At 58.0% G+C, this 56806-nt stretch carries 48 protein-coding genes, 1 tRNA gene and 1 pseudogene; 26 read left to right on the forward strand and 24 right to left on the reverse strand.

Going from position 1 to position 56806, the window contains the following annotated elements; translation table 11 throughout:
• The first annotated feature begins 206 nt into the window (after positions 1 to 206).
• From MAF45_RS07855 to MAF45_RS07895, 9 genes are all read left to right on the forward strand, one after another.
• Positions 207 to 1403, forward strand: coding sequence for a glycosyltransferase family 9 protein (locus tag MAF45_RS07855; RefSeq protein WP_237979087.1), 1197 nt, complete (start codon positions 207 to 209; stop codon positions 1401 to 1403).
• A gap of 24 nt (positions 1404 to 1427) precedes the next feature.
• Complete coding sequence (locus MAF45_RS07860) at positions 1428 to 3191, forward strand: ATP-binding cassette domain-containing protein (RefSeq protein ID WP_237979088.1); 1764 nt, start codon at positions 1428 to 1430, stop codon at positions 3189 to 3191.
• 9 nt (positions 3192 to 3200) lie between these two features.
• Positions 3201 to 4946 (forward strand): lipid A export permease/ATP-binding protein MsbA, encoded by a 1746-nt coding sequence (gene msbA, locus MAF45_RS07865; RefSeq protein ID WP_237979089.1) that lies wholly within the window; start codon positions 3201 to 3203, stop codon positions 4944 to 4946.
• A 2-nt stretch (positions 4947 to 4948) separates the two neighbouring features.
• Positions 4949 to 6121 carry a glycosyltransferase family 9 protein gene (locus MAF45_RS07870; RefSeq protein WP_237979090.1) on the forward strand — a complete coding sequence of 391 codons (1173 nt, stop codon included), beginning with the start codon at positions 4949 to 4951 and terminating at the stop codon, positions 6119 to 6121.
• Complete coding sequence (gene rfaE1 / locus MAF45_RS07875) at positions 6108 to 7055, forward strand: D-glycero-beta-D-manno-heptose-7-phosphate kinase (protein ID WP_237979091.1); 948 nt, start codon at positions 6108 to 6110, stop codon at positions 7053 to 7055. Before MAF45_RS07870 ends, rfaE1 begins: the two co-directional genes overlap by 14 nt.
• Positions 7056 to 7166: 111 nt before the next feature.
• Positions 7167 to 8366, forward strand: coding sequence for a glutamine-hydrolyzing carbamoyl-phosphate synthase small subunit (carA, locus tag MAF45_RS07880; protein WP_237979092.1), 1200 nt, complete (start codon positions 7167 to 7169; stop codon positions 8364 to 8366).
• A gap of 24 nt (positions 8367 to 8390) precedes the next feature.
• Entirely contained in the window at positions 8391 to 11615 is a 3225-nt protein-coding gene (gene carB, locus MAF45_RS07885) for a carbamoyl-phosphate synthase large subunit (RefSeq protein ID WP_237979093.1), read from the forward strand.
• Positions 11616 to 11761: 146 nt separating this feature from the next.
• Positions 11762 to 12859, forward strand: coding sequence for an endolytic transglycosylase MltG (gene mltG, locus MAF45_RS07890; RefSeq protein ID WP_441295220.1), 1098 nt, complete (start codon positions 11762 to 11764; stop codon positions 12857 to 12859).
• The gene (locus MAF45_RS07895; protein ID WP_237979095.1) at positions 12856 to 13887 is read left to right on the forward strand and encodes a DNA polymerase III delta subunit-related protein; all 1032 of its coding nucleotides are present in this window, start codon (positions 12856 to 12858) and stop codon (positions 13885 to 13887) included. The genes mltG and MAF45_RS07895 overlap by 4 nt, the downstream gene beginning before the upstream one ends.
• 4 nt (positions 13888 to 13891) lie before the next feature.
• Here the strand turns inward: MAF45_RS07895 and MAF45_RS07900 are convergent, their stop codons facing one another.
• Positions 13892 to 15196 carry a tyrosine-type recombinase/integrase gene (locus tag MAF45_RS07900; RefSeq protein WP_237979096.1) on the reverse strand — a complete coding sequence of 435 codons (1305 nt, stop codon included), beginning with the start codon at positions 15194 to 15196 and terminating at the stop codon, positions 13892 to 13894.
• A 192-nt stretch (positions 15197 to 15388) separates the two neighbouring features.
• Between MAF45_RS07900 and MAF45_RS07905 the strand changes: the two genes are divergently transcribed.
• The 4 genes from MAF45_RS07905 (at position 15389) to MAF45_RS07920 (ending at position 20696) form a co-directional block, all read left to right on the forward strand.
• Entirely contained in the window at positions 15389 to 16306 is a 918-nt protein-coding gene (locus MAF45_RS07905) for an LAPAL motif-containing putative phage structural protein (RefSeq protein WP_237979097.1), read from the forward strand.
• A gap of 364 nt (positions 16307 to 16670) precedes the next feature.
• Positions 16671 to 18407 (forward strand): sensor histidine kinase, encoded by a 1737-nt coding sequence (locus tag MAF45_RS07910; protein WP_237979098.1) that lies wholly within the window; start codon positions 16671 to 16673, stop codon positions 18405 to 18407.
• Between the two features lie 289 nt (positions 18408 to 18696).
• The gene (locus tag MAF45_RS07915; RefSeq protein WP_237979099.1) at positions 18697 to 19980 is read left to right on the forward strand and encodes a hypothetical protein; all 1284 of its coding nucleotides are present in this window, start codon (positions 18697 to 18699) and stop codon (positions 19978 to 19980) included.
• 29 nt (positions 19981 to 20009) lie between these two features.
• Entirely contained in the window at positions 20010 to 20696 is a 687-nt protein-coding gene (locus MAF45_RS07920) for a 4'-phosphopantetheinyl transferase family protein (RefSeq protein ID WP_237979100.1), read from the forward strand.
• A 10-nt stretch (positions 20697 to 20706) separates the two neighbouring features.
• On the opposite strand, the gene MAF45_RS07925 is transcribed toward MAF45_RS07920, so the two are convergent.
• Positions 20707 to 21243 (reverse strand): COG4648 family protein, encoded by a 537-nt coding sequence (locus tag MAF45_RS07925; RefSeq protein WP_237979101.1) that lies wholly within the window; start codon positions 21241 to 21243, stop codon positions 20707 to 20709.
• Between the two features lie 16 nt (positions 21244 to 21259).
• Here MAF45_RS07925 and MAF45_RS07930 point away from each other — a divergent pair, with 16 nt between their 5' ends.
• Positions 21260 to 21553: a hypothetical protein gene (locus tag MAF45_RS07930; RefSeq protein WP_237979102.1), complete on the forward strand. Its 294-nt coding sequence runs from the start codon at positions 21260 to 21262 to the stop codon at positions 21551 to 21553.
• A gap of 105 nt (positions 21554 to 21658) precedes the next feature.
• Positions 21659 to 23272, forward strand: coding sequence for a gamma-glutamyltransferase family protein (locus MAF45_RS07935; RefSeq protein ID WP_237979103.1), 1614 nt, complete (start codon positions 21659 to 21661; stop codon positions 23270 to 23272).
• A gap of 78 nt (positions 23273 to 23350) precedes the next feature.
• Here MAF45_RS07935 and MAF45_RS07940 read toward each other — a convergent pair whose 3' ends face one another.
• The 3 genes from MAF45_RS07940 to MAF45_RS07950 all read right to left on the reverse strand — a co-directional run bounded on the left by MAF45_RS07940 (position 23351) and on the right by MAF45_RS07950 (position 24945).
• On the reverse strand, positions 23351 to 23815 hold the full coding sequence (locus tag MAF45_RS07940) for a hypothetical protein (protein ID WP_237979104.1): 465 nt from the start codon (positions 23813 to 23815) through the stop codon (positions 23351 to 23353).
• Positions 23816 to 23848: 33 nt separating this feature from the next.
• Positions 23849 to 24382 (reverse strand): outer membrane lipoprotein, encoded by a 534-nt coding sequence (locus MAF45_RS07945; protein WP_237979105.1) that lies wholly within the window; start codon positions 24380 to 24382, stop codon positions 23849 to 23851.
• Between the two features lie 173 nt (positions 24383 to 24555).
• Entirely contained in the window at positions 24556 to 24945 is a 390-nt protein-coding gene (locus MAF45_RS07950) for a thioredoxin family protein (RefSeq protein ID WP_237979106.1), read from the reverse strand.
• A gap of 182 nt (positions 24946 to 25127) precedes the next feature.
• Here MAF45_RS07950 and MAF45_RS07955 point away from each other — a divergent pair.
• Positions 25128 to 25203: transfer RNA gene (locus tag MAF45_RS07955), tRNA-Gly, on the forward strand.
• 51 nt (positions 25204 to 25254) lie between these two features.
• Here the strand turns inward: MAF45_RS07955 and MAF45_RS07960 are convergent.
• Positions 25255 to 25533: a putative hemolysin gene (locus MAF45_RS07960; RefSeq protein ID WP_237979107.1), complete on the reverse strand. Its 279-nt coding sequence runs from the start codon at positions 25531 to 25533 to the stop codon at positions 25255 to 25257.
• A gap of 168 nt (positions 25534 to 25701) precedes the next feature.
• Between MAF45_RS07960 and ppk1 the strand changes: the two genes are divergently transcribed.
• Genes ppk1 through mobA form a run of 3 tightly spaced genes read left to right on the forward strand, consistent with a single transcriptional unit; the run spans position 25702 to position 30156 of the window.
• Positions 25702 to 27915, forward strand: coding sequence for a polyphosphate kinase 1 (gene ppk1, locus MAF45_RS07965; protein ID WP_237979108.1), 2214 nt, complete (start codon positions 25702 to 25704; stop codon positions 27913 to 27915).
• Positions 27916 to 27925: 10 nt separating this feature from the next.
• Positions 27926 to 29545, forward strand: a complete 1620-nt coding sequence (locus tag MAF45_RS07970) for a Ppx/GppA phosphatase family protein (RefSeq protein WP_237979109.1) — start codon at positions 27926 to 27928, stop codon at positions 29543 to 29545.
• Between the two features lie 11 nt (positions 29546 to 29556).
• Positions 29557 to 30156 (forward strand): molybdenum cofactor guanylyltransferase MobA, encoded by a 600-nt coding sequence (mobA, locus tag MAF45_RS07975; protein ID WP_237979110.1) that lies wholly within the window; start codon positions 29557 to 29559, stop codon positions 30154 to 30156.
• A 1-nt stretch (position 30157) separates the two neighbouring features.
• Here the strand turns inward: mobA and galE are convergent, their stop codons facing one another.
• Genes galE through MAF45_RS07990 form a run of 3 tightly spaced genes read right to left on the reverse strand, consistent with a single transcriptional unit; the run spans position 30158 to position 33052 of the window.
• Entirely contained in the window at positions 30158 to 31159 is a 1002-nt protein-coding gene (galE, locus tag MAF45_RS07980; protein ID WP_237979111.1) for a UDP-glucose 4-epimerase GalE, read from the reverse strand.
• Positions 31160 to 31199: 40 nt separating this feature from the next.
• Complete coding sequence (gene galU, locus MAF45_RS07985) at positions 31200 to 32030, reverse strand: UTP--glucose-1-phosphate uridylyltransferase GalU (protein ID WP_237979112.1); 831 nt, start codon at positions 32028 to 32030, stop codon at positions 31200 to 31202.
• A gap of 41 nt (positions 32031 to 32071) precedes the next feature.
• The gene (locus tag MAF45_RS07990; RefSeq protein WP_237979113.1) at positions 32072 to 33052 is read right to left on the reverse strand and encodes a LysR family transcriptional regulator; all 981 of its coding nucleotides are present in this window, start codon (positions 33050 to 33052) and stop codon (positions 32072 to 32074) included.
• Positions 33053 to 33234: 182 nt separating this feature from the next.
• On the opposite strand from MAF45_RS07990, the gene MAF45_RS07995 reads away from it, so the two are divergent.
• Positions 33235 to 34131, forward strand: a complete 897-nt coding sequence (locus MAF45_RS07995) for a DMT family transporter (protein ID WP_237979114.1) — start codon at positions 33235 to 33237, stop codon at positions 34129 to 34131.
• A gap of 120 nt (positions 34132 to 34251) precedes the next feature.
• On the opposite strand, the gene MAF45_RS08000 is transcribed toward MAF45_RS07995, so the two are convergent.
• Positions 34252 to 35532, reverse strand: coding sequence for an amidohydrolase (locus tag MAF45_RS08000; protein WP_237979115.1), 1281 nt, complete (start codon positions 35530 to 35532; stop codon positions 34252 to 34254).
• A 193-nt stretch (positions 35533 to 35725) separates the two neighbouring features.
• On the opposite strand from MAF45_RS08000, the gene MAF45_RS08005 reads away from it, so the two are divergent.
• Positions 35726 to 36274 carry a flavin reductase family protein gene (locus tag MAF45_RS08005; protein ID WP_237979116.1) on the forward strand — a complete coding sequence of 183 codons (549 nt, stop codon included), beginning with the start codon at positions 35726 to 35728 and terminating at the stop codon, positions 36272 to 36274.
• 88 nt (positions 36275 to 36362) lie between these two features.
• Here the strand turns inward: MAF45_RS08005 and MAF45_RS08010 are convergent, their stop codons facing one another.
• From MAF45_RS08010 to MAF45_RS08040, 7 genes are all read right to left on the reverse strand, one after another.
• On the reverse strand, positions 36363 to 37781 hold the full coding sequence (locus MAF45_RS08010) for a C69 family dipeptidase (protein WP_237979117.1): 1419 nt from the start codon (positions 37779 to 37781) through the stop codon (positions 36363 to 36365).
• 195 nt (positions 37782 to 37976) lie between these two features.
• Positions 37977 to 39077 carry an amidohydrolase gene (locus MAF45_RS08015; protein WP_237979118.1) on the reverse strand — a complete coding sequence of 367 codons (1101 nt, stop codon included), beginning with the start codon at positions 39075 to 39077 and terminating at the stop codon, positions 37977 to 37979.
• 210 nt (positions 39078 to 39287) lie between these two features.
• A complete protein-coding gene (locus MAF45_RS08020) occupies positions 39288 to 41543 on the reverse strand; it encodes a cation:proton antiporter domain-containing protein (protein ID WP_237979119.1) in 2256 nt (751 codons plus the stop codon).
• Positions 41536 to 42066: an NAD(P)H-dependent oxidoreductase gene (locus MAF45_RS08025; protein ID WP_237979120.1), complete on the reverse strand. Its 531-nt coding sequence runs from the start codon at positions 42064 to 42066 to the stop codon at positions 41536 to 41538. The genes MAF45_RS08020 and MAF45_RS08025 overlap by 8 nt, the downstream gene beginning before the upstream one ends.
• Before the next feature lie 174 nt (positions 42067 to 42240).
• Positions 42241 to 42561: a DUF190 domain-containing protein gene (locus MAF45_RS08030; protein ID WP_237979121.1), complete on the reverse strand. Its 321-nt coding sequence runs from the start codon at positions 42559 to 42561 to the stop codon at positions 42241 to 42243.
• An 11-nt stretch (positions 42562 to 42572) separates the two neighbouring features.
• Complete coding sequence (gene crcB, locus MAF45_RS08035) at positions 42573 to 42965, reverse strand: fluoride efflux transporter CrcB (protein WP_237979122.1); 393 nt, start codon at positions 42963 to 42965, stop codon at positions 42573 to 42575.
• A gap of 21 nt (positions 42966 to 42986) precedes the next feature.
• Entirely contained in the window at positions 42987 to 43385 is a 399-nt protein-coding gene (locus MAF45_RS08040; RefSeq protein WP_237979123.1) for an OsmC family protein, read from the reverse strand.
• 185 nt (positions 43386 to 43570) lie between these two features.
• On the opposite strand from MAF45_RS08040, the gene MAF45_RS08045 reads away from it, so the two are divergent.
• Positions 43571 to 44746, forward strand: coding sequence for a hypothetical protein (locus tag MAF45_RS08045; RefSeq protein ID WP_237979124.1), 1176 nt, complete (start codon positions 43571 to 43573; stop codon positions 44744 to 44746).
• Between the two features lie 133 nt (positions 44747 to 44879).
• Here the strand turns inward: MAF45_RS08045 and MAF45_RS08050 are convergent, their stop codons facing one another.
• On the reverse strand, positions 44880 to 46256 hold the full coding sequence (locus MAF45_RS08050; RefSeq protein ID WP_237979125.1) for an FAD-binding protein: 1377 nt from the start codon (positions 46254 to 46256) through the stop codon (positions 44880 to 44882).
• An 89-nt stretch (positions 46257 to 46345) separates the two neighbouring features.
• On the opposite strand from MAF45_RS08050, the pseudogene MAF45_RS08055 reads away from it, so the two are divergent.
• Positions 46346 to 46693: pseudogene (locus MAF45_RS08055) on the forward strand (transposase); the annotation flags it as partial.
• Between the two features lie 165 nt (positions 46694 to 46858).
• Here MAF45_RS08055 and MAF45_RS08060 read toward each other — a convergent pair.
• On the reverse strand, positions 46859 to 47713 hold the full coding sequence (locus tag MAF45_RS08060) for an aldo/keto reductase (RefSeq protein WP_237979126.1): 855 nt from the start codon (positions 47711 to 47713) through the stop codon (positions 46859 to 46861).
• Between the two features lie 155 nt (positions 47714 to 47868).
• On the opposite strand from MAF45_RS08060, the gene MAF45_RS08065 reads away from it, so the two are divergent.
• The 3 genes from MAF45_RS08065 (at position 47869) to MAF45_RS08075 (ending at position 52280) form a co-directional block, all read left to right on the forward strand.
• Positions 47869 to 48834, forward strand: a complete 966-nt coding sequence (locus MAF45_RS08065) for a hypothetical protein (protein WP_237979127.1) — start codon at positions 47869 to 47871, stop codon at positions 48832 to 48834.
• A 99-nt stretch (positions 48835 to 48933) separates the two neighbouring features.
• Entirely contained in the window at positions 48934 to 51105 is a 2172-nt protein-coding gene (locus MAF45_RS08070) for an ATP-dependent helicase (RefSeq protein ID WP_237979128.1), read from the forward strand.
• Positions 51106 to 51218: 113 nt separating this feature from the next.
• Positions 51219 to 52280, forward strand: a complete 1062-nt coding sequence (locus MAF45_RS08075) for a 1-aminocyclopropane-1-carboxylate deaminase/D-cysteine desulfhydrase (protein WP_237979129.1) — start codon at positions 51219 to 51221, stop codon at positions 52278 to 52280.
• Positions 52281 to 52455: 175 nt separating this feature from the next.
• On the opposite strand, the gene MAF45_RS08080 is transcribed toward MAF45_RS08075, so the two are convergent.
• The 5 genes from MAF45_RS08080 to MAF45_RS08100 all read right to left on the reverse strand — a co-directional run bounded on the left by MAF45_RS08080 (position 52456) and on the right by MAF45_RS08100 (position 56606).
• Positions 52456 to 52926, reverse strand: coding sequence for a YjiG family protein (locus MAF45_RS08080; RefSeq protein WP_237979130.1), 471 nt, complete (start codon positions 52924 to 52926; stop codon positions 52456 to 52458).
• Positions 52919 to 53611 (reverse strand): hypothetical protein, encoded by a 693-nt coding sequence (locus tag MAF45_RS08085; protein ID WP_237979131.1) that lies wholly within the window; start codon positions 53609 to 53611, stop codon positions 52919 to 52921. The genes MAF45_RS08080 and MAF45_RS08085 overlap by 8 nt, the downstream gene beginning before the upstream one ends.
• 459 nt (positions 53612 to 54070) lie before the next feature.
• The gene (locus MAF45_RS08090) at positions 54071 to 55189 is read right to left on the reverse strand and encodes a M20 family metallopeptidase (protein ID WP_237979132.1); all 1119 of its coding nucleotides are present in this window, start codon (positions 55187 to 55189) and stop codon (positions 54071 to 54073) included.
• A gap of 187 nt (positions 55190 to 55376) precedes the next feature.
• Positions 55377 to 55868, reverse strand: coding sequence for a YjiG family protein (locus MAF45_RS08095; RefSeq protein WP_237979133.1), 492 nt, complete (start codon positions 55866 to 55868; stop codon positions 55377 to 55379).
• A gap of 42 nt (positions 55869 to 55910) precedes the next feature.
• Positions 55911 to 56606, reverse strand: a complete 696-nt coding sequence (locus MAF45_RS08100; protein WP_237979134.1) for a nucleoside recognition domain-containing protein — start codon at positions 56604 to 56606, stop codon at positions 55911 to 55913.
• Between the last annotated feature and the right edge of the window lie 200 nt (positions 56607 to 56806).

Consider the following 56806-nt stretch of genomic DNA (forward strand, 5'->3'; position numbering starts at 1 on the left):
TCTCCGGGGAAGGCATCACTCCCCGGCTCTCCGAAATCACGCAGAAGCAGCTGCAGATATTTGACCGCGTGGGTGTGCCAAGGCCATCAATCTGACCTACACAGTATAAATTTTGCGGATTTCACGTAGGAGGTTTATTCGTAGTACGCTCGGTTGTACTTAGTTTTATAATTGCTTTAAGACATACCATTATCATGAAATTTCAAATGTTAGAAACTACAAAAAGATATATTTATTTTTTCCTGAAATGCCAAATTCTATTATTAAAGATACTTCTGACGAGAAGTAAAACTAAACAACTCATTTTAGTAGATAATGTCAAGAATTTTATAAGCTTTTCTAGGAATTATCGTAAAATTAATTGCGACATTATTGCTGTAATTGCAGATGGAGGGGTAGGAGATTGCTTAATATACTTAAATTATATTTATCATTTATATTTAAAATTAAATAAAAAAGTATTAATAGATTTTTATTTCAAAAGCAAGAAAACGCCAATAAATTTGTATAAAGTAGATGAAAATTATATTCACACATTTTACGACAAAAAATTCATTAAGTTTTCTAAATTTATTTATCCTGTGATTATTCAGATGAAAGAGCGGTTTCCTAAGGTCATAAAGTGTGATAAATCATATATCAGAAGTGAACAATTAATAGATATATTAGAAAAATATAATAAATTTTATATAAATAATAGATTTTATTATGACTATTCACCTAGAATTGATGGTCTCTCTGCTCAATTTTCTCTGGCAGCGGGGTATAACAGAGTAACGCAACCAGACTTATTTCATTTGGTATCAATTAATGACATTGAAATTACAATTGGTGTAGAAAACGAAAGAAAAATTCTAGAAAAATTTAAGCTTTTGAACTCAAAATTTATAACTTTTAATAGATCGGTAGATGCTGATAATAATTCAGAAAATTCTACAAAATTATGGCCTAAATTTTATTACATTGAATTAATAAATAAAATAAAAAAATATTATCCTAATTTGACTATTGTTTTCCTAGGACCAAAATACGAGGATTTACCGCTTGAAGGCATAAAGAATTTGAGCGGAAGAACAGATTTTAATGAATTGAAAGTATTGCTAAAAAATGCGATAATTCACATCGGGCCTGAGGGGGGGATGATTCATTTACGACACGCTTTATCTAGAAAAGTTTCGTGTGTACTTTTCGGGCCAACATCAAAGTTGTTCTATGGTTACCAAGAAAATATTAATTTGCTAAATGAAAGTGTTTGTAAAGTTTCATGTGAATGGCTAATTGAAAATTGGCAAAGATTATGTTTAAATAATTGTACAAACGAATGCAATAAATTATTAAACCTTAAACCTGATTTCGTGTTTTCTAAAATAGATAATGCTATTAAATTAGCAGGTGTTAATTAACATAAAATTTGAAAATAACCTGTTATGATAAAAACAATAAAGCAATTTGTATTGTCAAAAATTGATCCCGATATTCGGAGGTTAATGGGTTATTTTCCCCCTTATAAGTGGCGTATTATATTTTCTGTCATATTCATGATATTGGCAGGACTGGGTTCTTCTTTAATTGCTAAATTATTAGGTTTACTTACAAATGTTGGTTTTTACGATCAGAAGGCATGGATAATTATTGCGGCTCCTATAGGCCTGATTTTCATAGCATTGCTCAATGGTGGAAGTATGTTTATGAGCAATTATTTGTTGGGAGAAGTCAGTCAGGCAGTCCTACAAACTATTAGAAGCCAGATTTTCCATAGAATTCTTCGCTGGCCTAGCTCTTTGTATCAGACAAATTCTACGGGGATGGTTAGTTCTAAATTTGTTTTTGAGGCGAATTTTGGACTGTCAAATGCAACAAAGGCTTTCATCGTTCTGGTTAGAGATTCTTGTCAGGTTTTTGCTCTTACATTAATGCTAGTTTGGCATAACGCACTTTTGTCTATAGTGTGTTTGATTATAGGGCCTATGGTTATTTATTTGTTGAGGTTTATATCTTCCAAATTGAAATCAATTATGGCTTCAAGCCAAATGTCTATAGCAGTGTTGCTAGTCCGCGTAAAAGAAGCTTATGAAGCTCACCAGTTGATCAAAGTTTCTGGAACTTATCCAGCTGAAATCGAAAAATTTTCAAAGATAAATAGAGAAATAAAAAATTTAAAATTAAGAATGACACGTGTGAGTTCTTTAGGAACTCCTGCTACTCAATTTATTTGTATGTTTGGAGTTGCTGTTGTTTTAACTATGGCAATGATTCAAACACAACTGGGCATGTTGACTTTGGGTGATTTCGTTACTTTTCTTGCTGCTTTGCTTTTGATAATGCCTCCCCTTAGACATTTGACAGGGCTCAACTCAAGCTTTGTCATGATGAAAGTAGCTGCAAATAGTATTTTTGATACCTTAGATCAACCTTTAGAGCCTGATAATGGTCAAATTTCGATTTCATCGGCTAAAGGAAATCTCGAGTTTAAACATGTATGCTTGAAGTATCCTAACTCTACTGATTACGCAGTCCATGATTTTAATTTAAAAGTTAATTCTGGAGATTGTATTGCATTGGTTGGTTTATCAGGCTCGGGGAAGTCTTCTGTAGTAAATTTAATACCTCGATTTTGGAATCCATCCTCTGGGAATATTTACCTGGATGGGATTGATACTCAGAATATTTCGTTGAAATCATTGAGAAATCAAATATCAATAGTATCTCAAGATGTAATACTATTTGATGACACAATTAGGGCAAATATTGTTTATGGATCTCCTAATGCTACTGAGGAAGAAATAAACGAAGCAGTAAGAGCCTCAGCACTAGAAGATTTTATTTCTTCCCTATCTTTAGGTCTCGATACACCAATAGGTGAAGCTGGTGATAGATTGTCTGGTGGACAAAAGCAACGTATTTCAATCGCTAGGGCCATTCTGAAAAAAGCTCCAATTTTAATTTTTGACGAAGCTACCAGTGCGTTAGATAGTGTGAGTGAAAACCAGATAAAAACTTCTTTATCTCGCCTAATGAAAGGAAAGACAACATTTGTTGTAGCACATCGTTTATCAACTATCGATATTGCAGATTATGTAGTAGTTATGTCTAAAGGAACTATTGCTGAATTTGGGAAACCTTCCGTTTTATTTAATAAGAATGGTCTGTTCACGCATCTGTGTAAGCTTCAAAATATTAAAATATTTTGATTATATAAAATGAATTTTATATTAAATAAAATAGATCCTGTTCTCATACGTCTTTTTAGGTATTTGATACCATATAAAAAGCAATTGGCTCTTTCCGTTATATTTTTAATAGGTAGCGCTAGTACTTCGTCTCTAACTGCTACTTTACTAGGAAAACTAACAGATTTGGGATTCTATCAACAAGAAAAGTGGGTTATTGTAGCTGCGCCCATTGCTTTGCTGATAGTTTCATTTTTATATGCTTTCTGTACAGTAATGAGTTCATATGTAATGACAGATATAAGTGAGTCTGTCCTTGTGGGTCTTCGAACAAATTTATTTTCTAATATTTTAAATTGGCCTTCTGTTGAATATCAAAATCATAGTACAGGACTTGTTAGTTCGAAGTTTGTAAATGAAGCGTCTATTGCTCTTGGTGGAGCAACAGAGTCTCTAATTATTTTAATTAGAGATTCTCTGCAGGTACTTTCATTGTTGTGTGTTTTATTTTGGTATAACTGGCAACTTACGCTTGTTACTTTTATTGTTGGCCCTGGTTTAGTTTTTATCCTAAGAAAAATATCTAAGCGTATGCGAAAAATTGTAAAAGAGAGTCAGTCAACTTTAGCCATAATGATTGGAAGGGTACAAGAATCTTATTCGTCGGAAAAATTAGTGAAAATCTCGAATACCTATGATGTTGAGGAAAATAAGTTTAAATTTATAAATGAAGGAATAAAAAAATGTGCTATTAAAACCATAAAAATGCAGAGTATAGGTACCCCCTTAACTCAAATATTAACTATGATTGCTGTTGCATTTGTTGTAGCCGTTGCTTTAACTGAAGCACATAACGGATTACTTTCTATCGGTGATTTTATAACCTTTTTATCAGCTATGCTTTTAATGAAGGCACCGATCCAACACCTCGCGGGTTTGAATGCAACCTTTGCAAGTATTTCTGTAGCAGCAAAAAGTATTTTTGAAATGTTGGATACAAAAACAGAAAGCGATGACGGAACGATCAATTTAAATAATTGCAAAGGTGAATTCTCTTTTGAACATGTTTTCTTAAGATATCCTGGCCAAACTGATTATGCTTTAAATGATATTAATTTAAAAGTTTCTTCTGGAGAGCACGTTGCACTTGTAGGTCTTTCTGGCTCTGGAAAATCTTCTTTTGTGAACTTGCTTCCTCGTTATTGGGACGTTTCTTCAGGTGAAATATTTTTAGATGGAAGAAACATTAAAGAATATACTTTAAAAAGTTTACGGAGTCAGATTGCAATTGTTTCTCAGGACGTTATTCTTTTCGACGATACAATTAGGAACAATATTACGTATGGATGTAATTCTGTCTCAACTGATACCCTGAATAAAGCTATTGATGGTGCTTCTTTAAGAGATTTTATTAATAGCCTGCCTCAAGGCTTAGACACACCTGTTGGCGAGGCTGGTCATTTATTATCCGGAGGTCAGAAACAGCGTATTTCTATTGCACGTGCTCTGCTCAAAGATGCCCCTATTCTTATTTTGGATGAAGCCACCAGTGCGCTTGATAGTGAAAATGAATATACCATCAAAAATGCATTAAAGCTCTTAACTAAAGGTAAAACTACTTTTACGGTGGCCCATCGATTATCTACAATTGACGATGCGGATAAGATTGTTGTTCTGTCAAATGGAAGGATTTCTCAAATTGGAACGAATGAAGAGCTATTACAAAATAAAGATGGTATTTATTGGCAATTATGTCATTTTCAAGGCCGTATTTAAATATGATTAATAAATTACAAAATTTTGAACTTTGGCTTTGTCAACTTTTAAAATATATTAATAAAAAGCGCTTATTCTTTTTTAGAAAAATTCGTCTATTTTTTTCAGATAATTTTCATAGAATCAATCACTCTTTTAAGGCGCCGGCCACTTCTGTTTTATTAATAACTGTTAATGAGCGCTTTGGTGATGAACTTTACGTTAAAGGTCTTGCATATTCACTTTCTAAATGTGGTATAGATGTTTCTATTGCTACATTATCTTCAGTCTCACCACGTTTTATTACGTTACCTTTTATTAGCTATGTTTTTGTTTTAGATTCTTTCAAAGATCTGAAATATTTAAAAACAAAAAAATTTTCTGTAGCTGTTGATTTAGAGTACATAAATTGCCGGCATTGGAGAGAAAGGCAACCGCTATTAAATAACTTAGATTGTTATACAATTACCACTTCAGAATTATGCTCGTCATTGAATTTATTTGATGATTTTATTTCTTATCGAGCGGTACCGCATATATCACAGCGATTAAACTTGATTTATAAAAGGCTGACTTTAGATCTATCTTTATCCAAAATCTCTCCCTATATAGATTTTTCTAGCGATGATTATTGCTGGGCTAAAAATTTTATAAAGAATATTAATTCCAAACGTGTTATTTATTTTAATACTGTAGCTGGTGATAATGATAGATGGTTTTCAATTCGTCAAATACATTCAATGATTCAATCAATTGCTAAATTTAATAATTATAATGTTATTTTAAATTCAAGTTTTTTTGATCAAAGAGAATTGCCAAAAAATTACTATTTATTGCCAAAGATTTCTTTTCCTAAATTGTGTGCATTAATTAAATTCTGCTCCGTTGTTATAACACCCGACACTAGTGTTACTCATATAGCCAACGCTTTTAATATACCTTCATTTGTTGTTTTCCCACCCAATGATAGAGATTATTTTCATGAATATTCCGCTGCACAAGCTTGGGGATCTTTTTCAGATCATTCAGTTACCTTGACTACTGATGATGATAATTTGATAATTGACCCATTTGGGTTTGGCTATCCTAACCGTAAAGCTAGACCCTTAAATACTGTTGATAGTACTTATCTATGCAGTAACTTAGAAAGATTTTTATCAAAAATAAATGAGGTATATGTTCATGAAAAAATTTGATTTTTCCAATGTTAAAGTATTGGTTTGCGGTGACGCAATGTTGGATCGATATTGGTTTGGTGATGCCGACCGTTTATCCCCGGAAGCACCGGTTCCGATTGTAAAAATTGTTAGAGAAGAAAAAAGATTAGGTGGAGCAGCAAATGTTGCGTTAAATATCGCTAAACTGGGGGCTAAATGTATTCTCCTTTCAGTTTGTGGCGAAGACAATGCAGGAAAAGAATTTCGTAATTTATTGAATGTTGATAACGTTACACCTTCTTTAATAGTAGATCACACTGTTCCAACGATTGAAAAACTTAGGATTATTGCCCGTCAACAGCAAATGCTTCGTGCTGATTTTGAGCAGTTGCCTTGCGAGGATGCTTTAATCGGGATAAGTCAAAATTTTAGAAAGCTAATATCCCAAGTTTCTATTGTTGTTTTATCGGATTATAGAAAAGGCGTTTTATCTAATGTTGCATCGATGATTACATCGTGCAAAGAAAAGAAAATACCGGTACTTATTGATCCCAAAGGAGATGATTGGTCAGCTTATAGAGGTGCAACTTTAATTACACCAAATAAAAGTGAACTAAAAAGAATTGTTGGGTCCTGGAGATCTGAAGCGGATTTGCGCTTAAGAACACAAAGACTCCGTGAGTCTCTTGAATTAGAGTACATCCTTCTGACTCGTTCAGAAGAAGGCATGACTCTTTTTTCTGCTGATGAAGAAATTAATTTCAAAGCTCAAGCACGTGAAGTATTTGATGTGTCTGGGGCTGGAGATACCGTTATTGCTGTTCTAGCCACTTTGCTCGGGGCAGGTGTTCCGTTGCATGAATCTGTGAGGCTTTCTAATAAAGCCGGTGGAATTGTTGTCGGGAAATTGGGTACAGCTGCTATAACCTTAGATGAATTGATGGCTGATGAGCCTGATACTTTGGGTGTTTAAAGTGTCTGTAAATTAAGTGTACAATGTTAAAAATTTATGCTTTTAAGCCGTGCGCCCCGTAAGCGAGAACTCCGTTTTTCTCCAACGGGACCGTTTTTTGTGGAGAATTAAGTGAGTTTGCTTATTCAGGACAGCCGCCCGCAAGCAGTTCTGGCTCTTGGCGATGGGACAACTTTTATTGGTCGTTCCATTGGTGCTCCTGGCAAAGTCATTGCGGAGGTTGTGTTCAACACCGCCATGACCGGATATCAGGAAATCTTGACAGATCCTTCCTACACCGGTCAAATTGTCAACCTGACGTACCCTCACATCGGCAATGTGGGCGTAAATTCAGAAGACGTTGAATCGTCTAGAGTTTATGCCTCCGGGCTTGTGATCGAGGCCTTGTCTCCTGTTGTTTCAAATTTCAGGGCGCAATCCTCTCTTTCCGACTATCTAAAAGCATCAGGCGTAGTCGGCATATCTGACATTGACAACAGGGCTCTCACACAGATTATTCGTGACAATGGCGCCCAGTCCGGCTGTATCCTTGTGGCTGCTAACGGCTCTTTGACTCAGGAAGAAATTGACGAAGCTGTCGATTCGGCGAAGAGCTACGGCGGAATGGTAGGTCAGGATCTTGCTCAGAAAGTGACGACGGATAAGCCTTACGACTGGACCGAAGGGACATGGCAGTTTAACAACAAGGACGGGTCTACGAGTTACAACCACCCGGAGCTTCCCCTTCACATCGTCGCCTACGATTTCGGCATCAAGACCAACATCCTTCGCCTTCTGGCAGACCAGGGCATGAAGGTTACGGTTGTTCCGGCCAAGACTTCGCCGGAGGACGCTCTGAAATACAATCCGGACGGCATTTTCTTCTCGAACGGTCCCGGTGATCCGGAACCCTGCACCTATGCCATTGAAGCCGCGAGAGTCTTCCTTAAAAAGAAAATCCCGTTTTTCGGCATCTGCCTCGGCCATCAGATTCTGGGACTGGCGCTGGGCGGCAAGACGGTCAAGATGAAGTGCGGGCATCACGGCGCCAATCATCCGGTTGTAGATCTCGAAAACAAGAGGGTTTACATCACCAGCCAGAATCACGGATTCGCCGTTGATGCGGACTCTCTGCCCTCCAATGTCAAAGTCACGCACAAGTCTTTGTTCGACGGAAGCCTGCAGGGCATTGAGGTGACGGACACCCCGGCTTTCAGCTTCCAGGGGCATCCGGAAGCGAGTCCTGGACCTCAGGACATCCGCCCGCTTTTCCAGAAATTCGGGCAGATGGTCAGAGAATACGCAGCCAACAAACAGGCTCAGCAGGGCTGAGGCCATTGAACAGGACAGTAAAAAATGCCAAAGCGTCAAGATATCCATTCCATCCTGATCATCGGTGCCGGCCCCATCGTGATCGGCCAGGCCTGTGAGTTCGATTATTCAGGAGCCCAGGCCTGCAAGGCCTTGAAGGAAGAGGGCTACAGGGTCATTCTGGTCAACTCCAACCCCGCCACGATCATGACGGATCCGGGGCTTGTGGACGCGACCTATATCGAGCCGATTACCTGGGAAGTGGTCGAGCGCATTATTGCCAAGGAGCGGCCCGACGTCATTCTCCCCACGATGGGCGGCCAGACGGCTCTGAACTGCGCGCTGGATCTTCGCAATCACGGAGTCTTGGACAAGTACCATGTCGAGCTGATCGGGGCTTCGCCTAAGGCGATCGAGAAGGCCGAAGACCGCAAGCTCTTTAAGGAGGCCATGCAGCGCATCGGCCTGGAGTGCGCCCGGTCCGGAATCGCCTACAGCATGTCCGAGGCTCTGGAGGTGCAGAAACATGTGGGCTTTCCGACGATCATCCGCCCGAGCTTCACGCTTGGCGGCTCCGGCGGCGGCATTGCCTACAACATGGAAGAGTTCATGCAGATCTGCCAGCGGGGCCTCAAGCTTTCGCCGACCCATGAGCTGCTGATTGAAGAGTCGCTGCTGGGCTGGAAGGAGTATGAGATGGAGGTAGTCCGCGACCATGCGGACAACTGCATCATCGTCTGCTCCATTGAGAACCTGGACCCGATGGGCATTCATACAGGCGACTCCATCACGATCGCCCCCGCCCAGACGCTGACCGACAAAGAGTATCAGATCATGAGGAACGCCTCGATCGCGATTCTGCGCGAGATTGGCGTTGACACGGGCGGCTCCAATGTTCAGTTCGCCGTCAATCCGAAGAACGGCCGCCTGATCGTGATCGAAATGAATCCGCGCGTTTCCCGCTCCTCGGCCCTTGCGTCCAAGGCCACGGGCTTCCCCATTGCCAAGGTGGCTGCGAAGCTTGCTGTCGGCTACACGCTCGACGAGCTGCGCAACGAGATCACGGGTGGAAAGACGCCGGCCTCCTTCGAGCCGACCATCGATTACGTGGTGACCAAAGTCCCGCGTTTTGCCTTTGAAAAATTCCCCCAGGCCGACGACCGTCTGACGACGCAGATGAAATCGGTGGGCGAAGTGATGGCGATCGGCCGCACTTTCCAGGAATCATTCCAGAAGGCTCTGCGCGGCCTGGAGACCGGGAAGGACGGCCTCAACAGCAAGACCACGGACCGCGAGCAGATCCTCTATGAGATTTCGGAAGCCGGCCCCGAGCGGATTTTCTATGTGGGCGACGCCTTCAGAATCGGGATGTCGCTTAAGGAAGTTCAGGAGGCGACCAACATCGACCCCTGGTTCCTGATCCAGATTGAAGAGCTGGTCGATATTGAAAAACGTTTGAAGGGCAGGACTTTGTCCTCGCTTTCCAAAGAGGAGCTGCTGTTCCTTAAAAAGAAAGGGTTCTCCGACAGGCGCCTTGCTCATCTGCTGAAAGTCTCCGAAGACGAAGTGCGGTCAGACCGCTGGAAGATGGATATTCATCCGTCCTACAAGCGGGTGGATACCTGCGCGGCTGAGTTCAAGACCACGACGGCTTACCTTTACTCGACTTACCACGGCTTTTCCGAGGCCGCTCCCGACGACCGCAGGAAGGTCGTGGTGCTGGGCGGCGGTCCGAACCGCATCGGGCAGGGCATTGAGTTCGACTATTGCTGCGTCCACGCCTCCCAGGCTCTGCGGGAAGACGGCTATGAGACCATCATGGTCAACTGCAACCCGGAAACCGTGTCGACCGACTATGACACGTCGGACCGCCTGTACTTTGAGCCCGTGACGCTAGAAGACGTGCTGGAAATCTGCCGGGTCGAGAATCCTTTTGGCGTGATTGTCCAGTACGGCGGCCAGACTCCGATCAATCTCTGCCGCAAGCTCGAAGCCGAGGGCGTGCCGATCCTCGGCACCACTCCGGATTCCATCGATATCGCCGAAGACCGCGGCCGCTTCCAGAAGCTGGCAAACGATCTCGGAATCAGGCAGCCGCCGAACCGCGCGGCGCGCACGGAAGAGGAAGCCTACAGGATGGCTGACGAAATCGGCTATCCCCTGGTTGTGCGCCCGTCTTACGTTCTCGGCGGCCGGGCGATGGATATCGTCCACAGCCGGAAAGACCTTGAAGCCTACATGCGCGAGGCGATCAAGGTAAGCAATGACAGCCCGGTGCTGCTGGACCGGTTCCTTGACGATGCGGTTGAAATGGACGTTGATGCCATCTGCGACGGCGAGGAAGTGCGTATCGGCGGGATCATGCAGCATATTGAACAGGCGGGCGTCCATTCGGGCGACGCGGCCTGCTCGCTGCCGCCCTACAGCCTGAGGCCGGAAATCATCGAGGAAATCAAGAGGGAAACCAGGCTGCTCGCAAACGCCCTCAAGGTGCGCGGCCTCATGAACGTGCAGCTGGCGGTTCAGCACGCTTATTCGGAAAACCCGGTCGTGTACATTCTGGAGGTCAATCCCCGGGCTTCCAGGACGGTTCCTTTTGTTTGCAAGGCGACCGGAGAGCCGCTTGCCAAGATCGCGGCCCGCGTGATGGTGGGGCAGAGCATGAAGTCGCAGGGCGCCCGCGTGGAGGTGACTCCCAAGTACATGAGCGTCAAGGAAGCGGTCTTCCCCTTCACCAAGTTCCTGGGCGTCGATCCGGTCCTGGGGCCGGAGATGCGCTCCACCGGCGAGGTCATGGGAACCGGCAAGACCTTTGGCGAAGCCCTTTACAAGGCGGAGCTTGGAGCCGGCAACCGCCTCCCGAAGACCGGCACCGCGTTTATTTCTGTCCGCGACGTCGACAAGCCCCGTGCGGTTTCTGTCGCCACGCATCTTCGCGACCAGGGCTTCCAGATTGTCGCGACGCGCGGCACGGCTGCGACGCTGCAGCACGCGGCCATTCCCTGCAAGATCGTGAACAAGGTGTCCGAAGGCCGCCCCAATGTCACGGACATGATTAAAAACGGCGATCTTCAGCTCGTGATCACGACTTCCAACGAGTCGAGGACCCAGATCAGCGATGCGAGGTCCATCCGCCAGACGGCTCTGGCGCAGCTTGGAGTTGTCTATTACACGACGATTTCAGGCGCGGCGGCCGCAGTGGAAGGCCAGAAGCACGCGGGCGAAGTCGAGGTGAGGAGCCTGCAGGAGCTGCACAAGCTGAACGCCTGATCCTGCGTTTAAGGCGAAACCTGATCCGGCCAGGGCTTTCTTCTTGCGGAGAGCCCTGGCCTTTTAAAATTCCGGGGACAAAACCATTTAGAATGATTCAGCTTCATTAAAGCCCTGTTCCCGCTTGTTTCCCCCTGGCCGGCTCGATGAAAATTGATAGCAAAAGAAAAGAGCAATTCAAAAAATATGCTGCGGCCGCTCTGGCGCTTTGTGTGCTGGCAGTGTTTTATCTGGGAAGCGCGAAGCTGCTGAGCTCTGGCGCCCCACGGGTTCTTTTCAACGTATCGCAGAGCGAGCCCTCAGGCGAGCTGTCCAAAACCGTTGCCTCCAACAGCGCTCTGGCCCATCCTTTTTTTGCCAGGGCTGCGATCGCCCTCGCTTCTTTCCGCGCTCCCGTGAAAACAGGCTGGTATTCCATAGAAAAAGGGGATACTTTCTTTTCTCTGCTGACGAAATTAAGCAGCGGCGAGCAGGCGACATCAGCGTTCAGGATTCCGGAAGGCTTTACTTCCCGGCAAATTTTTGAGCTTCTTGGGAAAAGGGACGACCTGAAGCACGAGGCGGAAGACCTCTCGCGCGATGAAGCGAAAGCCGCGGGTTCCGAGAGTTTTCAAAAAATCCTGGCTTTCCAGAATGAAATCGGGGAGCCTGCCCAAAACGGGAAAAGCCGCGAGGCTTCGATCGAGGGGCTCCTCGCGCCTGACACGTACTTCTATATCGTCGGTCAGACCGACACGAAGCTTTTGCTGCGGTCGGTGAACCAGCAGCGCAAAATCATCAATGAAGAGTGGGAGAAAAGGAAACCCGCGGTCAACGACGTCCTGCACTCCAGGTACGAAGCGCTGATTCTTGCCTCCGTCATTGAAAAAGAATCCGGGGTCAAGGCAGACAAGCACCTGATATCAAGCGTTTTCCATAACCGGCTGCGGATCGGGATGCCGCTTCAGTCCGATCCCACGGTCATTTACGGAATGGGCGGGCGCTATCGTGGCAACCTCACGAAGGCAGACCTCAGAACCCCGACTCCCTACAACACGTACACCATGAAGGGGTTGCCTCCTACCCCGATCTGCGCGCCCTCGCGCGAGTCCATCAACGCCGCGCTCCAGCCCGCTGATACAAAGTATCTCTATTTCGTGGCAAGGGGCGACGGCTCTAGCGAATTTTCCGACAACCTCCAGAGCCATAACCAGGCCGTGGACAAATATCAGCGCTCGGGCATAAAAAACGGGGGCTCGAAATGAAAGAAGCGGTATTCCCGTGGCAGACGGAGCTTTACGGCAGGCTTCTAGCCCTTCGCAGGCACCTGCCTAACGGGCTTATCGTGGCGGGTCCCCGCGGACTCGGTACTTTTGAGCTGGTGCATCGCTTTGCAAAGGATCTGCTCTGCGAGAATCCCCGGCCTGACGGCAGCGCCTGCGGCGTCTGCGCCGGCTGCAGGCTCGCTCAGGCCGGTAACCACCCGGACCTCAGGTACGTCCTTTCCGAATCGGAGGCTCTGGCCCGGGGGCTTCCTTATGAGCCTCCTTCGGGGGGTGCCACCCGACGGAAGCCTTCCGAGGACATTCTCATCCACGAGCCCCTGTCGCTGGAAAATTTCCTCACGCTTTCCTCTCATCGCGGCGAGCATCGTGTCGTTCTGGTGTATCCGGCCGACCGGATTCGTGCTGATGCGGCTTCCGTTTTTTTGAAAATGCTCGAGGAGCCGCCCCAGGATCTCATTTTCCTTCTGGTGGCCGAGGATCTGGACGCCATTCTCCCGACGATTCGATCCAGGTGCCTGATTTTCAGAGCGCTGCCTCCGATGCGTGCCACGGCCATCCGATGGCTCAAAGAGCAGGGCCTGACGGCCCCGGAAACGGCGCTTGCAGAGGCAGGGGGCATGCCGCTTCTCGCCCTGGCTCTCGCCCGGCTTGACGAGAAGCCGCGGGAGGAACTCGCATCCCTGCTTGGGTCCGTACTCGAGGGCTCGGACTGGGTCGGACGGGTGATTGCCGCCGTCCCCAAGGACGCAAATCAGGCCGAGGCGGTCTGGTTCCTCCAGCGCTGGGGATGGGACCTGCTGGCGGTGAAGCAGGGGCTGGCACCCCGATATTTTCCCCGTCAGAACAAGGTCCTGCAGGTTCTTGCGGCAAGCGCGGACGCGGAAAAGCTTTTCCGGTGGATCCACGAACTGAACCGCCTGCGCGAGGCGGCCGGCCATCCTCTGAATGCAAAGCTTTCGACGGAAAGGATCCTGCTCCTGTATCAGGGTATCTTTGCCCGCCGCTGAGTTTTCAAAGCGGCTTGATTTTTTTCATGCCTTCGGCCATTTTCTGTTCGGTGGGCACGAGATAAAGCGAAGTTGTGGACAGGGAGGCGTGTCCCAGCGCGGTCTGGACGACGTTCACCGGCATCGCATCCAGGGCCACGGCTGCGAAGGTGTGCCTGAGCCAGTGGGTCGATGCCTCCCGCAGCTTCGCTCCATCCATAGGATCTTTTTTCTCGGCTTCGACCGCTGCGTCTTCGAAAAAAGCCTTGAGGATTTTATGAAGCCCGGATCTCGACAGGGAAGTTCCTTTGTGTTCCGCTTTCCTGCCTCTTCCCAGCCTCGCAAGCAGAGGCGTGTCCGGCGGGCAGGCCCCGATGGGCTGCAGTCCCCGCGTTCTCAAATACTGGTTCAGGATCCTGAGGTGATCCTTCTGCAAAGGCAGCCGCCGTACTTTATCGCCCTTGCCCACGACTTCGATCATCAGCAGGCTGCGGTTCCCGAGCTTTCTTTTCCGGATCCATCCCGCTCTGGAGGCAAGCATTTCCGAAGCGCGCATTCCAAGCCCTTTGCCCATCATAAGGATCGCCTCGAACCTTGCCTTTTCCTCCCCCTCGGGCAGCCCGCGCAGCTGATCGAGAATGTCCTCCCATTGGTCGTGCGAAAGGGATCTGTCTGCGAACTGCTCCGGTGCTCCCTCTCCTGGCAGAAATGGAATCTTCGGAGACACCTGGTCGAAGGGGTTGTAATTGAGGTAGCCCGTCTTAACCAGAAAATTGAAAAGGAGCCGGATCACCGTCATGGCCTGCCTGCGGCTTGCGAAGGAAAGCGGACCGTTGAACGGCTTCCAGCTGGGGTCTGTCCTCTCAACATTTTTGGCGCCGATCCAGATGCTCTGAGGCACGTTCCACCGCTCGGCCCATGCTTTGTCTGAGAGCCGCCCCAGGTCTTCGAGCCATCTCAGGTAAAGCGACGCCCCTTCCATGGTCAGCGAGCTCAGGGCCGTCCGGCGTTCGATGACACACCAGAGCAGGAACCGCTCCGCTTCTTTTCTATAAGCGCTGAAAGTGTTCGGATTGGCTGCTCGGGCGTTGAGCCAGGCACGCAGGGCCTCCAGGTCGTTGCCGGCTTTGAGCGAACTGCGGCCTGAGAGATTGCGGTTGGTGCCCTGGGTGCCGCTGAGCTCGCCCTTGATCTGGCACTGCTCGAGCGGCACCACCTGAAGGGCAGAACCGGGTTCAAGGCGGTCCGCTGCGGCATCTTCAGAATCGCCGCTGGGCTTATTTGAAGAAAAATCCGCGATTTTCTCTGCCTTTTTTCTCTGCATGCTCATCTTGGGTCAACTCTTGCACCTGCCTGACGTTTGAAACCGCGTACAATTGCGCGGACGATCCAGCAACGCTTTATCATTGTAAGAATTATCACCGCGGGCATGAGGCGGCTAAGCTGCATTCGCCCGCGTCAGCCGCTCCCTGAAAAGTTCCGGAGCCCCTTTCATTCGAAGTAGTCAGAAGGTTGAGCAGCCATGATTGCAGCATTTGACATTGAATTTTCCGGCATCCGCAAAGTTGAGACCACAACGATCAACCAGCCTGTCGCACAGGCGATCATAGGAGTCGATCAGCTTCTCACGACGGGTTCCCGGGCCCTGTACGGCTATCTTGTGGATCCGGAAGTGGACGTGCGCCGCAATCCCGACGAGGCTTCCTACAGCGTTGATCTGGGCTTCCGGAAAAATTTCGGCATGTCCCGCCGGGCCTCGCTAGCCGGCGTGAAGGAATTTATCGATCCCCCGGAAAGGTCTGTCGGCGTCGCGCTGGGATGGCTGAGGGCGGAAAACGGCGAGGGGCTCCTTGGGCTTTTCCAGCTCCTGAAGGCAATCGCCGGCCGCACGGTGACCTCGGTTTCACTGGGCGATGATGATGTGACCGTCTGCGCCGGCGCTGACAGCTTCCATGTCTCGTACCACACTTATAAGCTGTTTCGCCATATTGGCGTGCGCAAGGCCATCGAGCTGATGGCCCGCGTGTTTAAGGATCCGACGGCCAAAGAGCTGGTCATCCGCGACAGAACCACGGGCGAGGCACTCGCCTCCGTGGCCAGGGACGAAGCTTCTTATTTCTACATGCCGGAAATCGATGAAGTGGTGCTGATCGACCACGTGGTGACCCAGGCTCTGATGCTGCCTTCCTCGAGCTTCCGCGATGACCAGATCTGGACTTTCTTTGACGGCGAGCAGACGGTCCGGGCCCGCATGAACGACAAGGATTTCCTGCGCGTCATTGACAACGGGGTTTTCCGCCTCAATGCGGATGATGTGCTGATTGTCAGAATGCATGTCCGGACCCTGCAGACGGTGGCGGGACTTGTGAGCGACTATGAAGTGGTGAAGGTCCTGGACCATAGAAAGCCCGGCAAGCACCTCCCGGTGCCCGGGGTCTGACGGCCCGGCAGGTGAGGGCGTTTTAATGAAACGGATGCCCCGCCTTTTAGAAGAAGCCTTCCGGCAGGCACTGTCCTTTCGGAAGGCTTTGTTGCGTCTGTGGGGCGCGAGAGCTGCAGTTTCCGCATGGGTCCTTTTTCTTTCGCTTGCGTTTCTTTTTCAGCCAGCCGCCGCGGAGCCGATAGCCGATGACATTTTGCTCTCGCCCGCCGTTTCTCCGGCCGGACTCGGTTCCTCTTCGAGGGAGGAAGCCCGGAAGGGGACCGAGGCAGGGGCGGAAGGTGTACCGGAAGAAAGTCCGGGCGACAGCCTGGCCGTCCGGCGCGATGACCCTTTCAGCCTGGCGCTGCCTCCCCTGATCCGAGTGGGAATTCAGCAGTCGGCCATTTCCTTTCTATCTGCTCCCGATCCGCTTTTTATTGAGAAGACGAAAGACGCGATCCGGAAGGCCTTTGGCAAGGAACAGGTGGATTTCCGGACCATGTCCCGGGGGGATCTCGCTTCTGCGGTTCGTTCCGGGGAAATTGATTTTGTGATCGGCGAGGCGGATTTCATCGCACAGTCTCAGATGGACAACAACCTGAGGCTCCTCGCTTCCTTGTGGCCCGCAGCCGCCCGGGATGTGAACAGCGCGGTGTCCGCAGTTTTTTTCGTGAAGGCGGAGAGCCTGACGGTTCAGTCGCTTTCCCAGATGGGCAACCACCCTGTAGCGGCCTCCAATCCTGCCTCCTTTGCGGGCTATATCCTGCCGCTTTACGAACTATCCCGCCGAGGCTATTCGGCGGGGTTCCTCTCTGAGCTCTACTTCTCCGGGTCCGACGAAGGCGTTGTTAGCGACGTGCTGTCCGGCAAGGCCGCGGTCGGCATTCTGCCCGCCTGCGTTCTGGAGCCAATGGAGCAGGCCGGAAAAATTCACATGGAGGATTTCCGGATCATTAATCCGAGGCGCGTCAATGAGCTCAAATGCGCGCACTCGGCGGACGTCTTCCCTTCGGTTACCGTGGCTGCCCTGCCTAAGACGGATCCGATGCACGAAAAAGCCGTGATGACTACGCTGCTTGAGATGCCCGCCGCCGACGGCCAGCCGCAGTGGGGGCTGCCGGCTTCAATGCAGAAGGTCTTTGACCTGTTCTACGAACTCAAGATCGGCCCCTACCAGTATCTCGCTCAGTGGAGCCTGCAGCGGTTCATGAGAGAGAATTCCGGTGCGGTGGCAATTGCCCTGATTCTCACCATCATGGTTCTGTCCTACGCAGCCATGCTGCAGATGATGGTGAAGAAACGCACGGAGGCCCTGAGGCAGTCGTTGGAAGAGCGCGAGAGAATCGAGGCTGAAGTGACCGCTTCACGAGAGCACATCTCGGCCCTGGAGCGCACGGGTATCATCGGGCAGATGTCCTCGATGATTGCCCACGAACTCAAGCAGCCCCTGGGGGCCATCAATAATTTCGGCAATGGCCTCCTGCGGCGTGTGGCACGCGGTCAGATTGATCCTTCGGTTTTCAAGGAAGCGCTCGAGGAGATCGTTGGACAGGGGACCCGGGCCGCTGAAATCGTGGACCGGGTCCGCAGCTACGCGAAGCACCCGGAACCTGTCATGCAGGTAAGGGACATGCGGAAAGTGCTTGAGAAGGCTATTACAGAATTCCGACACAGCCATCCCGAGGCTCCTCCCATCACCCTGCACTGCAGCCCTGGATCATGGGCTGAGGTTGATTCCTGGGAGATTCAGCTCGCGGTGATCAATCTGCTCAAGAACGCCTCGGAGGCTCTGCAGAAATGCCCCAGCCCCGCCATCGTCGTGTCCTTAAAATCTGTGGACGGGCAGTGGCACCTGTCAGTCGCCGACAACGGCAAAGAGATCACAAAGGAGAAAACGGATCTCTTTTTCGAGCCTCTGCACAGCGGGAAAATATCAGGCATGGGACTCGGGCTTTCCATTGTGGCCAACATTGCCGAGCGGCACAAGGGACACGCATTCGCGAGGCCGAACGATGAACTGGGGCATGGCTGCATCATGGAAATCGTGATGCCAATGTCTGAAGCGCCAGGCGCGGCCCGGGGTACTGCGCAAAAAGATCCTGCGAGTCCGTTACAATGATTTTTAAGGCAGATGGTCAAAAAGCAGGGAGCATAGATTGGATCCGGAAAAGCTCAAGAAGATTTTTTATGAGGTTCTGAGGGTCGTTGCGGCCATCATAGTGCTTTATTTCATCTGGGACGTGATGAAAACCCAGGTTTTGTTCTTTCAGGAAGACGGGCCGGCTTTCGGAGTTCCGGCCGCAAGCTCTCCGTCTGCGTCCGATGCGGGTTCTCCGGCGCGGCGCTGATGGTCCGGCGGAGATGACCCGAAAGATTAATCGCAGACTGACGGCTTGAGGAGGTACGAAATGGCAGACCACGGGAAAAACACACTCAGAATGGCGCTGGCCGTATTCTCCGCAGCGGCGCTTTCTGCCTGCTCATCCGTCCCGATCTGGGAGCCCCCCGGAGACTCAGCGGCCGACTTGGGAGGCGGAGTTCCCATCATCGAGAAATCAACAGGCGCCTCGAGCCGGGCGGCTGCGCGGCCCAAGCCTTCCGTTCAAGAGCCTGAGGCTCAGTCCGTGCCGCTGGGGATCGAACAGCCTACCCGGGAGGAAGTTCCTGAAACTTCCGCTGACGAAACTTCCTTTGAGAAAGAACTGAAGGCCGTCCAGGGCCAGTCGCAGGCGATGCAGCCCGGTTTTGTCGTGACCGGCGTGCAGTGCGAAGGAGAGGACGGTGTTGAGATCACCCTGCAGGCTAGAAACCAGAACGAGAGCGCACTGACAAAAAAAATGGTGATCCGTGTGCCCGTCTCTCTGATGAGCCGCATCGGGATCGAAACACCGGACGGCGTGAGGTCTCTCACCCAGTGGTTTACCTCCGGCGCCAGGACTTCGCTTAAGGCTGGCGGGGATGCCTCAGAAGGTGCGGCGCTGCAGGTGAGGGCCAAGTCCATCACATTTGCGGACGGGGCGCCTGGATTTGCTGTTGATATCAGTAACACCAGAACCCCGGGGCGCAGGGACGTGATTTTTGCTCTCCGGGAGGCAGATGCCGGTTTCGTCCAAGTGGAAAGCGAGGACTCTGACTTTTCAAAGATGAGCCTTCGGGACTGGCTCACGCTGCGGGCGGACGCGCACTTCAAAACGCCTGCTTTGCCTCTGGCTCCGCTTTCTGACAGCGCCGTTGAAAGCTGGGCCGCGTTCACTTCCGTCAAAAACTTAAAGTCAGCGGGCGGCTTAAGTGATGCGGAAGCCAGGGATCTTCTGCCCAGGCTTCAGTTCAGTCTGGTTCCCGACGGGCTTGCTGGAGCCGGCGTTATAAAAATCGGATCGATCCGTGCCCGGGTGACGCGCTGCCGGACGGCTTCGTCAGGCGACTTGTCAAGCGAGCTTCCTGTTTGCTCCCGGGATACGTCTGCGTTGGAAAGGACCGCTCGTGTTTCCTCCGGCGACTCAGATCCCGAGTTCGCCGAGATTGCCCCGGCGAAGGGGCTTCCCGCCGGGATCGGGGGCATTCTTCTGAAAGCGGGCGACACGCTCCTCACTGCCGACCAGGGGCGGATTTTCTTTTGGAAGAAAGTCTCATCCGAGGCAAGGGATAACTCCCGGGTCTTTGAAACGGTCAGCATTGACACGACGCGCTGACCCTTTCAGTTCCGCGGGGGCGGCGCACTATGATTTTTACCAAAATTTCGGGCGGGAACGCGGCTCTGCTCCTGGTTTTTGAAGAGGCTTCCTGCCCGCCGCCGGAAAAACTTCTGTCTTTCCTGCAGCCTTCCCAGCTTGAAAGATCCCTTTGTTTTAAAAGGCCGCAGAGGCGCAGCCAGTACCTGTGGTCAAGGCTCATGCTTGCGGCCGCCGTCCGCGTGGCTGCGGATCAATACGGCTGTTCCCGGGCCGTGATTGTGGAAAAGCCTCCCCAGGCCCCTGTGCTTCGGCTGGGAAGCGGTGAGGTTTTTACTTCGGTATCACACAGCGGCGAGAGGGTCCATTGCCTGCTCTCGGCGCAGCCCTGCGCCGTGGATGTCGAGCGCTATGCGCCGGAGCGCCCGCTTGCGCGTTATGCAGAAGCGGCTTTTTCCGCAGAAACAGCCGCTGCCCTAAAAAAGGAAGCAGATCTGCCGCACGCTTTTTTCAAGGCGTGGGGCGCTTATGAATGCGCTGTCAAACTGGGCCGCCCCCGCGAGTTCAGCTGGGTCAGGCACGAGCCCGTTATTACGGGGTTCCGCATTGAATCAAAATTTGAAAACGGCTGGTCGATGGTAGCTGCACTTTCCCCCGAGGTATCCCAGGTGAGGGAAATTCGCCTCACCGCGGTCGCGCTTCAGGACTTTTACGCCCGGGGGACTCCCCTGTTTTAAGGGGCCGGTCTCAGCTGAGTTTTCTGCCGGCTTCGGCCTGCCGCCGTAAATCCTTCAGAATGAAGTTCCTTGCGAGTTTTTCCGTTACCCAGAAGATGAGGCCTAGAGCCCAGGACATCAGCCCGTTCCAGAAAACCCAGGATTTCATGTTTCCCCAGAAGCAGGTTAGTGCGCCAACCGCCCCGATCAAAGCGAAAAAGCACATCCAGACGATGGATAGGGCGCGGCTGTAAGCCCTTAGGGGATCATCCGGGGCCTTGCCTTTGGAGATGGCTTTGCAGACCATTCCGTCGTCATGTCCGAGGCCGATGAAGAGAGCGATAAAAACAAGGATATACACTCCGACAGGCCAGAATTTCAGGACCGTCACACTCTGTGTCACCGCAGCAGCGATTCCGATCAGAGCCGAATACATGGTGATGAAGGCGGTCAGAACGGAAGGCAGGTCGAGAATCCTCAGGAACGCAGCGATGATCAGGCCGACTGCGATCACTGCGATATCGCTGCGCGGGAGGCTGAAGTATGTCCAAATCGGGTAAGTAGCCATCAGGATCGTACCTGCGATGAAGCCGATCCTTTTTAAGAGGCCGGCAGGGGTATTGCCCGAAGAGGAATTGGCGGCAGAACTGGTCATGAAAGTGTTTCCGGACGCTGGCTCGGCAGCGATGATGCTTGAAGTTCTACAGGATTTTAATTCAAACAGGCCCCGGGCACAGCAGGCCGTGCTGGTACGCGGGGAGCCTGCCTGTTCGGGGCCGGAGCAGCGTGCAAAAGATCCTGCTCCATCCCTTTTTTTAGGGATGGAAATCGGCTGTTTCTGCGAAGACTCTGTCCTAAAACTGACAGAAAATGATTAGGCACCGGCTCCATGAGCCAGCGAAACTGCTCGTCCTGAACTTTTTTGCGATCGGGCATTCCTGCGCCAGGGGCAGGTTTCCCGGACACAACAGCGAGGTCTGCCTATGCTCGATTTTGATCCTCTTCATTATCCTTATGCCTCGACCCGCAGCCTGGTTTATTCGCGAAACGGCATGTGCTGCGCCGGCAATCCGACCGCCGCTTCCGCCGGACTTCAGACGCTTCTGAAGGGGGGAAACGCCGTCGATGCGGCAATCGCCATGGCGCTCACGCAGCCCCTGGCCGAGCCGACGGGCAACGGCCTGGGCAGCGACTGCTTTGCGATCGTCTGGTTCAAGGGCCGGATGTACGGCATCAACGGCTCTGGTCCCGCACCCCGCTCCATTTCCATTGACGCCCTGAAGGAGCGCGGTCTGAAAGAGGTTCCGAAGCGCGGCGTGGAGTCCATTGACGTGCCGGGCGCCGTGGCCGCCTGGTGCGCGCTCCACGAACGCTTCGGGAGCCTCGAGCTCGAGGAAGTCGCGGCTCCCGCCGTTGAGTATGCAGAACAGGGCTTCCCCGTTTCTCCAAACATCAGCAGGCTGTGGTCTGACAGCTACAGGCTGTTTGCTCCGCTTGCTTCTGCCAATCCGGCTTTTCAGGGCTGGATGGAGACTTTTGCGCCCGGCGGCAGAACTCCGAAGGCGGGCGAGATGTTTGCTAGCCCGAGGATGGCGGACACTCTGCGCTCCATAGCCCGGACAAACGGCCGCTCGTTCTATCAGGGACCTATCGCAGAGAAAATCGACGCCTATATGAAACGGACAGGCGGCTTTCTCTCGGGAGAAGACCTGGCCGCCTACAAGCCTGAATGGGTGGCCCCGATATCTCTCAATTACCGGGGCGTCGATGTCTGGGAACTTCCTCCGAATGGACACGGCATCACGGTACTCATGGCTCTGCAGATTCTCAAAGGCATGGAGCTTGGGGACCGCGAGGACCCGGAGACCGTTCATCGTCAGATCGATGCCCTGAAGCTCGCTTTTTCAGACACCATGGAATATGTGGCGGAGCCTGCCTGCATGAAAGTTTCGGCAGAAGAGCTCCTGTCGGAGAAATACGCAGCGCAAAGGCGCTCTCTTATCGGGGAGCGAGCCCTGGATCCGAAAGCGGGGGATCCGCGTTACGGTTCTACCGTGTATTTCTGCACGGCAGATCGTGACGGCAACATGGTTTCCATCATTCAGAGCAATTTCCATGGGTTCGGCTCCGGCATCGTGGAACCTCAAACCGGGGTTTCTTTTAACGACCGGGCTTTTAATTTCCGCTTTGATCCCTCGCATCCGAACGGCCTGAAGGGGGGTAAGCGCCCCTATCACACCATCATCCCGGGATTTCTGACTCAAAACGGCGAAGCCCTGGGGCCGTTCGGCATCATGGGCGGCTACATGCAGCCCCAGGCTCACGTCCAGTTTCTAATGAACCTCCTTGACTGGAAACTCAATCCCCAGCAGGCCCTAGACGCGCCCCGCTGGCAGTGGGTGGGAGGCCGCCGGGTCCTGGCAGAGCAGGATATGCCGAACGCCCTGATCCGGCAGCTCCAGAGGCGGGGGCACGAAATCACCGTTGTCGCCGACCGGGTTGCCATGGGCAGGGGCCAGGCGATTATTCGCGGCGAAAATGGCGTTTATGCCGGCGGGACGGAAAAGAGAACCGACGGACAGATCATGTGTTATTAAGGAGCTGGGCCGGCAAAAAAATGCCGCCCGTTTTTTCTGTCGGCGGGCGGTTTTGGAAACGTGGCCTGACGGCAGACGTCACTTGGGGACGTTCAGCCGTCCAGCCCGGATGCCTTCAAGCTCGGCCTTGACGTAATCATCCGCATGGCGCGAACGCGCCTGGTTGAGCTTTGACTGGAATTCGAGGCTGGAGTCGCGGCTCTCCTTTTCAAGGTCGGCTTTAGGGGTTCCGGCCGCGCTTCGCGCGGACTCGTCCTGCAGCTGCTGGCGCGCGGCTTTCCTTGCCGCGATATCCTGCTCGTTTCTTTTGAGAAGCTGCAGCTGCTCGTCAAGCGAGAGGTGGTCGGCTTTGGGCTTCAGGTCGTCTCTGACCGCTGAAGCGCCGGTCGCGTCGGCAGAAGCCGCCGGCTTGTAGTCCGGAGGTACGGAGGATGCCGAGGTGCTCTGTGAAGCGGCCGGCTCCTGATAGTCAGGTGGAACCGCTCCGGCAGCGAAAGCGCAGGACGACAGTGCAGACAACGCGAGTGCAAAAACTCGTTTCATAATCATGTATTCCACAGGCGGCGAGAGACTTTTTTACTTGGTCTCGGTGCCGCAGCCGCCCGGATTGTTCGGCTGGATCCTGGATTCGTTAGCGCTCTGGCGCACCAGCGTCGCGGTTCCGAGCTTGTACTCGCAGGAGTTCCCAAGCTGCACTGAGGTGTACATCTGGTCGTTCATGCGGTAGGTGAGCTGAACCCCGTTCTGATAATCGGTCCCGCCGGCAGCGAGATTGGCCGCCCGGTTGCCGAGAACGCCGCCCGCGAGTCCGCCCACGATGCGGGAGTTCTGCCGGCTGTGCCGGCCGTGTCCGAACTGGTTTCCGATGACGGCTCCGGCCACGGCTCCGGCCACCGTGCCGGCAAGCTGGGCTGTAGAGTTTTTAGTTTCGTTCGGCAGGGCGACCTTGGCCGGCTGGATGGACAGAATTTCAACCGTGCTGACCTGCTGGACCTGATTGAGCGAGCCCGGGCCGTAGACATCGGCGCGGTATCTCTGGTTATCGTTGGCGCAGCCGGCCAGAGCCAGAGTGGCGCAGAGGGCTGCAGCGGCAGCGAGTTTCGTGTTCATTGTCTTTTACCTTTAAAATCTGCTGAAGGAACGCCGAAAGATCCGGGCGCTACCATCCGAAATTATTGTAAGTTCCCATTTACAAACCGAATGCAAACATTTTCAGCAATGCATTACGGTTTGTTACCGGGAAAGCAGCTCTGCGGCAGGGGCCCGTCTTTGGGGTCGGCAGATCAGTAGTTTTTCAGGACATGGTCAAAAGTCGCCCTCAGGTCCTCTTCGGAGATGAAGCCCGAATGCGCGTCAAGAAGCTTGCATTTCCTGTCAAAGAGAATCTGGGTGGGCACGGCGCTGATGCCCAGCGCGCGGGCGATGTCGGGGTGTTCGTCGATGTCGATGTGGACAAAGGAAATCTTCCCTTTGTAGTCTTTTTCGACTTTTTTCCAGGCCGGCTTCATCATTTTGCAGGGGGTGCACCAGCTCGCCTCGAAATCAACGATTGAAATCCGCCCCTGCATCGGGCAAAAGGCCGTCGAGGAAGCTTTTGCAGAGGCCTGAGCGGAGCCAGAGAGCGCCAGGGCGCAGGAACAGAGGATCGCGGTGGCTGCTAATTTTCGAAACATCTTGGTGCACCTGTAGAAAGACGCGTGACGAAATGCCCTATTGTAAGGTTTCCCCTGAATGAAAATGAGACCGTCTGCTTTTTTTCGGGTGAGCCTCCGTCCCCCGCATCCCGTGATTAGGTGGTGGGCCCCAAAAAAAATTTGCGTTTCAGGAAAGCTCGTGTAGAATACGCTCCCGTGTTGCGGGAGTAGCTCAGTTGGTAGAGCGCAACCTTGCCAAGGTTGAGGTCGCGAGTTCGAGACTCGTCTCCCGCTCCAAAGATTTTTGGAAGGCTGTTTTCTTTTAAAAGGAAACAGCCTTTTTGCTATTTATTTGTTCTTTCCGTGGTCGCGCCGGTAGAGCTCCCATTCCTCCACGGTAGAGCCGTCGGGCAGATGGCAGACGCCGTATTCTCCCCCTGAGGCGTCTTTCCTGATTTCAAGCTTTCCGCCTCGTTTTTCAACGCACCAGACCGATGCCGGGTTGGCCATTCCGATAGGGGCGGGCCCGGCGGAATTGTCGCGGTGCAGGGGCGCGCAGCCGGCGGCGCAGACGCCGGCTGCAAAGGCGACGGATCCAACCGCAATCAATTTGTTAATCTTATTCAAAGAGTTGTTGTTTCTAATCCCCGTCCCCATATTCTTTTCTCTCCGCTAGAATAAATGTTCACCGTTTGGTCATGAACGGGTGCTATGGTAATTGCGTCAAGGTTCGTGCGTCCTGAAAGACTCAATTCAGGCGTTTCCTCTTTTTGGTTAGGATCAAAGAAAGATTTTATGGAAAACAAGAGCTCATCGCGTGTCGCGGCCGATAAAAATGCATCTGCTTCCCCGAAAACAGCACCCCGCAGGGCAAAGCGCACAGTCCGGGCTTCTGGAAAGGCGGCCGGCGCTAAAAAGGATCTGCCGCTGACGTCTCCGAGTCTGTATACCAACAGGGAGCTGTCCTGGCTCTCGTTTAACCGCAGAGTGCTTGAAACGGCGCTCGAAGAGGACAGGCCTCTTTTGGACCAGGTGAAGTTCCTGAGCATTTTCTACACGAACCTTGATGAATTCTTCATGGTGCGTGTTTCCAACATCTTCAAGCAGTACCAGACCGGGGCTTCCACGCTGGGGCCGGACAAGATGTCGCCGGCCAAGCAGCTGGCCGAAATTCGCAAGCTCACGATGGAGCAGGTGGAGGCCGCCGCGAGCCACTGGATCAACAAGCTTCAGCCCGCCCTGGCGGAAGCGGGCGTTCGCGTGGTCGAGTATTCGGATCTTGACCCCGAGCAGCAGAAGTATCTGCTCAACCGCTTCAAGAACGACATCTACCCGATCCTGACCCCCCAGGCTATCGACCCCGGGCATCCGTTCCCGAAAATTTCCAACCTCTCCATCAATTTCCTCATCGAGGTGGCCGACTCCAACGATGTCAGGCACTATGCGAGGCTGCGGGTTCCGCACAACATCCCAAGGTTTTATTTTGTACCCCGCAATCCCTCGCTGGACGAACCGCAGATGTCCGGCTCCTTCGACAAAAGCGTCGATATCGTGCAGACCGAGAAGATCATCGGCGAGTTCCTGCCGCTGCTTTTCCCGGGCTACAAGGTGACGGCCAAGGGGATGTTCCGCATCACGCGCAACACTGATGTGGAAATTGAGGAGGACGAGGCCGATGACCTTCTCGAGGCCGTCCGCGATTCCGTTCTTCGCCGCCGGTTCGGGGGAGTCGTTCGCCTTGAAACCGAGTACAGAATTCCCGCGAAGCTCACGTCGTTCCTTGTGAGCAAGCTGCACCTTCTGCCTTCCCAGATTTACACCGTGAAGGGCCCGATGGCTTTTTCCGGGTTCATGCAGCTCAACGACCTCAACATTCCCGCGCTGAAGGACACGCCGTATTACGCGAGCTACAACCCTGCGACCCAGCCGGTTGAAGAGCTTTTCGAGAACATTGCCCGCGAGGATATCCTGCTCTATCACCCGTACCAGACGTTCACTTCGGTAGTGGATTTCGTGCAGCAGGCGGCTCGAGACCCCAAGGTGCTTGGCATCAAAATGACGCTCTACCGCGTGGGCAACAACTCTCCGATCGTGAAGGCCCTGATGGACGCCCGCATGGCAGGCAAGCAGGTGACCGCCGTGGTCGAGCTGAAGGCGAGGTTTGACGAGGAGCGCAACATCAACTGGGCTGAGGAGATGGAGCACCAGAACGTCAACGTCGTCTATGGGTTCGTGGGCCTGAAGGTGCATGCGAAGCTCTGTCTCGTCATCCGCAGGGAGGACAGCGGCATACGCACCTATGTTCATATCGGCACCGGCAACTACAACCCGGGTTCGGCGAAAAACTATACGGATCTGGGCCTGCTCACCGCAGATCCGGCGATCTGCTCGGACGTGACCGACCTCTTCAACGTGATGACGGGATACGCGAAGCGCACGAGCTATAACCGGCTGCTTGTCTCGCCCACGAGCATGCGCTCGGGGCTGGAGCGCAGCATCCGCGCTGAAATCGAGCGCCACAGGCGCGAAGGCAACGGACGGATTGTGATCAAGTGCAACCAGTTGGTTGATGCGGATATGATCAAGCTTCTGTACGAAGCCTCGATCGCCGGAGTCAAGGTCGACTGCCTGGTGCGCGGCATCTGCTGCCTGAAGCCCGGCATTCCCGGTGTCTCTGAAAATATCACAGTCCGCGCCATTTTGGGCAAGTTCCTCGAGCATGCCCGCGTCTACTGGTTCGGGCCTCTCGAGGATACGGAAAAGAGTTTCTGCTACATTGGCTCGGCCGACATGATGGGACGCAACCTCGACCGCCGCATAGAGGTGGTGACGCCTATTCTCGACGGCAGGCTGAAGAAGCGCCTGGCCGAGGAAGTTCTGCAGCTGCAGCTGGCGGACAATCAGCGCACCTGGCTGCTGGAGAAGGACACCTACACCCGCATTGTGAAAAAGCCCCCGGAAAAGAGCGTCAATGCGCAGGAAGAAATGATCCGCCGCTACGGCGAGTAAAGGACGGCTTATGGAAACAGCGCAGTACGGACCCCTTCCTGCTGAAACGGAAACTTTCCCGGACAACCCGAGTCCGCTCCCTCCGGGGGCTCACCGCGTGGCCGTTGTTGACCTCGGAAGCAACTCGATCCGGCTGCTTCTCGCGCAGGTCGACGCCCAGGGGCGGGTTCAGGTTCTCAACTGCGTGAAATCCATGGTGAAGCTGGGCGAGGGGGCTTTCGAGAATGACGCGCTCCAGCCCGCCGCCATGGACCGCACCATTGCGGTTTTGAAGACATTCGCGCGGACCTGCCGCATGTACGGCGTCGAGCAGATCGCTGCAGTGGCCACGGCCTCCGTACGCGAGGCTCCCAACGGTCGTGCGTTTGTGGAACGGGCGAAGCTCGAGACCGGCGTGCGCTTCAATGTCATTTCAGGGCCTGAGGAGGCTCGCCTGGTCAGCATCGGGGTGGAGGCGGGGCTTCCCCTGTCGGACCATCCCCGGGTCTTTATGGATATCGGCGGCGGCAGCACCGAATTTGCCGTGTCCCGCAACGGTGAGATTCTCGCCGCGGAGTCGCTGCATGTCGGCTGCGTGAGGCTTGCGGACCGCTTCTTTCGAAAGGAAAACGGGAAGGTCCCGCGGTCCCTCTTCGAGGAGGTGCAGAACTACGTCCGTGAAAAATCCTTCCTTCCCTTCGAGCGCGTCAGGGCCAGCCGGCCTGCGGAGATGATCGCGAGCTCAGGCACGGCCGGAGCCCTTGGAGCAATGGCCGAGGCAATGAGGCATGGCAGCTCCGATGATCAGGGCGGGCGCTATGTGCTTCTTGACGAAGTCCGCGCTATTTCCGAAAGGCTCTGCGGTACCACTCCCGCCGAGCGGCTTCGCCTTCCCGGCATGTCCGCAAGGCGCGTTGACGTGATCATCCCGGGCGCGGCGATTTTCCTGACGGCGATGGAGGAGCTGGGGTTTGACAGGGTGGAGATCACGGAGCGGGGCCTTCGCGACGGAGTGCTCCTCCAGCATCTGGAGAACTCCGGCCTTATCCCCGGCAAGGCCCGCGAGCGGGAGCAGAAGATCAATGCGGTCAAGGGATTCGCCAGGACCTTCAGCGCGGATCTGTTTCATGCGAAGAAAGTCTCCGGCTTTGTGCTGCAGCTTTTTGACCAGGCGCGGAGCGAAAGCCTCGTGGAACTCGATCCCGTCTGGCGCGATATCCTTTTTTACGCGGCCTGGCTCCAGGAAACGGGGATCGCCATTTCGTACCACAACCTCGCAGAGCACAGCGCTTACATTGTGGCGAATTCTGAGCTTCTGGGATTTACCGAATACGAGACCCAGCAGATTGCCGCAGTCATCTTCCGGAGCCGGTACCAGGGGCGGGAAGAACCCGGCTATATCGCCCTGTCATCCAATGACTGGAAGGAGGCGGCGCTGGCCGGGCTCCTTTTAAAGGTCGCCGAGGGGCTCGACAAGAGCCACCGCGGGGCCGTGACGGACTTTAATCTGGAAGCCCGCGGCAGGCAGGTGGTGATGGGAGTGAGGGCGGACTCAGAAAGTCCGATTGAGCGCGAAAATCTGACCAGAATCGCCAAAACCATGACAAGCCGGCTGGGAAGAACCTTTTCCGTGGTCTGGTCCGCTTCTTAAAGGGAAAAGCGATGAGGATCTACGGGCTCATCCTTGCCGGAGGCCGGGCGACCAGGATGGGAGGGGTCGACAAGGGGCTGCAGCTTTTCCGCGGCCGTCCCCTGGCGCTCAACGCCTTTGAAAGGCTGAAGTCTCAGACGGACGAAATCCTTCTGAGTGCGAACCGCTCGGAAGAGGTTTACAGGAGATTGTTTCCTGCCGGCACAAAAATACTGCCGGATCTCCGCCCGGGCTTTGCCGGGCCGCTGGCGGGACTCGAGGCGGCTATGGCGAGCATCCCCGAGGGGGAGCGTACTTGTGCGTGGATTGTGACAGTACCCTGCGATTGCCCATTTTTCCCAGAAGATCTGGTTGAACGACTGAAGGAGTTCAGGACTCCGGCTCTGGCCGTGGCGCAAGGTTGCCCGCAGCCGTCTTTTCTCTGGGTTCCGGCGTCTTTTCTGCCGCTGGTTTCAGCGTATCTGGATTCTGGGCAGCACAGGCTTGGGGCTTGGGCTCGTCAGGCCGGATGCCGCGAGGTTGATTTTCCCGATTTGTCTTCTTTCCAGAACTGCAATTCTTTTGAAGAGCTCTCACAGGCTGAGAGCAACATCTCTTTCCCTCGAGAATGACTCAGCCTCTATGTAATTCGTAGCGCCAGGCGTCTTCGCAGATCTCATCGAGGTTTTTTCGGGCCTTCCAATGCAGAATCTTTTCTGCCTTGCCGGGATCGGCGATGAATTCTGGGCGGTCCCCGGTCCTCCTGGAAACAATCTGGAAATTGATTTTCCTGCCGGCCGCGCGCTCACAAGAGCGCAGGACTGAAAGCACGCTCGCTCCGCGGCCGGATCCCAGATTAAAGGTCTCGGTTCCCTGATGGCGGAGGCTGTACTCTCCAGCTTTCACGCAACCCTCCGCCAGATCCATGATGTGCAGATAGTCGCGCACCGCGGTCCCGTCAGGAGTTGCGTAGTCCCCACCAAAGATCTCGAACCGGGGGATCTCCCCTCTGGCGGCCTGCCAGATGCGGGGAAAGAGGTTGCCCTGAGGCTGCCTGGTCTTTTCTCCCAGCAGGCCGCTCGGGTGCGCTCCTGCCGGATTGCAGAATCGTAGGATGACGCTGCTCAGATCCGGCTTAGACTCGCCCAGCCTTGTCAAAAGACGCTCAATGATGACTTTCGTTTCCCCGTAAGGGTGGGGGGCTCCAACGGAGGAGACGCTTTCCGAACAAGGCGAGGGTGAGTTTTCAGGATAGACCGCCACGCTGGAAGAGAAAACCAGGCGCTTCAGCCCGCAGGATTGCATGGCCTTGAGCAGGGTGACGGTTCCCGACACGTTTACATCGTAATAGTCCAGCGGCTTTTCAAAGGACTCGCTGATGCTTTTAAGCGCCGCGAAATGGAAAACAACGTCTGGCCCTGAGGTCTTGAGCGCCTGCAGAAGACGTTCGCCGTCACGAATGTCTCCATGCACAAATGGGAGCCTTATCCCCGAAATGTCTTGAAGTGCTTCCAAGGCGTCCTGATAGCTGTTGGACAGGTTGTCGTAGATAAAAACCTGGTGTCCCGCCTCGAGCAGAGCTGCCGCTGTGTGCGCTCCCACAAAGCCGCAGCCGCCGGTGATGAATGCCTTCATATAAAGAGCCGTATCCTTTGGCCTGGGCGAGGCCTGATCCTCAGATCGTGAACCCCGCTTTTCTTGCGAAATGCACGGTTGCCGCAATAAAGCCCTGTTTGGAGCCGCAGTCGAATCTTCGGCCTTTGAATCGGCAGACGCGCATGGGAGTGCTGCTCAGGGACGAAGCCATGGCATCAGTGAGCTGGATTTCTCCCCCGACGCCGGGCTTAACTTTTTTAAGTTCCTCGAAGATGTCCGGCTCAAACACATAGCGGCCGATCACGGCAAGCGTGGACGGAGCGTTCTCGGGTTTGGGTTTTTCAACAAGTCCGACCACTAATTCGGGTTCATTTTTGTCCAGGCTTGCAATTCCGTACTTGCTGGTTTCTTCCTTCGGGACATCCTCAACTGCGATAACGTTGCCGCCGCTGCAGCGAGAGCGCGCCTCGCAGAGCTCTCCGATACAGGATTGCGGTGCATCGACCAGGTCATCCGGGAGAATCACGGCGAAAGGGTTGTTTCCAATCGCCTTTTGCGCACAGAGCACGGCATGGCCCAGTCCCAGTGGAGCGTCCTGTTCAATGAAAGTGAATGATGCACCTTTCGGGCAAATTCCGCGGACGAGCTTCAGGAGGTCTTTTTTCCCCTTTTTCTCCAGCTCGGCCTCAAGCTTGGGGCAGGGCCTGAAATGATCCTCTATCGCTTTTTTCGACGGACTAGTCACAAAGACCATATCGGTAATGCCCGCCCTGGACGCTTCTTCCACCGCATACTGAATAAGCGGCTTGTCAACGATCGGGAGCATTTCCTTGGGAATAGCCTTGGTGGCCGGCAGAAACCGGGTGCCGAGTCCTGCGACAGGGAAAACGGCTTTTCGAACTGGTTGCATGAGCGTTGGTAACTTCAATGGAAATAAGAAAAATTGGGAAATTACAGGGATGGTTTTTCAGAGTAAAACCCGGCGTCTGGTTCGAGCGGCACAATGCCCGCGATTTCCCTTTCATACTGACGGAAAAGCCCCGTGAGCTTTTTCGCATACCACTCAGCGAACACCCGGCAGCGCCTGATGTGCCAGCTTGATTTCGAGAGCACCATGTAGCACTGTGCGGGGGGACGCTTCCAGCCCGGCAGCACAGGCACCATCCGGCCTTCCTTCAGGTCCTCCCAGCATTGCACGACGGGCATGTCGAGCGCCACGCCATACCCTTTGAGGACGCCTTCCCGGATCGACAGCATGTCGGTGCTCGCGATGGTGCGCCCGTACGGGATCACCTCGTTTTCATGCCCCTTCCAGAGCACGCGGGTGGTCGAGCGCATCGGGCCCGTGTACAGGAAGACGGTGTGATGCGAGAGGTCCTGGGGGTTGAGCGGCATGCCGTGCGCCTTGACGTATTCCGGGGAGGCGACCGGCAGGTACACGCAGCGCCCGCGCGGAATCTGTATGAGCGAAGAATCTGGGATCTTCCCGGTGAGCGCCGCCATGTCGCACTTCTGGCTTTTGACGTCCGAGGCCTGCATGCCGACCAGGATGTCGAAGCTGATGCGGGGATAGAGCTTGTAAAACTCTTCAAGGATCGGCATCAGGTTGCGGGTGGCGAAGCTGGGCGGCACGGACAGCCGGATCTGGCCCTCGAGCGTCGCTGTGTCGTGGGTGAAGCTCTCGATGAATTTCCGGTGGGCGGCGAGGATCGGCTCGATTTTCCGGGCGGCCCATTCGCCTTTGCTGGTGAAGGTGAGGGGGCGCGCGCTGCGGTTCACGAGCTTCTGCCCGATCGAGTTTTCAAGGGCGGAAATCGCTCTGCTCACGGTCGAAGGCTCCACGCCGAAGGCCTGCGCCGTCACGGAAAAGCTTCGCGACTGCATGAGCGAGGCAAAGAGCTTCCAGGCGTAGAGATCATCAGATTTGGGCATTCACGCGAACCTTCCTGCTATCCATGGCTGATTTTGCGTGGACAGTATGGCATCTATTTGCGATAAACGCAAAAATAGGCGGCCTTTCCGGCAGGAGCCGGGCTTGGAGTGCCGCAAGCCGCCGGGCCGCCTGCCGGCGTATCATCAGCGGAATCTCCCTGAAGCGAATTCTTTCTTTTCCCATGTTCCGGCAGTCTCTCTGGTCCATCGCATCGGCCGCCTGCTTTTCCGTCATGGCGGCCTTCGTGAAACTCGTGTCCGATCAGTTCGGGCCGATCGAGCTTATTTTCTACCGGTCGCTCTTCGGAGTGCTTTTCATCGCCTCCATGGTCCGCGGCACCGGCGTGACGCTTAAGACCCGCCGCCTGATGGACCACTTGCTACGTTCCTCGCTTGGAATCCTTTCGATCGCGCTCTGGTTTTTCGCGCTGCCGCGCATGGACTTCGGCGCCTGCATGACGCTCACCTACACGACGCCGATTTTTCTAGCCGCCTGGTTCATCGGCCGGGCTCTGGTGCGCCATGAAAAGGCGCCGTGGAAAGTGACGGGCGCGATCCTCGCGGGCTTTGCCGGGATCGTGGCCGTGGTGCAGCCCTCTTTCGCGGCCGACGAGGCCGTCCCCGCGATGGCCTGCATCCTGCTCTCCCTCATCGATATGGCGGTGTACTGGCAGATGAAGAGGCTGGGCGACATGGGCGAGCCCTCCATGCGCATCGTCTTTTACTTCACGGTGTTCGGCACGATCTTCGGACTGCTGGGCACGTACCTGTTTGAGGGCGGCCTGCACATGCCCACGCCCGAAAACGCGCTGGGGCTCCTGGGCATCGGCCTGATGGCGACCCTGGGGCAGATCGCGGTCACCCGCGCCTACGCCCAGGGCAACATGCTCCTTTCCTCCTGCCTCGGGTTCCTGGCGATCCCGATCTCAGCGGTCATCGGCTTTATCTGCTTTGGCGACAGGTTTTCCGCCGCGGCGCTTCTTGGGATGCTCCTCATCACCGTTTCCGGCCTTTTCGCCACGGTTTTCACCAAGCGCGAGGAGGCGCAGGCCCGGAGCGAGGGGAAAGCCGCGGCTTAGCCGCCGGATTTCTGAAGACATGAAAAGCGGGGCGGCCCTTTCAACAGCAGCTGCCCCGCTTCTTTTCAAAGCGGCCTCTCAGGACGGCGCGCGGCCGCCCGAGAGGAGGCTTCCGCGGCCTTACTTCCTGCCGCAGATCTTCTTCACCATGCCCGTGAACATCCGGAAGCCGACGTCCAGCGCGGGCTCGTTCACGTCGAAGTTGAACTGGTGGTGGCCGGCCTTGCGGTCAGCTCCGGTCACGAAGAACGCGGCCTTGCCGCCGTGCTCGGTCACGCGCTTGGCCAGCAGCGAGGCGTCCTCGGAGCCTCCGAAGTTGGCTTCGCCCGTGATCTGCTTCACCTCCGGGATCGTGCCCGCCACTTCGCGCAGCATCTTCACCATCTCGGGGTCGTTCTTCATGTCGCAGGCCGCGCCCATCGTGCGGACGTCGTACTTCACGCCGTAGCTGATCGCGCAGCCTTTGATGATGTTCATTGCCTGCTCGCTCATGTAGTCATTGATGGCGGCGGTCTCGCCGCGCACTTCCATCACGAGCTTCGCGTGGGCGGGGATCACGTTGCGTCCGGTGCCGGCCTGCAGGATGCCCACGTTCACGCGGGTCATGCCGGAGCCGTGGCGCGGAATGCCGAGCAGCTGCATCGTGGCCGCGCAGGCCGCGGCCAGGGCGTTGCGGCCCGCATTGGGCTCGACGCCGGCGTGGGCGGGCTTGCCGTCGTAGGTGACGTCGTACTTCGTCGTGCACAGGAAGCCCCAGGGGTCGATCACCACTTCACCGTACTTCGCGACCATGCCGATGTGCGAGCCGAGGAAATAGTCGACGTCGTCGAGCACGCCCGAGGCGGCCACGGCGTTGGCTCCACGCACGCCTTCTTCGGCCGGCTGGAAGACGATCTTGATGCGGCCCGTGAGCGAGTCCTTGTTGTCCACGATCCACTTCGCGGTGGTGAGGCCGATCGACATGTGGCAGTCGTGCCCGCAGGCGTGCATGAAGCCGTTGTGCTTCGAGCGGAAGCCGTCCTTGTTCGGGATGTGGTTCGGATCATCGGTTTCCTGCACGGGGATGCAGTCGATGTCGAAGCGCATCGCCATCGTGGGGCCGGGACGGCCGGTGTCGAGAACGCCCACGCAGCCCGTGTAGCCCTCGGTCGCCTTCAGGAACTCCTCGGAGACACCGTGTTCGCGCGCGGCCTGCAATCCGGCCTGCACTTCCTTTTCATCGCGGCCGAGGCAGGCCTCGGGTTTCACGACCTTGGTGCCGAGGAGAACCTCGTAGCCCCAGGCCTTCAGCTTGCGGGCGAGGTAGTTCGTCGTTGTGAATTCCGTCCAGCCGGGCTCGGGCCACTGGTGAAGTTCGCGGCGCTGGTCGACCAGCTGCTTGTAATACGATGACAAGGCCATTTCCATGCTCCTTTTTTAACGTTCGGGCGCAACGCAATGGCCAGGCGCTTGGGATGGCGCCTGAGACATAGGGCTGCGGCCCCGTTGAAATGCCATCTGCATAACGATGAAATTATAATCTCTAGGGAATCGGGCGTACGCTTTTTACGTCGTCCGGGGAAGCCGCTGAAGGCTTGCTGATACAGGAGGGATGATGAAGAAAATTCAGGCGCAGCTCGCCCGGTCCATGGATTTCCTCGGGCAGTGCCCGCTCGTGGTCGTGACGGCGCGGCGCGGCGCGCTTAACTATGCGATGCCGGTTGCCTGGGTGATGGGCAGCGACTACGATCCGCCGAGGGTCGCCATGACGCTAGGAGCCTGGAATGCAACTTACCCCGTGCTCCTCGAGTCGAGCGAGTGCGTGCTCAACGTGGTGCCCCCGGAGTTTGCCCGCGAGGTGTTTGAGCTCGGGAGCACACACTGCGACGGAAAGGCCGACAAGCTCGCGCGCTTCGGCCTCGCGTGGCAGAACGCGGACAGCGTGAACGCCGCCGTGCTCGAGGGGGCCTTTGCGGCGCTTGAGTGCCGCGTGGTGAAAAAGGACGAATCCCTGGGACTTTTCATTCTGAAGGGACTGTGCTTCTGGCTCGCGGAGGACTGGAGCGCCGAGCGCTACCACGTGCTGCATTCGCTGGGCGACGTGCTTTACTCCGACGACGGGCGGCGCTTCGCCCGAGCGGATCTTCTGAGCGAAAAGGCCTGAGCTGCTGCTCTTTTTCTATGAAAAAGAAAAAGCCGCTTCTCCTTGCAGAAGCAGCTTTTTAATGTACGGGATTTGCTTAACTTTCTGTTCAGGCGCCGTTAAACGGGAAGCGGGCGCTCACGCTTCGGGTGAGCAGCGTCATGAGCTCGTTTTCTAGGGCTTTGGCCTGCCTGAGGGCGTCCTCCAGGAGCGCGGTGTTCTCGCGCTCGAGATAAAGGTCGGAGGCCGCCTCGCCCTTGAGGGCGAGCAGGTCGCAGTAGCGGGCCTCGATGAGCGCGGTTTTGCGCAGCGCCTGCCTCTCCCAGCGGTCCCAGACCCGGCGGACGACGGGTTCAAGCCGGCCGTAGTCCATCATCGCGAGCGTCTGGGGCTTTCTGAAGGCCCAGCCGGCGCTTTTCCCGTCCGCGTCGTGCGTGCCGATCCGATAGGCCTGCGGCACGTCGCGGAAGCCCTCGAAAAAGGGTACGAAGACCGAAAGCGATGGCATTCCCCACGAGACCCAGCTCACGGCTCCGACGGAAAGCGGCAACCAGGGCTTGCGCACGAGGATGTGGGAGTGCGAGCAGCGGAAGACCGAGATGGGGCGCGCCTTCACGCGGGGGTTGCCGCTCGCATAGGGGTCGGAGTCCGTGCCCTCAAAGCGGTTGCGCAGCCCCGCGGCGACATCGAGCATCGTCAGGGGCCGTGCGGGCCTGAAGAAGATGGGGAAGTCCGGGTCGTCTTCGGAGCGCAGGGGAGTGCCGCCACGGTACTTTTCAATAAGGACGCGGTTCCTCGGGTAGTTGTAGTAAAGGTCGGAGGGCTTTTCGTCCACATAGGCCGCCCGCACGTCAAACGGGCGCTTCCCCGCAGGCCAGAGCCCGTGCTCTTCGGCAAAGGAGACGAGTCCCGGCGAAGAAAGGAAATTCTCCGTGTCCTGCGGGTCGAACTCCCGCAGCCGCGCGTGGTTCGCGGTAACGTAGCAGCACTCCTTCGGGAGCCTCGCCGCGGCCCACTGGTGGGCGCAGCACGTCTCGAACCACCACACTTCGCTCTCGTCCATGAAGGCGACTCCGCAGCCTTCTCCCGCTCCGTGCTCCTCGATCGCGCGTCCCAGGATGCGCACGCCTTCGCGGGCGGAGTGCGACAGCGGCAGAACGTAGTCTTCGATCATGTCCTCCACCACGCCTGAGAGCGGCAGGTAGGGGTCGAGCGCGAGGGAAGCGGCGCTTGCGAAGATGGTCTCGGTCGCCGTGATCCCGACTCCCGCCTCGTTGAAGCCCGCCTCGCCTTCCGAGGCGCCGTCGGTCGCGGAGTCCGAGACCGACTGGTAGCCGAGGGGCGCCGCCTCAAAGGGAGCCGCAAAATCGTTTCTGAAGGAGCGGAAGACCCGGCCCGGACAGGCCTTCTGAGCGGGGTGCCAGAGCAGCCGCTTCGCGTCGTCGGGCGCGCAGTCTTCGTTTCTTGCGATGATGAGGGAGTGATCGGCAGTCGCGCCGCTTCCTGCAAGAATGGTGGTGCAGGGCATGGATTTAAAGCCTCTAGTGGTGAAAGGGAAAAACGGCTTTATTGTAAAGACGGTTGCCGGACCCGGACGGGGCAGGCGGGCTAGGCTTCGAGGGGGCAAAACTAAGGGGGCGGCCCCGGACGGAGCCGCCCCCTTTTGAAGAGCCCGGGCGCACCGCCTTTTGCGGCTCGCCCTCCTGCGGGCTCTCCTTGTGCTTCAGCCCAGATGGTTCAGGACAAACTTCACGAAGACCGCCGAGCCCATCGGCAGCAGCGTGTCGTCCATCGTCATGTTGATCTTGTGCAGGCCCGGAGTTACGCCGGTGCCCACCCCGAAGTAGCCGTTTTTGATGGAGGGCTTCGCGAGCTTGTAGAAGTGGAAGTCCTCGCCGCCGCCCCCACAGCCCGGTGCGAGGCGGTCGGCTCCGGCCGTATCGCGGATGCACTGCGCGAGCTCCTCGGTGATATCGGGATCGAGGTTCGCGGCCGGGCAGATGACGTCGTACTTCACATCGACGGTCGCCCCGTAGGCCTCAGCCGTGTTTTTGAAGATCCGGTTCATCTGCTCGGTGAGCGATTTGACAAGCTCGTTGGTCTGCCCGCGGAAGTCAAAGCACAGGGTGGCGGTCGCGGGCACGACGTTGAAGGCCCCGTCGTCGGCGCACAGCTGCGTGGGCTTCACGGACCAGACGTTTTCCGGGTTCATGTGGATTTGCGCGACGGCGTTGACGATTGCGGTGGCGACATAGATCGCGTTCACGCCCAGATGCGGGCGGGCAGCGTGGCTCGATTTTCCGTGAATCGTCACATGCACGTGGCCGGAGGACGTGTGGCACACCGAGGGGCACAGAGTCCCGGGCTTCAGATCCTGGACGGGACGCACGTGCGCCCCGATGATGATGTCTACGTCGTCAAGGATGCCTTCCTTGATCAGGGCCTGCGCCCCGGTGATTGGCTCCTCTGCGGGCTGGAAGATGAGCTTCACCTTGCCGCGCCTGATTTTCCCCACGAGGCGGCTTGCCGCCTCGAGCAGCATCGCCATGTGGCCGTCGTGCCCGCAGGCGTGGATCGCCACTGTCTTGCCGTTTTGCTGGAAGGGAAGAGCGTCCATGTCCGCGCGCAGCGCGATCACGGGGCCGGGTGCGCCCGAGTCGATGTATCCCGTGACGCCGTAGGTTTCGCCCACGCGGTGGGCGTCAATGCCGATCTCCTTGAGCCGGCGGATCACGTAGGCGGAAGTGTTTTTGACGTCCATGCCGATTTCCGCAAGCGGATGCAGCTCGCGGCGCAGCTTCGTTGAATCCAGTATCTGGGCCATGACAGAACTTCTCCCCGGGCGGCCTTCGACGGGCTTTTTGCACCTTTCTCCTGAGGAGCAGGAGTCCGGGGGCCGCCTGACTTAAGTAAAAAAAGAAAAAGAACTGAAAAAGTCTATACCCGCGGCAGGAAGCCGGAAAGAAGGGAGGCTGCGTACGCCGGGGGCCGGAAGGCTTTTCTCCCGGCCCGGAAGCCTTCAGGCCTGAAAAGGTCAGGACGGACGCCGGCCCGGGCCGCTGCCTTTTGCGCCGTCGCCAGCCCGCCTGAAGAACTCCTGCACGGAAAGCTCTTCGGAGGGGTTGGGCGCCGGAGCCGCTTCCTTTTCCTTTCGGACCGCTTCCATCGCGCTGCGGCGGGCCTGCATCGAGGCGTCTGCCGAGAGGTCCAGCTTTTCGCCCTCCTCGCGAGCCTTCTCCGGGTCGGCCATGCGGTGCGCTGCAGGCGCCCCGACCGCGGGGCTGCTCCCCCTGGGAGAGGGCGGCTCTTCGGCGCGGGGCGCGGCCGCAGCCTGCTGCTGCAGCGTTCCCTCGGCCGCCCCGGGGCGCGCGGCCCTCACTGCGGCGAGCCGCTCGCGGCGGTACTCTCGGATCTGTCCGATCACTTCGGTGAGCATCTCGTCGTTGGAGCGGTAGGCTGCGACGGCCTGCTCGTAGTCGTAGCGGCTCGAGGAAATCTCGCGCAGCGTCTTGACGGTGTGGAAGCGGAAGATGTCGGCGATCTCCTTCGCCTCGTAGGGCGAGAGGATGCCGAGGTCGACCAGGCAGCGCCGCCCGGCCAGCAGCGAGGGCTCGAAGCTCTTGCTGTAGGGGTGCACGCCCTTGTTCATGAAGTCAAGCTCGTCTTTCACCTCGCCCACCTGCGAGATGATCTCGACCAGAGGGAAGGCCTCGCGGGCGGCTTCGATGATGCGCCGTCCCGCCTCGCCCTGGCCCACGGCGACGACGAGGATCTTCGCTTCGTCGGCGCCCGCGGCCCGTAGCAGCCTCAGGCTAGAGGCGTCGCCGTAATAGACCTTCACCCCGAAGTGCCGGGCCTGGCGCACGCGGTCGGGGTCGCTGTCGATGATCGTAGGGATCACGTCCATCGCGACTAGCATCCGGGCGACGAGGGCCCCGAAGTCGCCGAAGCCCGCGATGATCACCTTGCGGTTGGGGGCCGCGGCAAGGGCCTCCGCGTCGTCCTGCGGCCCACTGCGGTTCACGCGGTTGAGCCAGTAGCGCATGGCCCCCGTCATGAGCTTCATCAGGATCGGCGTCGTGCCCATCGATATCGCGACGGCGGCGGTCAGTATTGCCGCCCAGCTGCCGGGAAGCACCCCCTGGCTCTTTGCGATGGCGAAGACCACGAAGGCGAATTCCCCGCCCTGCGAAAGCACGACGGCGAACTTGAGCCGATTGCCCGCTCCCTTGATCCGCATCGCGATGGCAACGAAGAAGATCATCACGGTCTTCACCGCGAGCAGGGTCGCTATCACCGCGGCGAGCGTCACTGGCTCGGCGAAGACGAGGTTGAGGTCGATGCTCATCCCGACCGTGACGAAGAAAAGGCCGAGCAGGAGCTCCTTGAAGGTGGAGATTTCAGCTTCGAGCTGGTGGCGGAAGCCGGAGCTGCCGAGAATGACCCCGCCCACGAACCCGCCCATCGCCGAGGAGAGCCCCGCTGCCTCCATGATCCAGGCCGAGCAGACCGTGATCAAAAGGGCGAACGCGGTGAGCATCTCCCGCGCGCCGCTTCTCACCGTAAAGCGCAGGAACGGCACCGTGAGGAACCGCCCGAGCCCCACCATGACGACAAGTGCGAGCAGAGCCCGCACCACCGTGTTCATGAAGGCGGGGGAGCCGCCCGCGGCTCCCGCCGCCCCGGCTGCCCCCGCCGTCACCGCGGCCACGGCCGGAATCGCGCCGATCAGCGGAATGGAGGCGAGGTCCTGGAAAAGGAGGATCGAGAAGGCGTTCTGCCCGGCGGGCTGCGCCATCATGCTCCGGGAGTTCATCTCCTGCACCGCGACCGCCGTCGAGCTCATCGCCAGAGCGAAGCCCGCGAGCACCGCGGGCGCGGGCTCCAGGCCCGCCGCGTACATGATCCCGGCAAAGGGCAGGGCGCAGAGCAGCATCTGCAGCGTCCCGCCTCCAAAGACCGGCAGGCGCATCTTCCAGAGCCTTCCCACGTCCAGCTCGAGCCCGATCAGAAACATCATGAGCACGATCCCGAACTCGGCGAAGTTCATGAGCGTTTCGACATGGGTGACGGTTCCGAGCCCGTAGGGCCCGACGAAGATGCCGGCCGCGAGGTAGCCCAGCATCGTGCCCAGCCCCAGCCGGGACATGACGGGCACGAAGACCACGGCCGCGGCGAGCGCGACCAGGGAGCCGGCCACGATCGTGTCGGTGCCCGGCATGATGGCGCTCGCCCCGGCGTAGAACTCCGTGCAGAGATCGATGAACCTGTGCAGTGCGGCTTCAATCATGCTCGGCCTCCCATTCGGCCATCCGGTCGGCCACGGAGTCCAGGACCGAGGCGAAGTCCCCGCTTGTCATCGGGATGCGCGAGTCGATGATCTGGGGCTCGAGCCAGGCCGCGCCGCAGCTCTCCCACATGCGCTTGATCGGCGCCTGCACCTCTGAGATCACGACCGGGCCCTGAAAGCCCCGGCCGTGGAAGCCTGAGCCGATCGAGGGCATCCACAGCACCGCCTTGTCGCGAAGCGTCGGGGCTCCTTCGCCGTAGGCGAAGCCGTAGCCGAGCACCGTGTCGAACCACTGCTTCAAAAGCGCCGGCACGCTGTACCAGAAGACCGGATGCAGGACAAGCAGCAGCGAGGAGCGGGAGACCGCCTCGCGCTCCGCGGCGACGTTGATCGCCCCGTCGGGATAGAGGTCGTAGAGCATGCGCGCGTCCATCTTGGGAAACTGGTTCTTCAGTCCCATCAGCAGCGGATAGGACACGATGGAAAAGCGCGGATAGGGGTGTGCGAAAAGCGCAGTGATCATCTTCGACTAAAGCCGCCGGCCGTGCCCCCGGCGGAGAAAAGCGGGCTCCTCAGTTGATTTTCGGGCCCGCTTCCGGGCGCGGGAGCGTTTTTTGGGGTTCTTCGCGTATTGTAAGGTGGCGCGGGGCCCCCCTGAGGCGCTCCGGTGTGCGGAAAAATGTTTCCGATTTTCTCTTCAGGGCTCGCCGGTCATGCCGAATTCGATCGGAATGCGTACGAAAAAGACGTCCACGCCTTCTTCCCGGAGCCTGGAGAAGAGCCTCTCCGCGTCTTTTTCGGAAAGTGCGAAGCGCACTTCCACGCAGGTCTGACCGGACTCGAAGAAAGAGGCGCTCCGCAGCCAGCCGTCGCGCCCGTAGCCTTCAGCCGCCGAAAAAAGCGAGCCGCCCGGAATGCCCATCGAGCGGGCGGTTTCCAGAATCCAGCTGCCCATCGGGCGGCCGTCCTTCCTGCGGCTCTGCTCCGTGAAAAACGAGATTTGGAAGCCTCGATTCATGTCGGTCTCCTTTAAAGCCCATTCAGGCGGCGAAGCGCCGCTACGGTGGCGATGCCGGCTGCGGTTGCGGCGAGGGAGCCCGCCACATGCAGTCCCACTTCCGCGGCCGCCATGAGGTACTCGCCCCTCGAGAGCAGGGCGACCGTCTCGGCCGAAAACGTCGAAAAGGTGGTGAGTCCGCCGCAGAAGCCCGTCACAATGAGCAGCTTCCACGCGGGCGAAAGGCCGGGCATCGCGGCGAAAAACGCAACCGCGGCCCCGATCAGGTAGCCGCCCAGGAGGTTGGCGGCGAGCGTGCCCGGCGGAAGCGCCGGGAAGAGGCCGTTCAGCCACAGGCCGAGCGCCCACCGCAGCACCGCCCCCAAGGCCGCTCCGGCCCCGATTGCGAGGATTGAGAACAGCATCAGGAAGGCGTCCTTTTGTCGTCAGATCCAGAGAAAGCGGACGTCCCTGCGGATGTCGGGCGAGAGCGCGCGGCTTACCGGGCAGGAGGTGACCATTTTTTCGATGAGGCCGCGCTTTTCGGCCGGGCAGCAGCCCGCGGGAATCGAGACCACGGCCGTGATCGAGGCGATGCGCGGGCCGTCGGCCATCTCGCAGGTGACGGCGGCCGACGCTCCTTCCGGGTCAAGACCGAGGGACCCGGCGGCATAGGCCGCCGTCGTGAGCATGCAGCCGCAGAGCGCCGACAGCAGTCCCTCCACGGGGTTCAGCGACTCTCCGAGTCCCTCGGGCGCGGGCTGGTCGAAAATGAGCTCCGTTCCGGTGCGCCCGCAGCGCGCCTCGACTCTCTTGTTTCCAACATACTGTGCTGTGACTTCCATCAGCGGTGCTCCTTGCTTGCATGGGTGCAGGCCGGCGGCGCAGGGCGGCAGCGCGCCCGGGCGTTTTTATAATGCCCGTGGAAAGAAGCGCCCCGGGCTCCCGCTTCCCCGCGGCTTTGCCCCTCAAGCATAAGCCCTGGAGAGCGGACCGGGAGGGAATTCTCCGACTGACGGAGGGCAGGAATATGGAAGAAAAGAATGAAATGAAAGCGCCTGTGCTCGACTGCGTCCTTGTGCGCGAGGGGCAGGAAGCTTCGCCGGATTTCAGGGCCTGGCGGGAGGCGCTTTCACAGGCGGGGCTGCTCGCCGCAGAGGCGTCTGCCGCCGAACTTGAAAGCGCGCGGCTCGCGGACGGGTTCCTGGAGTCGGGGGGAAGGCTCTTCAGCTCGGTCGTCCTCGCCGGCCTGCGGCGGATTTCCGCCGGCCTTCTCGACACCCTCACGGCTTTCATCCTGATGGGAGGAAAGCTCGCGGCCACGGGCCCCGCCTTCTCGGGCCCCGAGGCCGTCACCGATAGGCAGGACCGAAGCGAGGGGGCTGTCCGCTCGCAGCTTCGGACGCTCGAGCACTATACGAGCCGCACCGAACCGGACGACGTGATCGATGCGGCGCTCGCGCTTCAGGCGCTGCCGGGCGTGCGGGCCGGCAGGCCAGCGCTTCGCGGCGCGAGGCCCCTGCCCGAGCGGGCGGTCTTCCGCTCCCGGGGAGCGGGGCCGGTGAGATGGAGTCTCGAGCTCGAGGCCCCGAGCGGTTTCGAGGGACGGCTCGCACTGCCGCGCCCCGCCTCGCGGCTCGCCTGGTTCACCGGGGACGGCGCGGCCCGCGAGGCGGGCTCCGCCGCCGGTCCGGTTCTGGAGGTCGCCCTTGCCGCCGGGTTCAAGGGCAGGCTCGAAGTCGAGGAGGGACAGCTGCCCGCGGCCTATCCGATGAGAGCCGGGGGCTCGCCTTGGTTTGTGGAGGAGCCCGGGGCGCTGCCGCGCGCGCTTCGCAGCGAGCGCGACTGGAGCGACAGCGGCGGCGGGGATCCAAAAGGCGGGGAGCCGGGCCTCCTGCGCTTCCGGCTTTCCTTTTCCGATGCCGACGTCCCCGCGGTTCCTGCAGACGGGACGCTGCGGGCGGACCTTTCGGCCTCCGAAGGGGAGATCTCGGTCCTGCTCAACGGCGTGAGGCTCCTTCCCGCGGAGGGGGCGGCGAGGCTTTTCGCCGTGCCGCTGCGGCTTTTTGCGCAGAGCAACGAGCTGATTATCGAAGCCCGCCCGGAAAAAGACGGCGGGGGCGGCAGGCCGGGGACTTTTGCCGAACCGCTCTGGCAGGTCTATCCCGAGTCCGACCTCGCCTGCCTGGCGCTCAAGACTCTCTAAAGGGGGCGGGGAGGCTGCCTTTCCGGCCCGTCTCAGGGGATAAAAAAACGCCCCCGGCTCCTCCTTGAAAGAAAAAGGAGCCGGGAGCGAGTGCCCGCTCCTTTTGGGGCGGGCTTTAGGAGAGATTATTTTTTTAGAGCATCAGGCCTTCGCGAGATTTTCGCCTGCGACCATGCCGAAGGCGAGGGCGTCCAGAACAGCCACCGTGCCCAGGCGCGAGGCGCCGTGCACGCCGCCCGGGATCTCGCCGCCCGCATAGAGGCCGGGGATCGGCTTGTGAGTCTTCCGAGGAGATCACCTGCGCCTCCGGTTTGATGAGCTGGCCGCCCATCGTGTGGTGGATCTTCGGAGCCACCTCAACGCCGAAGAACGGGGGCTTGGAGATCGTGAGCCCGTTGTTGAACTTGAGGATACGGTGGAAGTCCTTGTCCTCGCCTTCCTTCGCGTACTGGTTGAAGCGCTTCACCTTGGCGAGGAACGCATCCTTCTTGATGCCGAAGTGATCGGCGATCTCTTCGAGCGTGTTGGCGACGAACACCGTCTTCGCAGCGAGCGGCGCTTTCACGAACGAGGGGTTGATCGCCTTCACGATCGAGTCGTCGCAGACCGCGATCGGGTAGTTCTTGTCCTTGCTGATCACGTTGAGCTCGGCGTCGGTCTTGATCTTGCGGCCAGCGTGCTCGTCCATGCAGGCGTGGTTGGTGAAGTTCACCGAGACGCCGAAGCCGTCCTCGTGCGGATTGCAGTAGGGCAGGAACTGCAGCCAGGAGATCTGCAGCGGGGTTGCGCCGATTTCGAGCGCCTTGAGCAGCACTCCGGCGGTCTCGCCCGGCTGGTTCGTGGAGTCGGTGGAGGGGACGACGCGCGGATCCTGCACCTGGCGGAACCAGATGTCGCGCGAGAAGCCGCCCGCGGCGGGCATCACGCCCTTGCGGGCCTTGTAGACGCGGCGGTGGCCGGTCTTATTCTCCACGTCGTCGGAGGCGAGCCTGCGGGTGAACCGATAGCCTTCGCGGCAGACGACGCCCGTGACGCGGCCGTCCTTGTCGAGCACGAAGTCGTCGAACTTCGTGCGGGTCTTCATCAGGCAGTTCCTCATCTTCGAGAGCGTCTCGTACATCGGGACGATGCAGCCCGAGCCCGCCTTGATCTCGTAGGAGCGGGGCACCGAGTGTCCGCCTTCAAAGAGCATCTTGTTCGGGACAGACTCAGCGCCGCAGTCGGTCACGAACTTCACCGTGTCGTTGCCGCGGCGATAGAGCACGTCGAGCAGCTCCATGTGGTTGATCCCGAGGCCGTCCTTCAGGCCGTCGGCGAAGAACAGTTCGCGGCTGTCCTTGATGCCCTGGGCCTTCTGGACCGGGTTCACCGGGCAGGCCATGTTGCCGCAGCAGATGGCGGAGTTGCCGCCGAAGACCCCCATCTTCTCGATCATGAGGACCTTGATCCCGGCCTTGGCGACCTTGTAGGCGCAGGCCATGCCGGCGAAGCCGGAACCCACGACGGTCACGTCGTACTCGCCGTCGAACTTGACGGATTTGCCGTTTTCCGAGGCGTGCGCGGCGGCCGGACGATCTGCAGGTCGACAGACAGAAGCAGTTGAACCGTCTGAAGGCCGACAACGAGCTGCTGGCTTCCCTCTACCCGATTGCCGATTTAATCCGAAGAATATGGTGCTGCCGTTCGGAGGTTCTGGCTCGTGAGGCATTACAAAAAACAAAAAAACTGCTGGAGGCTGCAGCTGAGAAACATGATTTCAGTCCGGCATGGAGATTTGCCAAAATGCTCGGCCGCCGCGCAGAAGGCATTGTCAATGCCGGGAAGTTCAAACGGGGTACCGGCCCCCTTGAAGGAGCGAACAATGCGATCAAAGTGCTCAAGCGAATGGCATACGGCTTCAGAGACTTTGGGTATTTTGTACTGAAAATCAAGTCAATTTTCCCCGGAAGGAACCTGTCTCCATGGAGAAGCCTTCCAGACTATGCCGCTGTGTTGAAATCAGGGCTGTGGGTACCAGCCTTTCCCGGTATACCGTGAAGAACCGCAGCAGTACCCCCAGCCTGTTGAATGTAAAAGGCTTTTTCAGATTGCCAGGGAAAACACCAAGAAGCGTCAAAAGCTGACGTGGTCCGGATCGAGGCCGGAGAAGCCCGCCGGGGGCAGGGCGTCGATCGCGTGCATTTCCGCCATCGAGAGCGTGAAGTCGAAGATCCTGGCGTTTTCCTCGAGATGGGCGGCGTTCACGCTCTTGACGATCGGGGGCACGCCATGCTCAAGGCTCCAGCGCAGGCACACCTGGGCCACTGTGCGGTGGTGCTCCTGGGCGATCCGGGCGAGCACCGGGTTGGCGAGCAGGGCTCCGCGGCCGAGCGGGGCCCAGCCGAGCACTCCAATGCCCTGCGCGCGGCAGAAGCGTAGCGCGGGCAGCTGCATGTAGCCGGGGTGGAACTCGATCGAGTTCACCATCGGACGGATCCTCGCCCGGGCCAGCAGCGGCACCAGGTGGTGCGGCATGAAGTTCGACACCCCGATCGCGCGCACGGTCCCCTTCGCATAGAGCTCTTCAAGGGCGCGCCAGGTTCCGTAGTTGAGCGCCTGCCAGGTGGTGGTCTCGCCGTGGATCGCGGGCCAGTGGATGAGGTAGAGGTCGAGGTAATCGGTGCCGAGCCGCTCGAGGCTTCTCTCGCAGGCTTCGAGCGTCGAGCTGTAGCCGCGGTCCGTGTTCCAGACCTTGTCGGTGATGAAGAGTTCGCGCCGGGGCACGCCGCTCGCGCGGATCGCCTCGCGGATCCCCTGCTCGTTCGCGTAGATCGAGGCCGTGTCGATGTGCCTGTAGCCCAGCCTGAGCGCCGCGGCGAGCGATTCAGACAGTCTCTCGTCCTCCGGAATCTGCCAGGTGCCGAATCCGAGGCAGGGGATCTGCACTCTGTTTTCGAGCGTGAGGGTATCGCGGGGGCTTTTGAGCATGGGCCTTATCGTTGATAATGGGGCAGGGCGCAGCTCCGGCCGGGCGAAGCGCCCGGTTTCATGCGCATGAAGAGTATTTTAGCGGCGAAGCGGGAAAATGAAAGGCGGGCCGGGCGAGGCCGGCCGCGAAACAGAAAAAGTCGGGGGCAGAGTCGATGGAAGGAGAGATGGTTTTCTGGCTGGCGGTCTCGGCCGCGGCGGTTGCCGGGGCGGCGGCGTTTCTCGCGCTGCGGGCGGCGGGGATCCTTCGGGGGGCGGCCGGGGCCGAGGCGCATCGGCCTTCCCGCGGCAGGAAGCCGGCCGGGCGCCCGGCGGGGCGCGCCGCGCGCGAGGGCAGCGCGCCTTCCCGCGCCCCCGTGCCGGTGTTTGCCGCCTCGCCCGTCCTCATCGGCTTCCGGGCTCCGGGCTGCGGCCTGCCTTTCCTTCTCGTCTCCCCCGTGAGGGACTGCGAAAGGCGCTTTTTCCTGGAGACTCCCGTCGCTTTCCCGGCCTTCGAGGTGCCGTTTGCGGCGGCGCTTCGGCTGCCGGGCGCTCCCGGCTCCAGCGGCGGCTCCCCGGTGCTTTTCGAGCTCGCGGCCGATCCGCTTCAGAGCTCGCAGCTGTCCGAAGCCGCCCTGCCCGAGGCTCTGGGCTACGGCTCCGGGGGACTTCCCATGGGATGCGCCCGAGGCCTCGGCGAGCGGCTGGCCTATGACGCGGCCGGGGCGCTTCTCGCGCTCTCGCGCGCCCCATGGAAGCCTCTTGCGCTGCGGCGCGCGTCGCAGCTTTCCCGCGAGGCGTTGAGCTCCGGGGCTCAGGCTTCCGGCGAGGTTTCCTGCGTCCTGCGCGGTCTGGCCGATCCCGCCCGGCCCGAAGCGGGTGTGTTTTTTCCTGCCGCTCCGGCCTTCGAAGGGCCCGGCTCCCTTCTGCAGGCGATAAATGCCCTAGAGCGCTCGCTTGTGGAGGGCTCCGGGGCAGACTTTCCGGAGCCGCTTCTGCGGCCGCTTCCGTCGCTTCTTGACGCCGCGCTGCACGCCCTTTCGGATCGTCCGCGCTTTGCCGTGCGGCTTGATGCCGCGGGGCGGGCGCTCGCGCTTTACCGGTTCGATGCGTCGGCCGGGGAGGGCGGGGACTTCCCCTAGCGCTTAAAATCAGGACAGCCGGCGCTCCTCGGGCTTCTTCGGGCGCGCTTAGGCTCTTGTTTTCCGTCGACTCTATTTTTGTCAGGACGCTCGCGCCTCATGCTGCCAGAAACGCTCAGCCCCGCCCAGCGGGAAGCCGTCGAGACCACCGAGGGGCCGGTCTGCGTGATTGCGGGCCCCGGCGCGGGAAAGACCCGCACGCTCACGCACCGCTATGTCTACCTCGTGCGCGACCTGGGCGTGAACCCCCAGAACATCCTCTGCGTCACCTTCACCAACAAGGCCGCGCAGGAAATGAAGGCCCGCATCCGCGCGATGACCGGGGACCTCGACCTCGGGCAGATCTGCACCTTCCACGCCTTCTGCGTGCGCTTCCTGCGCGACGAGGGCTACGCGGTCGGCATTCCGAAGGACTTCGTCGTGATCGACGAGGATGACGAAGCGGACCTGCTTGCCGAGGTCTACGAGACTTTCGCCATTCCGGGCAATCTCCTCAAGTTCTCCGCCGCGATGGACGTGATTGGAAACTTCAAGGACGACTCGAACTACGTGAAGGATCTGGTCAGCACTTCGCCCGAGGCGCTTCGCGCCAAGGCTCTCGCCAGTCCCGACATTTCAAAGAAGGTCTTCTACGGCTACCTCTGGTCCGAGCGGAAAATCTTCGGATTCGACTTCGACGACGTCATCTGGACCACGTTCTACATCCTCGACCATTTCGAATCCGTGCGCAGGCGCTGGCAGGAGCGGCTACAGTACATCATGGTCGACGAGTACCAGGACGTGAGCAACGATCAGGCCGCGCTCGCCAACCTGCTCTCGGAGGTGAATAAGAACCTCTTTGTCGTGGGCGACCCTGATCAGACGATCTACACCTGGCGCGGCTCCTCGCCCGCGATCATGCTGCGCTTTCCGAAGAGTCACCCGCACTGCAGGACGGTGCGGCTGCTCGAGAACTACCGCTCACTGCCTTCGATCGTGCTCGCGGCCAACTCCCTGATCTCGCACAACCGCGACCGCTTCCCGGTCGCGGGCCGCCCGGTGCGCGCCGACAGCGATCCTGCGCGCCCGACCCGCGTGGTCTACGACGGCGAGAAGACTGAAAAGGAGGCGCTCGCCTGGCTCGTGAAGTCGCTCGGCTACCTGCACGGCCGGGGCCGCGGCTGGGAGGAGTTCGCGGTGCTCTACCGCACGCGCCAGAGCTCGCGCGCGGTAGAGGAGGCGCTCGTGAAGGCGGGGATCCCCTACCGGGTGTGGTCCGGCGTCGCCTTCTACGCTCGCCGCGAAGTGAAGGACGCGCTTTGCTACATCCGCATGATGACCCGCGCCGACGACGCCGCGTTCATGCGCACCGTGAACGCCCCCAAAAGAGGCTTCGGGCCGAAGAAGGCCGAGGCGCTCAAGGCCATCGCCCGCGCCGAGGGGGCGACGCTCTACGAGGCGCTGCTCGGGCACATCGGCGAAAAGCCCTTCGCCACGAAGCCGCTCCGCGCCTACGTCGAGGCGATGGAAAAATGCCGCGCGGCCGCCCCGGGCCGCCGGGTCTCCGACGTTTTCAACATGGTCATGGCCGAAAGCGGCTATGAGGCCGCCCTGCAGCTCTCGGGCGAGGACGAGAGGCTCAACAACATCGCGGAGCTCCGCCAGGCGATCGCGCAGTACGAGTCCGACGCCGACAACCCTGATTCGCTCTCGGAGTTTCTGCAGCGGGCTTCGGTTTTCGCCGAGGACATCGGCGAGCAGAAGGGGCCCGCGATGAAGCTGATGACAATCCACGCCGCGAAGGGGCTTGAGTTTCCCGTGGTCTACGTCTGGGGATTTTCGGAAGGCATCCTGCCCAGCGCTCGCACGAGCACGGTCGAGGAGATGGAGGAGGAGCGGCGCGTCGCCTATGTCGCCATGACGAGGGCGAAGGACCTGCTTGTGCTCATGCATGCGCAGGGCACCACCGAGGGCAGCGCCTTTCGGTATCCCAGTCGGTTCTTTTTCGAGCTCGACCGCTCGCAGCTGAGGCTCGTGCGGCCGCTTGCCGAGGGCGAGGAGGAGGCGGCGCGCGAGGCCCTTGCCTACAAGGAGCGCTTCCTCACCGGCGAGCCCGAGAAAAAGTCGTGGCTCGCCCCCGGGGACCGCGTCCGCCACAAGGTTTTCGGCGAGGGAGAGGTGCTGCAGGTGGAGAAAAACGGCGCGGTTTCGATCAGGTTCGAGAAGCTCGCGACACCCCGCACTCTGATGGCGGGCGCCCCGCTTGAGAAGCTGGACGGGGGCAGGGGCTGAAAGGCCCCGGAAGGGGCTCTTCTTTTCCGGGGCGCTGGAAAAGAGGGCGCCGCTGTCCCTACAATGGGCTCAGGTTCTTTTCTTTCATTTCCATGAAAAAGGAGGGCAGGCCCATGGCGCTTACTTTGAAGGAATGCCGCGAGCGGCTCGACGCGCTCGGGCGCGTCTCGCTGGGCTTTTATCCGACGAAGCTTCACCGGCTCGAGCGGCTTTCGCGCGAGCTCGGGGTCGATCTCTGGATCAAGCGCGAGGATCTTTCCGGCGTGAGCCTTTTCGGCGGCAACAAGGTGCGCAAGCTCCAGTACCTCATGAAGGACGCGATCGAGCAGGGCTGCGACACCGTCTTCACCTACGGGGCGACGCAGTCGAACCACGTGATGCAGACCGCGACCGCCGCGAGGCGGTGCGGACTGCGGCCCGTGCTCTACCTCGGGGCGATCGTGGAGCCGAAGCCCGGCGACGCGAGGGCGAACTTCCTGCTCGACAAAATCCTCGGGGCTGAAATCCATGTGCTTCCCTCGCTCGGGCGCTCCACCCGCGAGACGATGGAGGCGAACAGGCCGCTCTTTGACGAGCACATCAGACGGCTTGCGGCCGAGGGGCATAAGGTCTACGACATTCCGGTCGGGGGCTCGACCCCCCGCGGGGCCGCGGGATTCGCGGAGTGCTTTGTGGAGCTCATGGAGCAGTCGGCGGCTCTTGCCCTGAAGCCCGACTACCTGTGCCTTGCCACCGGCAGCGGCGGCACGCTTGCGGGCCTCGCGGCCGGGCGGGCGATGACGGGCGCCTCGGACGTCTCGATCCGCGGCTACACGGTGGGCCGCAAGGATCCCGGCTCCTATCCTGCGGGGATCGCGCGGCTGGCCAGCGACGTGCTCGCCCTGCTGGGGATGCCGGAAGAGAAGGTGCAGCCCGGCGACTTCACGGTTCGCTTTGATTTCTTCAAGCCCGGCTACGAGCGGCCGAGCTCTGCGGCGAATGCCGACATCAGGTTGCTCGCACGCACCGAGGGCATCTTCACCGATCCGGTCTACACCGGAAAGGGTTTCCACGGGATGCTCGAGGACATCCGAAGCGGCGCAATCCCGAAGGGCTCCACCGTGGTCTTCCTGCACACGGGCGGCGCGACGGCGCTCTTTTCCGAGTCCGAGATCCTGGGCGATCTCGCGGACTGAAGGCTTCTCTGCACTCTGAGGCGGCGGGCTTCGGATTCCCGCCGCCCCTCATGTCCCGCCGGAATTTCTAAAAGGCAAAAAAGAAGGCGGCCGAGCGGAATTCCGCTCGGCCGCCTTTTCAACGCCTGTACCCTTCCGGATCGCAGCCGCGGTCCGGAAAGCTTCTTTCAGAGCATCAGACGAAGAAGTTCATGAGCCACATGCCGAGGCAGGCCATGAGAATGGAGTTCACCATCAGCATCGGCCAGTACTTCTTCGGGCAGTCCGTGAGGCCGAGCAGGCGGCCCATGTACTGGATCTGGGAGGCCATCAGAAGCAGCGCCGGGATCATGATCGTGATGTCATGGGGGGTAAGGGCGCCTTCGGTGGCGAGGCTCGCCGCGACGCCCACGCCCGCGCCGCAGGACAGCCACGTGGCGCACAGCACCGTGATCGCCTTCCCCGGCAGGCCGAAAACGGCCATCACGGGTCCGAACGTGTTGCCGATCCACTGCATGACGCCGAAGATGTTCAGCATGTAGGTGAGCACGAACGCCATCAGCACGTTCGGCAGCAGGTTGTAGAGGCCGAGGTTCAGGCCCTTGCGGCATCCGCCGATGAAGATATCGAACGGATTGTTGGATTCGACGACAGGTGCGTTACTCATTTGCGAAATCCTTCCTGTAGACAGTGTTCAAGATCAGGCGGACAAGGAACCCGCCGACGAATTTCAGGCAGAGCATGATCACGAGCGGAATCCAGATCGGGACGAGGAAGTAGGCGATGAGGCCGCCCACCACGGTGGTGAGGTAGTTGCTGAGCATGCCCGCACCCGCGTACTGCCAGGCACACATCACGACCAGGTCCTTCTTGCGGATGAGGCCGTTGTCGAAGAGGCCCTTGGTGAGGCCGGCGCCCGCGTCAGTCGACTGCAGGTCGGTGATCAGGGCAAGGCCGGTGAGGCCGGGCAGCCCGAGGATCGGCTTAAGCAGCGGCGTGAGCAGGAACTGGCACGCGCGCAGGGCGCCGTAGTGAGCGAGCACGTCGATGAGCCCGAGCGCAAGCATCACGCCGGGGATCAGGGTGAGGGAAAACAGGAAGCCGTCGCGGGCGCCGACGCCGCCCGCTCCGCGGAAAGAGCCCGCGCCGGCGATCTTGCCGAACTTGCCGATGAGGGTCGAGAAGTCAAGGGCCTGCAGCCACTCCCAGCCGACCGGCGCCTTGTGGAAGATGCCCGCAAAGAGGATGACGGCGAACAGGAATGAAATAAAGCAGCCGATGGTCAGCTTTTTCTCTTTGGGAACCGCAGCAGCCTTTTTCTCTGGCTTCGGTTCGACTTTGGTTTCAGTCATTAATTTCTCCCTGATTAAGGCGGAGCCTGCGGCCGGATGGCGGAAACCTCCAGGCTGCCGTCCGCAGCAGTGCGTCGCCTCAACAGATAGATGAGAAAAAACCGGAAGGGAGGACAGGAACCCCTCTGATCCGGGCTTTCAGTCCCGGCGCTGGAAAAAGTCCCAGGCCGGTCACCCCCGGACTGCTTGACTACTTCTTTTCAGGGAGCCTTCACAGAACAGGGCACTACCGCCTTACACGGGCAGACGGCGTTGCGAAGAATAGTCGAAATGACTTGTTACAGTCAAGGCGCAGACCTGCCAAATTTGCAGCAGGCGCAGGCCTGACGCCTGTTACTGATTGTTATGGCACAGAAAAACGCCCGGAGGGCAGGAGGCTGCCGCAGCCGGGCGCAGAGTTTTTTGGGGGGCGTTCTTTCCCCGGGCGCAGCCGCCGCGGGGAAAGGGCGCCGGCGCGGGTCAGATGAGCGAGTAGAGATTCGACTGCATCTTCACCGCGGGCTCTACCGAGCGGAGCGTGAGGAACTCGCGGTCGGTATGCATGTTGTCGCCCGCCGGGCCGCAGCCGTCGCACACCGGCACGCCGAACTCCGCAATGTGGTTGCCGTCGGCCGCGCCGCCGGCGTCGACAAAGTGCGCCTCAAAGCCTGCCATTGCGGCGGCTTTCGTGAGAAGCTGGTCGAGTTCCTTCGCGTTGTCGGAAAGCGGCATCGCGGGAATCCAGAACTCTCGCTTCGTTGTGGCGGTGACGCCCTTCACCCAGGTCTGGGCGGCAAGCTGGGCGATCCGCTCTCCGACCCGGCGCCCCTCCGCGTCGGAGAGGTAGCGGGTGTCGATGCGCACCATGGCGTGGTCCGGAATGGCGTTGATGATCTTGCCGCCTTCGACCACGCCCGGGTTCACGGTGGTGCCGGTCTCGAAGTTGTTGAGCTCGTCGTAGAGCGCCGTGGCAAAGCGCATCATGGCGACCGCCGCGTTCGCGCCATCCTGAGGGTTGTTGCCAGCGTGGGCTGTGCGGCCGTGGAACTCGACCCTGTAGGTGGCCGAGCCCTTGCGGGAGCGCACGAGCTCGCCGTTCGGACGCGCGGGCTCGCAGATCAGCACGCGCTTGGCGCGCCGGCCGATCGACACCAGCCAGTCGGTCGAGTGCGTGGAGCCGGTCTCTTCGTCCGGGTTCATCGCCACGGCGATGGACAGCCGCTTGATGTCCTCGGGCCTCGCGCTTTTAATCCCGTAGAAAATGGAGAGGATGCCGGCCTTGCAGTCGAGCACGCCCGGACCGTAGGCTTTTTCAGCGTCGCGGCGGAAGGGGCGGCGCGCGGCCTCGCCCTTCGGGAACACGGTGTCGAGGTGTCCGTTGAGCATGATGTCGTAGGTCTGGGCGCCTGGCTTGTTGGTCGCGAGCAGCCCCCGGCCCACTTCGGGCCCGAGGTCCACGAGTTCAGTGGAAAAGCCGATGGAGTCGTAGAGCTTCTTCATGTACTGTGCAGCCTGCGTGACGCCTTCCGGGTTGGAGGTGCCGGCCTCGAAATTGACGAGCTGTTCAAGATCCTTCAGATAGTCTTCGAGCAAAGTCATTGCAGAGATCCTCAGAAGCCAGACGGTGCCGGACAAGGCCGGGCCGCCGGGCTCAAAAACAACCTAAATGAGAAATAAAACTGATTTGCGATTTATCACCCTCGAGGTGCTCTCAGCGGGTACGAAAAAAGGCCGATTGAGGTTTTGATCCGCAGCCGGCCTTTTTCGCTTTTGTCCGATTCGCGCCTTAGGCTGCGAGGACGATGAGCTTCATCACCCACAGGGAGATCAGGGCGACGATGATCGGGATCGCCATGGTGATCGGGATCATCTTGCCCTCGATGCCGATCACGCCCAGGCAGCGCCCGAGGTACTGGACCTGGGAGCCCATGAGGAAGATCGCAGGAGCGAGAATGCCCAGATCCGCGCCCACGAGCTTGCCGCCCTCAAAGAGCGCCACGGCGACGCCCACGCCGCCGCCCATCGACATCCAGGCGCCGAGCAGCACCATGATCGCTTCGCCCGGCAGCCCGAAGATCGCCATCACCGGTCCGCAGACCTTGCCGACCAGCGCGAGGATTCCAGTGATGTTGAGCGCCTTGATGATCACGAAGGCCATCAGCACGTTCGGAATCATCGAGTGGGTGGCGATGCCCCAGCCCTGGTAGGCGCCGCGCACGAAAACGTCGGTGACCATCTCTTTTTTGGCCGGTGCGGCCGCTTTCTTTTCTTCAGTCATTTCGAATTCCTTTTCAGCTTTCAAGAAGTACGGGCAGCAGCATCAGGCCTTGCCGGCCTTGCGGATGAGGAAGAGCCGCATGAGCTGCGCGGCCACCACTTTGCCGAGCAGGATGATGCCAAGCCCGACGCCAATGGAAACCGGAATGACCGGGTTGCCGTCCGCGCCGGTGAGCGTGTAGAGGATCGAGCCCGAGCCGAGGAAGTTCGTGATCGGGGCGTCGGCGGTGAGCTGGAAGGCGGCGAAGACGTTCGTCTCCTTTTCCGTGAGCTGGCCGGCGTCCTTCAGCTGCCGGGTGAGGGCCGCGCCGCCGTCGGTGGACTGCAGCGAGCCGATCAGGGCGAGGCCGGCGGTGCCGGGGATGCCGAGCAGGGGCTTGAGGATCGGGGTGAGGAGGATGCGGGCCGCTTCGAGGGCGCCGTAGTGCTCAAGCACCGTGATCATCGCGATCGAGAACATCACGGTCGGCACCAGGGTGAGGGCGAAGCAGAAGCCGTCGATCGCGCCCGAGCCGCCCTTGCCGCGGAGATTCGACATGACGGTGTGCAGCGTTCCGGACTGGTCCATCGTCACGTTGGACACAAGCTTGCCCCAGCCGCCGTTGAGGGTGGTGAAGTCAAAGACGCCCCACCATTGGGTCGAGGCGAGAGCTCCGGAGAAGAAGACGCAGGCGAAGATGAGCGCGATGTACGCACCCACGCCCACCTTCTTTTTGGGACTGGTAACGGCATCAGCCATGATTGAATGCTCCTTTGAATATTTTTGGGAGACCGGGCGGGGGAAATGCCACTTCTAGGAAAAAGCCCTGCGCCCGGACGTTTCCGGCCATCTCCCGGGCGAAACGCCCGGAAAAAGGGCACCTGAGCAGTTTACAATATGAGACAAACGGCGCTATTCCCCTTAAGAGGTATAGCCCTGACGTAAGCCGTCCGCTAACC

This window comes from Mesosutterella porci (genome assembly GCF_022134585.1).
In the GTDB taxonomy this organism is placed as follows: domain Bacteria; phylum Pseudomonadota; class Gammaproteobacteria; order Burkholderiales; family Burkholderiaceae_F; genus Mesosutterella; species Mesosutterella porci.

Bases quoted from the DNA above. Each gene is read 5' to 3' on its own strand.
- MAF45_RS07855 (WP_237979087.1), top strand. From the start codon at position 207: ATGTTAGAAACTACAAAAAGATATATTTATTTTTTCCTGAAATGCCAA.
- MAF45_RS07860 (WP_237979088.1), top strand. From the start codon at position 1,428: ATGATAAAAACAATAAAGCAATTTGTATTGTCAAAAATTGATCCCGAT.
- msbA (WP_237979089.1), top strand. From the start codon at position 3,201: ATGAATTTTATATTAAATAAAATAGATCCTGTTCTCATACGTCTTTTT.
- MAF45_RS07870 (WP_237979090.1), top strand. From the start codon at position 4,949: ATGATTAATAAATTACAAAATTTTGAACTTTGGCTTTGTCAACTTTTA.
- rfaE1 (WP_237979091.1), top strand. From the start codon at position 6,108: ATGAAAAAATTTGATTTTTCCAATGTTAAAGTATTGGTTTGCGGTGAC.
- carB (WP_237979093.1), top strand. From the start codon at position 8,391: ATGCCAAAGCGTCAAGATATCCATTCCATCCTGATCATCGGTGCCGGC.
- mltG (WP_441295220.1), top strand. From the start codon at position 11,762: ATGAAAATTGATAGCAAAAGAAAAGAGCAATTCAAAAAATATGCTGCG.
- MAF45_RS07895 (WP_237979095.1), top strand. From the start codon at position 12,856: ATGAAAGAAGCGGTATTCCCGTGGCAGACGGAGCTTTACGGCAGGCTT.
- MAF45_RS07900 (WP_237979096.1), bottom strand. From the start codon at position 15,196: ATGAGCATGCAGAGAAAAAAGGCAGAGAAAATCGCGGATTTTTCTTCA.
- MAF45_RS07905 (WP_237979097.1), top strand. From the start codon at position 15,389: ATGATTGCAGCATTTGACATTGAATTTTCCGGCATCCGCAAAGTTGAG.
- MAF45_RS07915 (WP_237979099.1), top strand. From the start codon at position 18,697: ATGGCAGACCACGGGAAAAACACACTCAGAATGGCGCTGGCCGTATTC.
- MAF45_RS07920 (WP_237979100.1), top strand. From the start codon at position 20,010: ATGATTTTTACCAAAATTTCGGGCGGGAACGCGGCTCTGCTCCTGGTT.
- MAF45_RS07925 (WP_237979101.1), bottom strand. From the start codon at position 21,243: ATGGCTACTTACCCGATTTGGACATACTTCAGCCTCCCGCGCAGCGAT.
- MAF45_RS07930 (WP_237979102.1), top strand. From the start codon at position 21,260: ATGAAGCCGATCCTTTTTAAGAGGCCGGCAGGGGTATTGCCCGAAGAG.
- MAF45_RS07935 (WP_237979103.1), top strand. From the start codon at position 21,659: ATGCTCGATTTTGATCCTCTTCATTATCCTTATGCCTCGACCCGCAGC.
- MAF45_RS07940 (WP_237979104.1), bottom strand. From the start codon at position 23,815: ATGAAACGAGTTTTTGCACTCGCGTTGTCTGCACTGTCGTCCTGCGCT.
- MAF45_RS07945 (WP_237979105.1), bottom strand. From the start codon at position 24,382: ATGAACACGAAACTCGCTGCCGCTGCAGCCCTCTGCGCCACTCTGGCT.
- MAF45_RS07950 (WP_237979106.1), bottom strand. From the start codon at position 24,945: ATGTTTCGAAAATTAGCAGCCACCGCGATCCTCTGTTCCTGCGCCCTG.
- ppk1 (WP_237979108.1), top strand. From the start codon at position 25,702: ATGGAAAACAAGAGCTCATCGCGTGTCGCGGCCGATAAAAATGCATCT.
- MAF45_RS07970 (WP_237979109.1), top strand. From the start codon at position 27,926: ATGGAAACAGCGCAGTACGGACCCCTTCCTGCTGAAACGGAAACTTTC.
- mobA (WP_237979110.1), top strand. From the start codon at position 29,557: ATGAGGATCTACGGGCTCATCCTTGCCGGAGGCCGGGCGACCAGGATG.
- galE (WP_237979111.1), bottom strand. From the start codon at position 31,159: ATGAAGGCATTCATCACCGGCGGCTGCGGCTTTGTGGGAGCGCACACA.
- galU (WP_237979112.1), bottom strand. From the start codon at position 32,030: ATGCAACCAGTTCGAAAAGCCGTTTTCCCTGTCGCAGGACTCGGCACC.
- MAF45_RS07990 (WP_237979113.1), bottom strand. From the start codon at position 33,052: ATGCCCAAATCTGATGATCTCTACGCCTGGAAGCTCTTTGCCTCGCTC.
- MAF45_RS07995 (WP_237979114.1), top strand. From the start codon at position 33,235: ATGTTCCGGCAGTCTCTCTGGTCCATCGCATCGGCCGCCTGCTTTTCC.
- MAF45_RS08000 (WP_237979115.1), bottom strand. From the start codon at position 35,532: ATGGCCTTGTCATCGTATTACAAGCAGCTGGTCGACCAGCGCCGCGAA.
- MAF45_RS08005 (WP_237979116.1), top strand. From the start codon at position 35,726: ATGAAGAAAATTCAGGCGCAGCTCGCCCGGTCCATGGATTTCCTCGGG.
- MAF45_RS08010 (WP_237979117.1), bottom strand. From the start codon at position 37,781: ATGCCCTGCACCACCATTCTTGCAGGAAGCGGCGCGACTGCCGATCAC.
- MAF45_RS08015 (WP_237979118.1), bottom strand. From the start codon at position 39,077: ATGGCCCAGATACTGGATTCAACGAAGCTGCGCCGCGAGCTGCATCCG.
- MAF45_RS08020 (WP_237979119.1), bottom strand. From the start codon at position 41,543: ATGATTGAAGCCGCACTGCACAGGTTCATCGATCTCTGCACGGAGTTC.
- MAF45_RS08025 (WP_237979120.1), bottom strand. From the start codon at position 42,066: ATGATCACTGCGCTTTTCGCACACCCCTATCCGCGCTTTTCCATCGTG.
- MAF45_RS08030 (WP_237979121.1), bottom strand. From the start codon at position 42,561: ATGAATCGAGGCTTCCAAATCTCGTTTTTCACGGAGCAGAGCCGCAGG.
- crcB (WP_237979122.1), bottom strand. From the start codon at position 42,965: ATGCTGTTCTCAATCCTCGCAATCGGGGCCGGAGCGGCCTTGGGGGCG.
- MAF45_RS08040 (WP_237979123.1), bottom strand. From the start codon at position 43,385: ATGGAAGTCACAGCACAGTATGTTGGAAACAAGAGAGTCGAGGCGCGC.
- MAF45_RS08045 (WP_237979124.1), top strand. From the start codon at position 43,571: ATGGAAGAAAAGAATGAAATGAAAGCGCCTGTGCTCGACTGCGTCCTT.
- MAF45_RS08060 (WP_237979126.1), bottom strand. From the start codon at position 47,713: ATGCTCAAAAGCCCCCGCGATACCCTCACGCTCGAAAACAGAGTGCAG.
- MAF45_RS08065 (WP_237979127.1), top strand. From the start codon at position 47,869: ATGGAAGGAGAGATGGTTTTCTGGCTGGCGGTCTCGGCCGCGGCGGTT.
- MAF45_RS08070 (WP_237979128.1), top strand. From the start codon at position 48,934: ATGCTGCCAGAAACGCTCAGCCCCGCCCAGCGGGAAGCCGTCGAGACC.
- MAF45_RS08075 (WP_237979129.1), top strand. From the start codon at position 51,219: ATGGCGCTTACTTTGAAGGAATGCCGCGAGCGGCTCGACGCGCTCGGG.
- MAF45_RS08080 (WP_237979130.1), bottom strand. From the start codon at position 52,926: ATGAGTAACGCACCTGTCGTCGAATCCAACAATCCGTTCGATATCTTC.
- MAF45_RS08085 (WP_237979131.1), bottom strand. From the start codon at position 53,611: ATGACTGAAACCAAAGTCGAACCGAAGCCAGAGAAAAAGGCTGCTGCG.
- MAF45_RS08090 (WP_237979132.1), bottom strand. From the start codon at position 55,189: ATGACTTTGCTCGAAGACTATCTGAAGGATCTTGAACAGCTCGTCAAT.
- MAF45_RS08095 (WP_237979133.1), bottom strand. From the start codon at position 55,868: ATGACTGAAGAAAAGAAAGCGGCCGCACCGGCCAAAAAAGAGATGGTC.
- MAF45_RS08100 (WP_237979134.1), bottom strand. From the start codon at position 56,606: ATGGCTGATGCCGTTACCAGTCCCAAAAAGAAGGTGGGCGTGGGTGCG.